The 57,671-nt window shown below is 44.3% G+C and carries 54 protein-coding genes (2 of these 54 cut by a window edge); 33 read left to right on the forward strand and 21 right to left on the reverse strand.

The annotated features are described in order from the left end of the window. Window positions 1–408 carry the 3' portion of a hypothetical protein gene (locus tag CHX35_RS07935; protein ID WP_091836376.1) on the forward strand. The gene continues 6 nt to the left of window position 1, outside the view, so 408 of the gene's 414 nt are visible here — the last part of the coding sequence; its start codon lies off the left edge, out of view; its stop codon occupies window positions 406–408. A 46-nt stretch (window positions 409–454) separates the two neighbouring features. On the opposite strand, the gene CHX35_RS07940 is transcribed toward CHX35_RS07935, so the two are convergent. Both CHX35_RS07940 and CHX35_RS07945 read right to left on the reverse strand, forming a co-directional pair. Continuing rightward, entirely contained in the window at window positions 455–1,402 is a 948-nt protein-coding gene (locus CHX35_RS07940) for an RluA family pseudouridine synthase (RefSeq protein ID WP_091836378.1), read from the reverse strand. Window positions 1,403–1,445: 43 nt separating this feature from the next. Next, window positions 1,446–1,949, reverse strand: coding sequence for a Crp/Fnr family transcriptional regulator (locus tag CHX35_RS07945; RefSeq protein WP_091836380.1), 504 nt, complete (start codon window positions 1,947–1,949; stop codon window positions 1,446–1,448). A gap of 111 nt (window positions 1,950–2,060) precedes the next feature. Here CHX35_RS07945 and hmpA point away from each other — a divergent pair, with 111 nt between their 5' ends. The 5 genes from hmpA (at window position 2,061) to tnpB (ending at window position 7,527) form a co-directional block, all read left to right on the forward strand. Continuing rightward, window positions 2,061–3,305, forward strand: coding sequence for an NO-inducible flavohemoprotein (hmpA, locus tag CHX35_RS07950; RefSeq protein WP_091836382.1), 1,245 nt, complete (start codon window positions 2,061–2,063; stop codon window positions 3,303–3,305). A 258-nt stretch (window positions 3,306–3,563) separates the two neighbouring features. After that, window positions 3,564–4,304 carry a DsbA family protein gene (locus CHX35_RS07955; protein ID WP_091836384.1) on the forward strand — a complete coding sequence of 247 codons (741 nt, stop codon included), beginning with the start codon at window positions 3,564–3,566 and terminating at the stop codon, window positions 4,302–4,304. After that, on the forward strand, window positions 4,301–4,717 hold the full coding sequence (locus CHX35_RS07960; RefSeq protein ID WP_091836386.1) for a disulfide oxidoreductase: 417 nt from the start codon (window positions 4,301–4,303) through the stop codon (window positions 4,715–4,717). Before CHX35_RS07955 ends, CHX35_RS07960 begins: the two co-directional genes overlap by 4 nt. Before the next feature lie 225 nt (window positions 4,718–4,942). Beyond that, complete coding sequence (locus CHX35_RS07965) at window positions 4,943–6,052, forward strand: DinB family protein (RefSeq protein WP_091836388.1); 1,110 nt, start codon at window positions 4,943–4,945, stop codon at window positions 6,050–6,052. Window positions 6,053–6,396: 344 nt separating this feature from the next. Continuing rightward, a complete protein-coding gene (gene tnpB, locus CHX35_RS07970; RefSeq protein ID WP_091836389.1) occupies window positions 6,397–7,527 on the forward strand; it encodes an IS200/IS605 family element RNA-guided endonuclease TnpB in 1,131 nt (376 codons plus the stop codon). A 67-nt stretch (window positions 7,528–7,594) separates the two neighbouring features. On the opposite strand, the gene CHX35_RS07975 is transcribed toward tnpB, so the two are convergent. Then, on the reverse strand, window positions 7,595–9,028 hold the full coding sequence (locus CHX35_RS07975; protein WP_091836390.1) for a cytochrome P450: 1,434 nt from the start codon (window positions 9,026–9,028) through the stop codon (window positions 7,595–7,597). A 156-nt stretch (window positions 9,029–9,184) separates the two neighbouring features. Here CHX35_RS07975 and CHX35_RS07980 point away from each other — a divergent pair, with 156 nt between their 5' ends. Both CHX35_RS07980 and yfkAB read left to right on the forward strand, forming a co-directional pair. Further along, window positions 9,185–10,237 (forward strand): ArsR/SmtB family transcription factor, encoded by a 1,053-nt coding sequence (locus tag CHX35_RS07980; RefSeq protein ID WP_176391970.1) that lies wholly within the window; start codon window positions 9,185–9,187, stop codon window positions 10,235–10,237. Window positions 10,238–10,386: 149 nt separating this feature from the next. Further along, window positions 10,387–11,529 (forward strand): radical SAM/CxCxxxxC motif protein YfkAB, encoded by a 1,143-nt coding sequence (gene yfkAB, locus CHX35_RS07985; RefSeq protein ID WP_091836394.1) that lies wholly within the window; start codon window positions 10,387–10,389, stop codon window positions 11,527–11,529. A 38-nt stretch (window positions 11,530–11,567) separates the two neighbouring features. On the opposite strand, the gene CHX35_RS07990 is transcribed toward yfkAB, so the two are convergent. Continuing rightward, window positions 11,568–12,038: a hypothetical protein gene (locus CHX35_RS07990; protein ID WP_091836396.1), complete on the reverse strand. Its 471-nt coding sequence runs from the start codon at window positions 12,036–12,038 to the stop codon at window positions 11,568–11,570. A 185-nt stretch (window positions 12,039–12,223) separates the two neighbouring features. Here CHX35_RS07990 and CHX35_RS07995 point away from each other — a divergent pair, with 185 nt between their 5' ends. Next, entirely contained in the window at window positions 12,224–12,931 is a 708-nt protein-coding gene (locus tag CHX35_RS07995) for a DUF3891 family protein (RefSeq protein ID WP_091836397.1), read from the forward strand. A 14-nt stretch (window positions 12,932–12,945) separates the two neighbouring features. Further along, window positions 12,946–13,338: a VOC family protein gene (locus tag CHX35_RS08000; RefSeq protein ID WP_091836399.1), complete on the forward strand. Its 393-nt coding sequence runs from the start codon at window positions 12,946–12,948 to the stop codon at window positions 13,336–13,338. A gap of 108 nt (window positions 13,339–13,446) precedes the next feature. Here CHX35_RS08000 and CHX35_RS08005 read toward each other — a convergent pair whose 3' ends face one another. Further along, window positions 13,447–14,028, reverse strand: a complete 582-nt coding sequence (locus CHX35_RS08005; protein ID WP_091836401.1) for a hypothetical protein — start codon at window positions 14,026–14,028, stop codon at window positions 13,447–13,449. 193 nt (window positions 14,029–14,221) lie between these two features. On the opposite strand from CHX35_RS08005, the gene CHX35_RS08010 reads away from it, so the two are divergent. Then, window positions 14,222–15,532, forward strand: coding sequence for a VWA domain-containing protein (locus CHX35_RS08010; RefSeq protein WP_091836403.1), 1,311 nt, complete (start codon window positions 14,222–14,224; stop codon window positions 15,530–15,532). Between the two features lie 306 nt (window positions 15,533–15,838). Here CHX35_RS08010 and CHX35_RS08015 read toward each other — a convergent pair whose 3' ends face one another. The 3 genes from CHX35_RS08015 to CHX35_RS08025 are packed head-to-tail and all read right to left on the reverse strand — an operon-like array spanning window position 15,839 to window position 16,922. Then, complete coding sequence (locus CHX35_RS08015) at window positions 15,839–16,330, reverse strand: hypothetical protein (RefSeq protein WP_140413575.1); 492 nt, start codon at window positions 16,328–16,330, stop codon at window positions 15,839–15,841. Window positions 16,331–16,341: 11 nt separating this feature from the next. Then, window positions 16,342–16,554 (reverse strand): hypothetical protein, encoded by a 213-nt coding sequence (locus tag CHX35_RS08020; RefSeq protein WP_091836406.1) that lies wholly within the window; start codon window positions 16,552–16,554, stop codon window positions 16,342–16,344. 8 nt (window positions 16,555–16,562) lie between these two features. Then, window positions 16,563–16,922: a hypothetical protein gene (locus tag CHX35_RS08025; protein ID WP_091836408.1), complete on the reverse strand. Its 360-nt coding sequence runs from the start codon at window positions 16,920–16,922 to the stop codon at window positions 16,563–16,565. A 415-nt stretch (window positions 16,923–17,337) separates the two neighbouring features. Between CHX35_RS08025 and CHX35_RS17495 the strand changes: the two genes are divergently transcribed. Then, complete coding sequence (locus CHX35_RS17495) at window positions 17,338–17,493, forward strand: hypothetical protein (RefSeq protein WP_176391954.1); 156 nt, start codon at window positions 17,338–17,340, stop codon at window positions 17,491–17,493. 71 nt (window positions 17,494–17,564) lie between these two features. Here CHX35_RS17495 and CHX35_RS08030 read toward each other — a convergent pair whose 3' ends face one another. Further along, entirely contained in the window at window positions 17,565–19,013 is a 1,449-nt protein-coding gene (locus CHX35_RS08030; RefSeq protein ID WP_425435319.1) for an aldehyde dehydrogenase, read from the reverse strand. A gap of 104 nt (window positions 19,014–19,117) precedes the next feature. Here CHX35_RS08030 and CHX35_RS08035 point away from each other — a divergent pair, with 104 nt between their 5' ends. From CHX35_RS08035 to CHX35_RS08050, 4 genes are all read left to right on the forward strand, one after another. Next, window positions 19,118–19,744: a TetR/AcrR family transcriptional regulator gene (locus CHX35_RS08035; protein WP_091836411.1), complete on the forward strand. Its 627-nt coding sequence runs from the start codon at window positions 19,118–19,120 to the stop codon at window positions 19,742–19,744. Window positions 19,745–19,791: 47 nt separating this feature from the next. After that, window positions 19,792–20,961, forward strand: a complete 1,170-nt coding sequence (locus CHX35_RS08040; protein WP_091836413.1) for an acyl-CoA dehydrogenase family protein — start codon at window positions 19,792–19,794, stop codon at window positions 20,959–20,961. Between the two features lie 28 nt (window positions 20,962–20,989). Beyond that, the gene (locus CHX35_RS08045) at window positions 20,990–21,340 is read left to right on the forward strand and encodes an SCP2 sterol-binding domain-containing protein (RefSeq protein ID WP_217895875.1); all 351 of its coding nucleotides are present in this window, start codon (window positions 20,990–20,992) and stop codon (window positions 21,338–21,340) included. Window positions 21,341–21,464: 124 nt separating this feature from the next. Continuing rightward, on the forward strand, window positions 21,465–22,526 hold the full coding sequence (locus CHX35_RS08050; protein WP_091836416.1) for an SDR family oxidoreductase: 1,062 nt from the start codon (window positions 21,465–21,467) through the stop codon (window positions 22,524–22,526). A gap of 83 nt (window positions 22,527–22,609) precedes the next feature. On the opposite strand, the gene CHX35_RS08055 is transcribed toward CHX35_RS08050, so the two are convergent. Together CHX35_RS08055 and CHX35_RS08060 are read right to left on the reverse strand one after the other, a co-directional pair. Beyond that, window positions 22,610–23,074 (reverse strand): DinB family protein, encoded by a 465-nt coding sequence (locus CHX35_RS08055; protein ID WP_091836418.1) that lies wholly within the window; start codon window positions 23,072–23,074, stop codon window positions 22,610–22,612. 28 nt (window positions 23,075–23,102) lie between these two features. Continuing rightward, a complete protein-coding gene (locus CHX35_RS08060) occupies window positions 23,103–23,588 on the reverse strand; it encodes a DinB family protein (protein ID WP_091836420.1) in 486 nt (161 codons plus the stop codon). A 215-nt stretch (window positions 23,589–23,803) separates the two neighbouring features. On the opposite strand from CHX35_RS08060, the gene CHX35_RS08065 reads away from it, so the two are divergent. The 4 genes from CHX35_RS08065 (at window position 23,804) to pyc (ending at window position 30,727) form a co-directional block, all read left to right on the forward strand. Continuing rightward, the gene (locus CHX35_RS08065) at window positions 23,804–24,817 is read left to right on the forward strand and encodes an alcohol dehydrogenase (RefSeq protein WP_091836422.1); all 1,014 of its coding nucleotides are present in this window, start codon (window positions 23,804–23,806) and stop codon (window positions 24,815–24,817) included. Window positions 24,818–25,037: 220 nt separating this feature from the next. Next, window positions 25,038–26,072, forward strand: coding sequence for an alcohol dehydrogenase catalytic domain-containing protein (locus tag CHX35_RS08070; RefSeq protein WP_091836423.1), 1,035 nt, complete (start codon window positions 25,038–25,040; stop codon window positions 26,070–26,072). A gap of 122 nt (window positions 26,073–26,194) precedes the next feature. Further along, entirely contained in the window at window positions 26,195–26,977 is a 783-nt protein-coding gene (locus tag CHX35_RS08075; RefSeq protein WP_176391971.1) for a DUF4097 family beta strand repeat-containing protein, read from the forward strand. Window positions 26,978–27,280: 303 nt separating this feature from the next. Further along, window positions 27,281–30,727: a pyruvate carboxylase gene (pyc, locus tag CHX35_RS08080; protein ID WP_091836427.1), complete on the forward strand. Its 3,447-nt coding sequence runs from the start codon at window positions 27,281–27,283 to the stop codon at window positions 30,725–30,727. Between the two features lie 151 nt (window positions 30,728–30,878). Here the strand turns inward: pyc and CHX35_RS08085 are convergent, their stop codons facing one another. Beyond that, window positions 30,879–31,217, reverse strand: a complete 339-nt coding sequence (locus CHX35_RS08085) for a hypothetical protein (protein ID WP_091836429.1) — start codon at window positions 31,215–31,217, stop codon at window positions 30,879–30,881. Window positions 31,218–31,387: 170 nt separating this feature from the next. Between CHX35_RS08085 and CHX35_RS08090 the strand changes: the two genes are divergently transcribed. Beyond that, complete coding sequence (locus CHX35_RS08090; RefSeq protein ID WP_091836431.1) at window positions 31,388–31,816, forward strand: thiol-disulfide oxidoreductase DCC family protein; 429 nt, start codon at window positions 31,388–31,390, stop codon at window positions 31,814–31,816. A gap of 136 nt (window positions 31,817–31,952) precedes the next feature. Here CHX35_RS08090 and CHX35_RS08095 read toward each other — a convergent pair whose 3' ends face one another. Beyond that, window positions 31,953–33,413 carry a M36 family metallopeptidase gene (locus tag CHX35_RS08095; RefSeq protein ID WP_091836711.1) on the reverse strand — a complete coding sequence of 487 codons (1,461 nt, stop codon included), beginning with the start codon at window positions 33,411–33,413 and terminating at the stop codon, window positions 31,953–31,955. A gap of 312 nt (window positions 33,414–33,725) precedes the next feature. Beyond that, a complete protein-coding gene (locus CHX35_RS08100) occupies window positions 33,726–35,252 on the reverse strand; it encodes a M36 family metallopeptidase (protein ID WP_091836433.1) in 1,527 nt (508 codons plus the stop codon). 268 nt (window positions 35,253–35,520) lie between these two features. Between CHX35_RS08100 and CHX35_RS08105 the strand changes: the two genes are divergently transcribed. Further along, window positions 35,521–36,090, forward strand: a complete 570-nt coding sequence (locus CHX35_RS08105; RefSeq protein WP_091836435.1) for a thioredoxin family protein — start codon at window positions 35,521–35,523, stop codon at window positions 36,088–36,090. Between the two features lie 123 nt (window positions 36,091–36,213). On the opposite strand, the gene CHX35_RS08110 is transcribed toward CHX35_RS08105, so the two are convergent. The 4 genes from CHX35_RS08110 to CHX35_RS08125 all read right to left on the reverse strand — a co-directional run bounded on the left by CHX35_RS08110 (window position 36,214) and on the right by CHX35_RS08125 (window position 42,260). Beyond that, window positions 36,214–37,086 (reverse strand): glycerophosphodiester phosphodiesterase, encoded by an 873-nt coding sequence (locus tag CHX35_RS08110; RefSeq protein ID WP_091836437.1) that lies wholly within the window; start codon window positions 37,084–37,086, stop codon window positions 36,214–36,216. Between the two features lie 144 nt (window positions 37,087–37,230). Further along, complete coding sequence (locus CHX35_RS08115; RefSeq protein WP_091836438.1) at window positions 37,231–38,484, reverse strand: alkaline phosphatase; 1,254 nt, start codon at window positions 38,482–38,484, stop codon at window positions 37,231–37,233. Window positions 38,485–38,658: 174 nt separating this feature from the next. Next, a complete protein-coding gene (locus CHX35_RS08120; protein WP_091836440.1) occupies window positions 38,659–39,918 on the reverse strand; it encodes an alkaline phosphatase in 1,260 nt (419 codons plus the stop codon). Between the two features lie 188 nt (window positions 39,919–40,106). Continuing rightward, window positions 40,107–42,260, reverse strand: a complete 2,154-nt coding sequence (locus CHX35_RS08125; protein ID WP_091836442.1) for an ATP-dependent Clp protease ATP-binding subunit — start codon at window positions 42,258–42,260, stop codon at window positions 40,107–40,109. A 197-nt stretch (window positions 42,261–42,457) separates the two neighbouring features. Between CHX35_RS08125 and CHX35_RS08130 the strand changes: the two genes are divergently transcribed. From CHX35_RS08130 to CHX35_RS08160, 7 genes are all read left to right on the forward strand, one after another. Further along, on the forward strand, window positions 42,458–42,775 hold the full coding sequence (locus CHX35_RS08130; protein WP_091836444.1) for a hypothetical protein: 318 nt from the start codon (window positions 42,458–42,460) through the stop codon (window positions 42,773–42,775). Between the two features lie 294 nt (window positions 42,776–43,069). Beyond that, entirely contained in the window at window positions 43,070–44,017 is a 948-nt protein-coding gene (gene coaA / locus CHX35_RS08135) for a type I pantothenate kinase (RefSeq protein WP_091836446.1), read from the forward strand. A gap of 30 nt (window positions 44,018–44,047) precedes the next feature. Further along, the gene (locus tag CHX35_RS08140) at window positions 44,048–45,838 is read left to right on the forward strand and encodes a PAS domain S-box protein (RefSeq protein ID WP_091836448.1); all 1,791 of its coding nucleotides are present in this window, start codon (window positions 44,048–44,050) and stop codon (window positions 45,836–45,838) included. A gap of 118 nt (window positions 45,839–45,956) precedes the next feature. Beyond that, window positions 45,957–46,370, forward strand: a complete 414-nt coding sequence (locus CHX35_RS08145) for a DUF6194 family protein (protein WP_091836449.1) — start codon at window positions 45,957–45,959, stop codon at window positions 46,368–46,370. A 270-nt stretch (window positions 46,371–46,640) separates the two neighbouring features. Continuing rightward, the gene (locus CHX35_RS08150; protein ID WP_091836451.1) at window positions 46,641–47,699 is read left to right on the forward strand and encodes a type III polyketide synthase; all 1,059 of its coding nucleotides are present in this window, start codon (window positions 46,641–46,643) and stop codon (window positions 47,697–47,699) included. Between the two features lie 21 nt (window positions 47,700–47,720). Beyond that, on the forward strand, window positions 47,721–48,302 hold the full coding sequence (locus CHX35_RS08155) for an isoprenylcysteine carboxyl methyltransferase family protein (protein ID WP_091836453.1): 582 nt from the start codon (window positions 47,721–47,723) through the stop codon (window positions 48,300–48,302). Between the two features lie 191 nt (window positions 48,303–48,493). Further along, on the forward strand, window positions 48,494–49,252 hold the full coding sequence (locus tag CHX35_RS08160) for a PRC-barrel domain-containing protein (RefSeq protein WP_091836454.1): 759 nt from the start codon (window positions 48,494–48,496) through the stop codon (window positions 49,250–49,252). 59 nt (window positions 49,253–49,311) lie between these two features. Here the strand turns inward: CHX35_RS08160 and CHX35_RS08165 are convergent, their stop codons facing one another. From CHX35_RS08165 to CHX35_RS08175, 3 genes are all read right to left on the reverse strand, one after another. Then, window positions 49,312–50,670, reverse strand: a complete 1,359-nt coding sequence (locus CHX35_RS08165) for a M20/M25/M40 family metallo-hydrolase (protein ID WP_091836455.1) — start codon at window positions 50,668–50,670, stop codon at window positions 49,312–49,314. 153 nt (window positions 50,671–50,823) lie between these two features. Continuing rightward, window positions 50,824–51,309 (reverse strand): hypothetical protein, encoded by a 486-nt coding sequence (locus tag CHX35_RS08170; RefSeq protein WP_091836457.1) that lies wholly within the window; start codon window positions 51,307–51,309, stop codon window positions 50,824–50,826. A 156-nt stretch (window positions 51,310–51,465) separates the two neighbouring features. After that, window positions 51,466–52,965 carry an FAD-dependent thymidylate synthase gene (locus tag CHX35_RS08175; RefSeq protein ID WP_176391972.1) on the reverse strand — a complete coding sequence of 500 codons (1,500 nt, stop codon included), beginning with the start codon at window positions 52,963–52,965 and terminating at the stop codon, window positions 51,466–51,468. 408 nt (window positions 52,966–53,373) lie between these two features. Between CHX35_RS08175 and CHX35_RS08180 the strand changes: the two genes are divergently transcribed. From CHX35_RS08180 to CHX35_RS08195, 4 genes are all read left to right on the forward strand, one after another. Further along, window positions 53,374–54,393: an ABC transporter ATP-binding protein gene (locus tag CHX35_RS08180; protein WP_091836712.1), complete on the forward strand. Its 1,020-nt coding sequence runs from the start codon at window positions 53,374–53,376 to the stop codon at window positions 54,391–54,393. After that, window positions 54,362–55,339, forward strand: a complete 978-nt coding sequence (locus tag CHX35_RS08185) for an ABC transporter ATP-binding protein (protein WP_245838703.1) — start codon at window positions 54,362–54,364, stop codon at window positions 55,337–55,339. Before CHX35_RS08180 ends, CHX35_RS08185 begins: the two co-directional genes overlap by 32 nt. A gap of 80 nt (window positions 55,340–55,419) precedes the next feature. Continuing rightward, window positions 55,420–57,030 (forward strand): ABC transporter substrate-binding protein, encoded by a 1,611-nt coding sequence (locus CHX35_RS08190; RefSeq protein WP_091836714.1) that lies wholly within the window; start codon window positions 55,420–55,422, stop codon window positions 57,028–57,030. Between the two features lie 108 nt (window positions 57,031–57,138). Further along, on the forward strand, window positions 57,139–57,671 hold the 5' portion of the coding sequence (locus CHX35_RS08195) for an ABC transporter permease (RefSeq protein WP_176391973.1). It continues 478 nt past the right edge of the window; only the first 533 of its 1,011 coding nucleotides appear in the window; its start codon is at window positions 57,139–57,141; the stop codon falls past the right edge of the window.

Genomic DNA, 57,671 nt, shown 5'->3' on the forward strand with positions numbered 1-57,671 from the left:
CTAAAATGGCTGGGAATGGCGGTTGCTTTTGTACTCAGTACATCAACCCTCACAAGCACTTGTAATATTATACAAATACGAGATGGGTGTTTTAGTCGGGATCAGGAAGACGGTCAGGCGGAATTTGAGCGAAATTCAGCCCCCATTCGATCAGAAGCTACGGCTTTTACTTTGACTAACATTGAAACTCCGATTACCTCTCCTAAACTGACGATGGATGAAGCGCAGCGCCTGATTGTCAGTAAACTCCATCCCTCGAGTCAAGTCAAAGCGTTAAAAAGCGAGAGGCGAGAGGGACGATGGGTCTATCGTGCACAAGTGGAGGGAAGGGGAATGGGTGGACAACTCATTCTTGATGCAGAGTCTCGTTCATTAATTGACCTCGAGTGGGGAACGACAAAGGCATAGTTGAACAAGAAAAAGCCCGTAAATTGCACGGGCTTTTTGTTATGCCTTATGGAAGTGACTGTGAAGAATCACTTATAGGGAGTGGAAGTCCAACTGATTGCATGAGATCAGTAAGGTCCTTTGGTGGTGGTGTACTTACTTCGACTAATTGATGGGTGAGGGGGTGTGTGAAGGCAAGGTGACTTGCATGTAAGGCTTGTCGACGAATGTGTGTCATGGGGCCATTGTACAACGCATCGCCATAGAGAGGGTGACCCAAGTGGGAAAAATGAACACGAATTTGATGCGTTTTTCCCGTTTGTAGTTCGACTTGAACCAGCGTAGCGTCCTTTGTTTGTGCGATGACCTGGTAATGGGTGATGGCCTCATCTCCGGTTGATTTTACCTGTCGACGTAGGGGGTGACTATGATCACGAGCGATAGGGGCGCGAATGGTTTCTGAATCCCCTACATTGTTTTCGGTTTTTCCTGATAAGATTGCGAGATATTGACGCTTTAGTCGGTGCTCCCGTAATTCCCGATCCATTAATTGATGGGCGTAGGCAGATTTTGCGACGAGAAGGAGCCCAGAGGTGTTTCGATCTAAGCGATGGACCGGCCGTACCTTTGCTTGAAAGCCTTCTTGTTGCCATTGATAGGTGATCCCGTGAGCGAGTGTCCCCTTGTCTCCTTTTTTTACTGGATGGACCTGGATTCCGGCAGGCTTATTGACGATGAGAAAATCTGAATCCTCCCATTCCGTTGTAAAAGGAACGGGTTCACCCACTAAATCGGCTTTCTCTGGAGGGCGAACCGCTACGTGGAGCTGATCGCCTTCTCGCAGTTTTTTGTTGAGCCACGTCTTTTTTCCGTTGAGACGTAAGCCTTTTCGATGGGTTAATCGATTGATCATGCGATTGGATAATTGCAGAGGTCCCTTTAATACCTCCTCAATGGTATGGTTGTCCCAACTTATTGGAATGGTGTATAAGATCCACGCTGAGTGGGGTTTCATCAAATCACTTCCTTTCATTCTGTTAAAATGGATCTTCTTTTCCTTACATAGTATTTCGCTCTTTCCGAAGCCATCGATTGACAGTTTCACGTGTGAGTCCAAGTAACTGGCCGATTTCCTCTTGTGTTAGCAGCTGCTCGATAGACGCTTCCGAGAAACGTTGATGTAACCAATTTCTGAGAAGAGGAATGCGTTCAGCCGTGGGTGCGGTTAAAAAACCCACACGTTGTTGAATACCACGTAACGTGTTTTGCAAGGAAAGGGCAACCTCACGGTATTTTTCTGGGTATTGCTCTAATTCGTTATACCAGTCCTTAGCAGGGAGGATCGTTACGTCACTATCTGTCATGGCAATTGCGGTGCCATAACAAGGCTGTGGCGAGAGAAGAGAATGATGGGGGAAAAGTTCTCCTTCGGATAGCAAGTTAAATAACAGGGGGGACCCATCGGACTGAAGCCGAATGACCTTCAACAATCCTTTATTTAAACGGTAGAGACGACCCTCATCTCCCTGCCGAAACAAGATTTCCCCTTGACGTAGGATCATGATGTTCACTCCTTTGTCACGGTTCGTGTGATTGTAATCACAGTCATCGATCCCATCTTCATTGTATCCTGAAACCGAACAGAAATAAATTTACGGAAGAAGGGGATTTCGATGTTAGATGAGCGTACCATCCAAATTATTAAAAGTACGGCTCCGATAATTAAAGAGCATGGAGAAGAAATTACACGTTGTTTTTATCAACGTCTCTTTCATCGTCACCCAGAGTTACTCAATTATTTTAACCAAGCAAATCAAAGGCAAGGTCGTCAACAACAGGCGCTAGCAAACGCAGTCTGGGCAGTAGCGGAAAATATTGACCAACTAGAAAAGGTGCTCCCAATGGTCGAAGGCATTGCTCACAAACATCGTGCATTAGGGGTAAAGGCAGAACAATATCCTATTGTTGGCGAAAATTTGTTAATTGCAATTCAGAAGGTACTAGGGCTTTCTCCTACGGATGAGATAATGAAAGCTTGGGAACAAGCGTATGGTGTGATTGCCGAGGTTTTCATTGGCAAAGAGGCAGAAATGACTGCTAAAGCGGCTAATCAACATGGAGGATGGAGCGGATTTCGGGAATTCATCGTTCAGAAAAAAGTCCAAGAAAGTAGCGTGATTGCTTCTTTTTATCTGACCCCGGCTGATCATGGAGCCTTACCTACCTTTCAGCCTGGACAGTATATCACGCTACAAATGAGCATCCCAGGAAGCCCCTATACGCATAACCGTCATTACAGTTTATCAAATGGGCCGGATGAAGCGTTTTGGCGCATTTCTGTGAAACATGAGATGGGAGGAGAAGCTGATCCTGATGGAAGGGTTTCTACCTACTTGCATGAGAAAGTAGGGGAGGGCGATCACCTTTGGTTAAGTGCACCGGCGGGGAATTTTGTATTGGAGAAGTCCTCTTCGCGCCCCGTTGTTTTTCTAAGTGCGGGGGTTGGATTAACTCCGTTATTGTCGATGTTTTCATCGCTTGTCCTGTCCCATTCAAGTCGTGAAATTGTATGGATCCATGCAACACAAAATGGAGATGTTCATGCATTGGCAAAGGAAGTAGAGAAGTGGGGGAAAGGAAAAGAGAATATCAAAACCTATACCTTTTATGAAAATCCAACCCCTATCGATCGTGAATCCAAATGTTTTGATTATGAAGGAAGAATCGAGGTAGACCATCTTCGTCAACTATTACCCAGTACAGAGGTGGATGTATATTTGTGTGGATCGGTCCCCTTTATGAGAAAGATGGCAACGGACTTAAAAAGGATCGGTGTAAGAAATAATCAGATTCATTATGAGGTTTTTGGTCCGACAGCGGCGGATATAAAAGAAGAAACGGAAATTACGCATCAATAAAATTTGTTCTTTTGTTCGATAGACAGTGGTTTATTTTTCCATCGCTTCTGAAGAAATAGGGGCGATGGTTTTTTGTTCTCTAGATATATGGAATAATTTGTTTCAATAATCATGTGTATGATGTTCGGTTATGTTAATGGAGTAAATCATTGTTATCGTGATAAGAGAAGTTTTCCCATCGTTGAAAAGGATCGGAGACAAGGGTATTATGGTTGATAGTAAGGGATGTTATAAAGTAAGCAAAACGGGAGGAGAAGGATGGAGAAGAAAAAGAGTAACAAAAATTCCAAGAAACAGATGGCACAAAAGCGCAAGCAACAGCGCACACGAAATATGAGAGATCTTACGCTAATTACCGGAATTGTGCTTGCGTTGGCAATAGGAATTTTTGCTCTAGTGCAGTCTACATCCAGTGACGCCGATAAAAACCGTGTAGCTGCCTCAGTCTTTCACTATAATGAGCAACCAGTCGAAGGAAACCCAAAGGCAAAGGTGAAAATTGCTGAATTTGGGGATTATAAATGTCCCGTTTGCAAAAAATTTAAGCAAGAAATTTATCCGCAATTAAAGAAAGATTTCTTGGATACCAATAAGGCGGGTATGTACTTTATCAATAATCAATTTATTGGTGAAGATTCGATTACCGCTGGGATTGCAGGCGAAGCCGTTTACGCACAGGATAAAGAAAAATTTTGGAAATTTTACGATGCCATCTATGATAACCAGGGTGATGAAAATCAGACATGGGCGACCCCTGAGTACATGGTTGAGATGACCAAAGAAAATGTTCCAGGCCTAGATTATAAACAATTGGCGAAGGATATTAAGGAACGAACCTACGAGAACAAAGTAAAAGCGGATAAAGAAATGGCAGATAAAGCGGGGGTTTCCGCTGCACCTGCAATCTTTATCAATGGAATACCCGTTGATAATAAGATTACCTTTGACTATCCTAAGTTGAAAAAATTGATTGAGGAAGAAGGGAAGCGTGTCCAGTGAGGGAGTGGCGACAATATAGCCTATATCTGGCTTGGTTGGTTGCATTGCTTGCTCTTTGCGGAAGTTTGTACTTTAGTGAAGTAGCGGGCTTTGTTCCCTGTAAACTGTGCTGGGTTCAACGGATTTTTATGTATCCGTTGGCTCTCATTTTGGGTATTGCTTCTTATCGTGGAGATCGTGGAATTATTGCGTATACCTTACCGATGAGTGTACTTGGTGGAAGTGTTTCGCTTTTCCATTACTTGGAGCAAAAGGTTCCTGGATTTGCCTCTGTGGCACCTTGTACACAAGGGGTTCCTTGTTCTTCGGATTATATTAATTGGCTTGGTTTTATTACGATTCCTTTGTTGGCTTTGGTTGCATTTGTCATGATTTCTATTCTTCTATGGTTCGGAAGAGAACGAATCGAATGACTAAGGGCGCCGAGAACGAATCGGCGTCTTTTTCCATCAAATACCAGCCGTGAACTCTTTAATTTTTTTTCATTTTTGTTGATGGGTTGTATTGGCTCTGATACATTAGTCCTGATATGTGCTTGAGGATGTATCGTTCCCAGCGTGTGTCCGAAATGAATTGACAGGTTGGATGGTTTAGTAATTCCCGGAGCTGTCAATGTTGATATAAGGAGAGATTTTACGGTGAATGAGGAGACTCCTTTGAAACTACTACGAGTAAATAACTTTCATACATCGTTACTTTTTTACAGAGATAAAATTGGGTTTACAGTGGAGCGATGCGATCTAGAAAGAGAAACCGTGTTATTTACCACCACGGGAGATCGCTTGCTTGTGACTGCAAACCCAGAATTAAATGTTGAGGCATTTATCAACGAACCACCCCCTCAACCTTTTTCTGCTCCATACCATGAGGAGGAGACTCCATCTTTTGATGAAGAAGCGGTGGAATCGAAAGCCCATGTAGATGAGGCGGAATCTAAAGAAGTGGAAGCAATGGACCAACCCTTGGAGGAAGTAGATCAACAGGAAAATGACCTTGAGGAGGAGGTCTATGCCGAAGATTTAATTGGGGAAATTGCGGAGGATGATTCCCCTGAGTCGATAGCACCTGAAGAAGAGTCCTTCTCTGCTAATACACTTCGAATTGAAGAAATTAGCCAGGGAGAGCGTTTGATGTTTCCTGGGGAAAATCTGCTTTTTCATCAAGAGCGTTTAACCCATCTCGGATTGGTGGATCTCTTGTTAGAGGAGTACCCCGGTGTGGAGCAGTTGTTGATTCTCAAAGATCCTGACGGATACGAGATTGCTTTTTGTGAGGATCGGCGCCTTAATCAAGAGGAATTGTTTTCCCTTTATGAAAAAGGGGTGGATCTACTTGAGGGCGCCATTATTGGGATGACAGAGGAAGAACTTGACATGGTGACGCGTGAGGGAACCACAATCCGTCATACGATCCTACAACTGGTTGATTTCGATATGGAAATGGCTCAACGGATCAAATGGGCGTTGGCAGAGTCCGGTCGTTCTTATCCCCTACCCTTGTATGAAGCAGAGGAGTGGGCAGAGACACTCGACTATGCTTCTCGACCCATTCACGTCGAAGTATCTCTTCTTCGCATGCTGAGGGATCATATCCTCACCCTATGTGAACGAATTCCTGATTCGTTAACAAAGCATTTGGTGTCTGAGCATGGAACGGTAGAAGTACGGACCATGATGCAGGTGGCTGCAGAAACCTCCCGTGAACAAATTCAGTCCATTTTAGATATCCGGCGCTTTCACAGTAGCTAAATAGCGATCATAAAAAACACAGCCGTGGTTCGTAGAATGCTTGAACCTTTGCTGTGTTTTTTATGATGGCAAGGGGTTATCAGTGTAGAGGAGGAGTTGAAACTGTGTGGCTACTCGGAGCATGGATTGTCAACGAGTAGGCGCTCGAAGAGTTTGAAAATAAACATGCTAGGAGGCAATCACACTTATAGATTGCGAGTGGGAAAACCCAGCCCTTCAGGGTTGGGATGAAAGCGAGCGTACCACAGGCATTTCCTTCGGTCATCAGACGAGGAAGGGGCGTTTTTTCCCCTCTCGCAAGTCTGACCGTCCCGTATATAATTAAGTATCGGGGAGGTGAAGTCGTGCACAAAGCGTATAAATTTCGATTGTATCCAACCAAGGAACAAATTATTCTCATCAATAAATCCATCGGCTGTAGTCGGTTCACGTTTAACTACTTTCTAGCGAAATGGAACGAAACCTACGATCAAACGGGAAAAGGTCTCACCTATGGTTCTTGTTCTACCCAACTGACTGCTTTGAAAAAAGAGATCGACTGGCTACGGGAAGTGGATTCGACTTCGCTTCAGAATACCTTGAAACACCTAGCGGATTCCTTCGCTCGTTTCTTTAAAAAGCAAAATGATCGCCCACGCTTTAAAAGCAAACGAAACCGTGTCCAGTCCTACACCAGTCAGTGCAACTATTCGAAAAAAGGGAAACCCACGGTCGAGGTGGTAGCCAATCGGATCAAACTTCCGAAACTGGGGTGGGTGCGGTTTGCTAAGTCGCGTGAAGTAGCAGGACGGATTCTTTCCGCCACCATCCGTCGCAATCCTTCGGGAAAGTTCGTTGTATCCGTCCTGTGCGAGATCAGCGAGTGTCCAGTTGTCCCTGTGGCTAAAGGGAAGGCCGTCGGCATTGACTTGGGGCTGAAAGACTTTGCCATTCTGACCGATGGAACCAAAGTCAAACCGTCCCGCTATTTCCGCCAGTATGAAAAGAAGTTAGCCCACGCGCAAAGGATCATGAGCCGTCGCACCAAGGGCGGTTCCAACTGGCACAAAGCACGGATTAACGTCGCCCGCATTCATGAGAAGATCAGTCATGCTCGCCATGACTTTCTCCATAAGCTGTCTTCGAAGCTGATTCGTGAAAACCAAACGATCTGCATCGAAGACCTTTCTGTCAAGAACATGGTGAAGAATCACAAACTAGCCAAATCCATCACCGATGCATCCTGGTCAGAATTTGTAACTATGCTCACCTACAAGGCAACATGGTACGGAAGAAACGTGGTGAAAGTAGGGAAACAGTTCCCTTCCAGTCAGCTGTGTTCTTCCTGTGGCTACCGTAACAAGGATGTAAAGAACCTCAACTTACGAGCATGGATATGCCCCACGTGTGAGGCTCACCATGATCGAGACATTAATGCATCCAAGAACATCTTGCAAGAAGGACTTCGTGTACTTGCGGTTGGGCAGACCGTCTAAGCTTGGGGTGGATCCTGTCAGGTGATGGGAGCTTTCAAGAATCCCACTGGTTTCAGCCGTGGGAGTGTCAATGAAATTGTACGTGATTGCAAATACTCCCTCTGATTTCAGGGATTGTAGGAGTGGCTAGGTGGTGGGGTATTAATTTTACAGGAAAATCCATATCTGGTTGGAGTGTGATCCCTACCCGAAGATTGACGTCAATCGTAGGGGGAAGTTGAAAATGATAACGAGGTAAAAGGGTAATAAGAACACCCTTGATTACCTGGGTTGCCAGGGATGCACCAATACACTTACGGGGTCCAGCTGAAAAGGGAAGGTATTCAAAGGGAGAGGGTCGTATGTGAGCCCAACGACTGGGTTGGAATCGTTGAGGTTGGTCATATAACTCAGGTAAGCGATGGGTATGAAATGGACTATAAATAACTTCAGTGCCAGGAGGGACCTCCCAAGGATTGAGAAATGCCCCGGGCTGGGCGACACGCCAACAGATCGGTGCAGCAGGAAGAAGGCGTAAGCTTTCTTTGACAACGTGGTCCAAATGGGTCAACTTTCGAATTTCATCCTCAGAGATCGAATCCCCATTGAATGGGCCGCTAATTTCTTCAGTTAGATTATGGAGCTCCTTGGGGTGACTTGCGAGAAGGAAAAGGGTCCATAGGATGGAAGAAGCGACGGTTTCATATCCTGCCATTACAAATGTAAAAAGATGACCGATTGCCTCGGTTTCAGTAAGCGATTCATTTTTTGGAGCATGATGACAGAGTTGGGTGAGCACACTCTGATCTTCCTTCGATGCTTCTTGCCAAAAGCGCCTGAAAGTATCTTCTATAAAGGAAGCTTCCTCACGGACTCGGTCTTTGGGGTTATCGGGTAAATTTAAAGTGATACCTCGACTGGCATCGAGAAGGTGTTCTAACCAACTTTGCGCATTGGACAAATGTTGGGGGTGCCCCATTCCTGTTTTACCAAGAAAAATATGCCATAAAATGGTGAGGGAGAGGGACGTCGTTTCTCTTGCAAGATCCATCCATTCGTCTGGTTTCCATGTGGAACTTATTTCGTGAGTAATACGGAGAATATCCGGTGTGTATCGCTCGATTGTGGAGCGATGAAAGGCGGGCATTACTTTTTTTCGTTGGCATTGATGAGGGGATCCGTTGTAACTAAATAACCCTGTTGTGATTCGTCGCAGCGCAGTTTCTTCTGCTTCACATTCGGGAAAGAGAGGCGTCATTATGGAATGAGAATGAAAAAGACTGGGATTGCGAAGGATCGTTTCCGTTTGTTTTGGTCCGAAGGCGAAGACAGTGCCTGGGGTCTTTTCACTAGGAAGATACAGCCCTTTGTTTCCCCCACGTAAAAAGGCAACAACATCTCCATAATGTTGATAAAGCGTAGACATATGACCGAGTGGGTCAACAAGATACGACCAGGTCGGATCCTGTGATTCAGTGGTGGAAGCAGGATTGGGTCCAGGAATTTGGTGAAATGTAGACATAGTGCTTCCCCCTTAGGGCAGACTCTTTTTTTCTTTTTATGCGTGAAAAATGTAGCTAATACCATATCTGAGTAGGATACTCTGGTAGAAAAGCAATCTAAGATGAATCCATCCTGAACAATGAGTCCCTGTCTAGGGGAAAAAGGAGGAGTTACGTTGCATTTGTTAGATTGGGGGATGGAACGCCATACCTATCAGGTGAGATGGGATCAATCACTGCTATGGGAAACGGTCTTAGGGATTGCTGCGGTGACTTATACAGAAATTCATCCTACTTTAGAGACGACAACCTCCTATTGGAAAAATTCGAGTCAGTCATTCTCTAACACCTTACAACTTACCCTTGAAGAGGCGAAGCAGCACAATCTATGGAAGACCCTTTTGCATTTGGTATTCTACAGTCAATCTCACGATGTAAAAGCATTTTTGGAGTGGATGCAAAGACTGGATCCTAAAATTTTTCGTTATCATGCTTTGCCTTATCTTGGAGAGGAGTGGGAGGATGCTCGTAAACAAGCGGCCCAAGGGGATGAGGTTGCCGTCACGACATTGGTGCAAGCAGGGAAACAAAATCCCATGTTTCCGTCCTATATTCGTCATATGACTGAAGTGGAGATCGATCCGTTAAAAGAGAAATTGAACCTATTGGTAGAACATTGGTATCAGGAAGTAATTGCTCCACATGCTAGTTGGTTAAATGAAATCTTAGAGAGAGAGATCCATTCTAGAGAATCGCGGATGGAGTCTCTTACATCCGAACAAATTGTAGAGGAATTGACAGGGATAGCCTATACCCCAGAGCCTTCCGTATATGAGGTAGTACTCATTCCCCATATTGTCTATCGACCCTGGACCATTCAAGGAAGTGCGCAAGGGACACGCATATTTTACTATCCAGTATCGGATGAATCGCTATTTGTTAAGGAAGACCCTTATGCACCTCCCTCTACCTTAATCCGCTTTCATAAGGCGTTAGGAGATGAGAAGCGCCTTCGTATCTTAAAAATGTTACAACAAAAACACCGGTCGTTACAGGAGCTTGCAGAGGGGATGAATCTACCTAAAACTACGGTGCATCATCATTTGCGAATGTTGCGGTCGGCCCATCTAGTAGAATTGAATGGAAATCAATTTTGCATAGGGATGCGTGGACTCGAAAGGGGAGGGAGAGGATTACAAGCGTTTTTGGAGAAGGAAGATGTCCTCTAATCCTTTTGTACGGTAAGTGAACCCAGTATTACCGTTGAGGTTTGGAAGAATGGGTATTAGGATATGGTTAGAAATCCCGTTTGACGGATGGACGCACTGTAGGGTATACTCATCCATTGTTTTATAGTGAAGAAACGGGGGTTTCTTGAATGACCAGAAAGGGCAGTACGCACGCAAAGCAACTCAATATGCTACACAAGGACCCATGGGATCCCTGGTTTAATCGAAGTGAAAAGGGTAAGTATGAGCTAACCAGTGTGGAGTTTACAGTGACCCAACTGTGCAACCTACGCTGTGAACATTGTGCAGTTGGTGAGATGTTGGTGACCGAAGAGGGAATTTCCATTCCAGTGGAGGATTTGATTAAGCGATTAGATGAAGTGGAGTCACTGACGACCTTAAGTATTACAGGTGGCGAACCGATTTTAAATCCCAAAGTGGTAAAAGAGACGATCGCACCTTTGCTACGTTATGCTCGCTCTCGCGGAATCTATACCCAACTCAATTCTAATCTGACATTGCCTTTAAGTCGGTACCAGGGATGGATTGAAGACCTCGATGTGTTACATATTTCTTGGAATTATCGAGATGCAGCTGACTTTCATCGCATTGCTTTTGAAAAATATGGCCGGGATGTTACGCCAAAAGCTGCAATGAGTTTGTTTGAACGGATGAAGGAGAATGCTCGTGCCCTCTCTGAGCAAGGTGTGTTTGTATCTGCTGAGACATTGTTATCTCCCTTTACATCGCCTTATCTTAGCGAGATGCATCAAACCATTGTGGAGATGGGATGTGCACGCCATGAAGTGCATCCTTTATATCCAAGTGATTTTGCGAAGGGGATGGAACTGATCTCCCTTGATTCATTTCGAGAAACCATTCGATCCTTATTAGACAACCGTGATCCATCGATCTGGATTTTGTTTGGTACCTTGCCTTTCTACCCATGTAGTGAGAATCCAGATGATCGTGCACTGTGGCGTCGTCTTCATCAAGAACAAAATGTGACGGTTCGCCATGATCCAGATGGTCGGAATCGTCTAAATGTGAATGTGTTTAATGGGGAAGTCATTGTCACTGATTTTGGCGATGTTCCCCCTTTAGGTAATATTCATACAGATCGACTGGATACGATATTTGATCGGTGGCTCGCGCATGATCTATCCAAGCGGATTCACTGTTATTGTCCAGAAGCCCGTTGCACAGGGCCCAATCTATTAGTAGCGAATGCGTATTATCCCGATACTGATTTTGAAAAAAAGCGTGCGTTGGTAACCCTATCCCACCCATAAAGAAAGAGCCTCCGGAAAACCTCCGGGGGCTTTTGATGTTAATAAGGGCGCCATGGATTATAAGCAGGTGGATAAGGGCGAGGGTAGTAAGGTTGCATTGGGCGATAATAGGGTAAAGGACGATGATAATAGGGACCATAGCCTGGATAAGCAGGTGGTGGGGGTGGATAAGGAGGATAATAGGGATACTGAGAAGCATCTGCGCCGTAATCATAATTGGAAGGTGTAGCCTCTCCGCTAGGGGTGGGTGGAGCGAAATTTTGCTGGTTGTGTGTGGCATACCCATAGGGATCGCCAGCTTCCTGCCCTTGGCCGTATTGGCTCACAGCAGGGTGAGCCCAGTCGTATCCATAGGGGTAAGGGACTTTACTAAAATCCTGAGCGCCTCCATTATGAGATGAGAATTCTTGGTTAGGAAACTCTTGTGCGGGTTGTTCTTGCCCTTTGGTTCTTACTTGATCCGTAAAGGACTTGGCTTTTTTCTTTGATGATGGTTGTTCTTTGGTCATGGGACCTCCTCCTCGATCAAAATCTAATGCCTACATCATCAATGTATGTGATAGAATACCGTTCTTGTTTGTCCATTAAAACTTCCATCTTCCTTTTCGCAAAAAGATTGAACAACACCTTGTTGTTACAATGAGATCATCCATCAACAATGGAGTACTAATTTACTTGTAAAGGGTGTGAGAACATGATTGTCCGTAGGATCGAAGAGGGTTTTCTTTTGATCAAGCAACATGATCATGGCAAAGTTTCGGGACAGTTTGCGGATCACTGGCTTTTAGGGGGAAGACCTGGGAAATCATTACGAACGGCCGCATGGTGGCATGATGTTGGCTGGGAAGAACTTGATCAGAGGGTGAAAATGGACCCAGAGGCGGAAGAACCCTACTCTTTTATTGATTACCCCCTAAGTGAAAAACTGACTGCCTATCGACACGGATTAGATCATGTTCAACAGTTGGACCCGTTGGCGGGGTGTCTATGTAGTCTGCACTACGCTACATTTTTCCAAGGGACATCAGAACCTGAGGCCTTACGATTTCTTCAGGAAGAGGAAGATCGGCAGGCGAGGTTAAAACAGAAAATGTCACAGGAGGAGCGATCACTTCTCCCAGAAGGGTTAGCATTTCTCCGATTATGTGATGATCTGTCATTGTTTCTCTGTCTCAACCCCCCTGGACACAATCAACATCCATGGTATAAAGAAGGGATCCACTATAACGATTGGACTCTTGTTCCCCATTGGAACAATCACTCGGAGTTGCAATTTGCCCCTGGCATCATCGATGATCCCTTCCCAATCGCTATTCCGTATCAACTCGTCAATGGACAAGGGCAGCATATTGGCAAAGGAACCTATGAGATTGATGTGATGACAAAGGGGAGAAATGGATAGGAAGGGTGTCTAAGTTGAGAGTACGCGGATTTAATCATATTACGATACGCGTTGCGAATCTAGAGAACTCCCTGGACTTTTATGAAGGCACTTTACAGATGAATGTGGTTCACCGAGGTAGAAGGGATGCCTATCTTGAATGGGGAGATGCTTGGATTTGTCTCATTGAAAAAAGAGAAGCAGTCAGGGGATCGGATCAAACCATCGGGGTCGATCATGTGGCTTTTTCGATTGCAGAAGAGGATTTTAGCGAAGCAGTGCAACGATTACAAGCTTTTCATGTTCACATTGTGCGAGGACCAGAAGAACGCGGAGGCGGACACGTGATTAACTTTTTGGATCCCGATCACACGCAATTGGAGCTATTTACAGGCACACTGGAAGAGCGGATGAAAATATGGGTGTAATTGCCGTGCGACAGATAAAATTGTATTATTAACTATTTAAATAACAAAAGACCTTGTAAGGTCTTTTGTTATTTATTAATATAGCGTTATAATTTATTGATAATTAAATCAATTTGTATTTAATTTCTCACCGTCTTCTGTTTGGATAATAAATTGCTTGCCTTCTAAAGCTCCTTGCTTAACTTTGACATACAATCGAGGTGCTTCCTCTTCATCGGTTTCATAATCGCTTTTATCTTCCTCTAACTTAATAATTACTTTGGCAGTATTGCCCCCGATCATTTCAATACCGATCGGTTCCATTTTATATCCTAAGTATTCTTTGTCACTGATTTGAATATGTAAGACATCCACTTCGTCCCACTCATATTCATCATCAATATTACCGGGGTGTTGGTCTTGGGTATAATACCAAATTCCCCCAGTGGACATCCGAGGAACAGAGGAGAGAGGCTGATCTTTGTCAAACCAGATTTGCTCACCCGAGCTTTTGGCTGATTGAGCGCCATTGGGTGCTGTTGCATCATCTGATTTATCGGCTGAAGCTCCCTGATTATTCGCATTGCTTTCAGAATTGGTGCCAGAGGCTTTTTGTGCATTATTCATATTGCTCGGGATTAGTGAACAACCACTTAACATAACAACGAATATAAGTCCGACGGACAACCATTTCATTTTAGTAATAATCATCAACGAATACACCTCTCTAAAATAATAGACTTGGTCAATAAAGGGAGATCGAGAAAACTTACGGGAAAAGTATACCAAATGGCTTAACAATTTTCTAGAATAAATACGTATTTTTCATCATTTTTCGTGACATTATCGACAATTACAGGTACCATCTTCATGAAAGTAAATTTTAGAAAGGTGGTCTTACTGGATGAAAAAGTTAGGATTTATTGCAATCATTTGCTTGTTAGTGACCTCTGGTTGTTCACTTACAGGTAATACAATTGCAGAGAATAGTAATGAGTTAACGAAAAAGAAAGTAGCTACAAATATCAATGATATACTAAAAGAAGGTCCCGGAAAATTAGCGGGAGAAAACCTTGAAGATGCAAAATTAGTGCAAGAAATCAAAAACTTACCTAGTGGGCTAACTACGAATCAATCGTATAGTGCACTCATCTCTCTTTTGGCAGAGGATTACCAACCCATTGATAAAGAAATTGATAAGTTTGATCCAACGATTAAGGTAGGGACAACAAAACCAGGAGGGGTTCAATCACCACCATCGGCACCATCTGAAGAACTAAATGTATCCATCTTGTTAGATGCCAGTGGAAGTATGGCAGAGAAAATAGGTGGTAAGAGCAAGATGGATATTGCTAAGGAATCCATCAAAGAATTTGCTTCTTCGTTACCTAAAGAAACGAAGCTGAGTCTGCGTATTTATGGTCATAAAGGGAGCAATAGTAAACAAGATAAAGCAGAATCGTGCAAGAGTAATGAAGAGGTATATTCGCTTGCGAATTATGAATCGAGCTCATTTCAAAAAGCATTAAATAAATTTAAACCAACAGGTTGGACTCCGCTTGCAGCGGCAATAAAAGCAACAGAAGAAGGAATTAATCATCGTCAAAGTGCTCGTCAAGTGGTCTATGTTGTCAGTGATGGATTAGAAACCTGTGGCGGAAACCCTGCACAAGCGGCGAAAAACTTACATACAAGTGGGGTTGAGGCAATTGTCAATATTATTGGATTTGATGTGGATGATAAAGGACAAAGTGCATTGAAGAAAGTTGCAGATGCGGGTGGTGGTAAATATGGAACAGCCCAATCTGAACAAGATCTTTCCGAGTATTTCACTGAAGAATACCAACGGTTGCGTGAACAATGGAAAATTTGGAAAAAGAAAAGTGAGACAAGTGTAGATAACAGTGATACAGTTAATCAAGATAAATTGTATAAATTAATTTATAAGGATGCATTAGGCTTGCAATCCCGTGAAAAAGATCGCCTAAATCAAGCGATTAAATTGATGGATAAAGCAAATAAAACAAAAAATATTTTAGAGCTGCAACAAAAAATAGCGGAGCGAGAAAATAAAATTAAATCCTATTTTATTGATAGAGATAATAAAATTGAGCCCCTTCTTATTCAAGAAGAGAATAAAAAACTGAATGAGATTGAGGAAACAGAGAAGAGTGAACAAGATAAACTTAATCAAAAAATAGAAAATGCGAACTGAATTAGGCGTGTTAATTATCTTTACATTGGATGTCGGAGGACGTGTGGGAGCACAAGAGACTTACCATTGGCGAGGATGTAAAAAACACTGCCCGCTTCGAATTCACTAAGGATGGGCAAGGTAAAATTCCTTCGGGATAAACGCCCGATCTCATTGAATTCTCCGCCCATTCAATGGCAAAGCCCTTTATTTCTCACATGTCTCCTACAGTTTGCATAAACAGGCTAATCAACACGCCTGCAACAAAGTTCATATGTTATAAATGAAGTTAACAAAACCCTCGCAAACAGCGAGGGTTTTGTTATTTTAGTTTGTAGTTAATTGTTTTCCATCTTCGGATTCAATAAGAAACTTCTTATATTTTAACACTCCGCGATCTACTTGAAGGAATGTACGTGGTGGAGAATGATCTTCAGAATCCCTACCTTTATCAAGGTCAACAACTACTTTGGCAGTTTCTGCATCCACCAATTGTACTGAAACCGGTTCTAGTTCATATCCTTGATATTCTTTATTTCCCACTTGAATGAGAAGAACATCTTCGTCTTCGAAATCTTCATAGTCTTCTAAGTTTCCAGGGTGATCTTCCTTTGTGAAGTACCAAACCCCTGCTTCCGATTTCCAAGGAGTATCCCAGTTATTAAATTCGTATTGAACTTCAAAGTTCTTATTGGTATTTTTGCTGGAAGAGGACTCCTCATTGGAAGCAGTGGCACCATCGGAGCTTTCAAACCCACATCCACTAAAAAGTAGTGCAAATGCAAGTAATGGAATGAATAATTTACATCTCCTAATCATAAATACCTCCATTAGTTAATATTTAGTTTATCCCCACCTTCGGTAACAACAATAAATTTCTTCCCAACCATTGTGTTTTTTTCGACTTTAATGTACGTACGGGGAGGTTCGTATTCATTATCATCATCGGTACCTAAATGGATGGTGATACGTACGACATCGTTATCTAGGAATTCAATGGCTCTTGTCCATGCAGTACGATTTTTATATTCCTTGTCACTCACTTGTAGCTTTAATACATCGTATTCATCCCATTCAAAATCTTCATCGATGTCCCCTGGATCCTTTCCTCGTTATAATACCAGACGCCACCGGTGTTACTGATTTTGGGAACAGTGCTGTCGACATCTTCAAACCACGGCTGTTCATTGGTAATTTTCGCTGCTTGAGCACCAGAAGTATCATCATCATTGGTACCCTTTGCTTCTTGTGCATCAGAGGAGCCATTGGCTGGTGTTTTATTATCAGAAGAAGTTGACGCTTCACTTTTTGCATTATTCCCAGAAGCTGATCCATTTGAGATAGGCATGTTACAACCGCTTAATAGAAGCGAAAAGATAAGTACAAAAAAACCAAATTTCATCTTTGACATATTAATAAATTACCTCCTCAGTATTAAATAGTTCCGTTCTTAAATAATAATTCAGCTGAATAAAACCGCTACTGCTTTCTTTTAAAATCAGAACCAACCATCTTCAAATCACGAAAACATCATACCAAATATTATCTATCGTTTCTAGTGAAAAAGACAAATATCTCCGGATACCTTTGTGTTTTGAGTGAATAAGACAAGTTAAATGCTTATTAAAGTATAATTTTTACTTATTGTATTCGTTTGTTTTTTAAAACGAATAATTATCTTAAATGTTTAACCAATAATAACAAGTACATTCATTGGATTGTAATAGTTTTTATGGAGCTGTGCAATAGAACAGAAAGGGGTTTTCCATCCCTTAAAATCGGTTATAAAGCATAATGGTTTGGGAAATTTGTGGACGAAGGTTGAGGTGGCTGTCTTGGTCGAGTTGGCAGGATACTGTGTTCGCTGTGGTAAACAGGTGTTTTGTACGGATGGGTTTATCAATGGGGTGACACAGGCAGACGGCAATGTCCTCTGTTTTGACTGTGATGGTGAAGAATCGACGCAAGAGAGAAGTGGTTGAAGCGGGGTCAAATCGAGTGATTACCCCACGAAAAAAACCGGCATCGTTGCCGGTTTTTTTTCGTAGGGGGACTATCGTAGAAGTTTTCGAATGATGGATAAGCCAACTTTACTTTTTGGGTAGCGAAAGGGCATATCAAAGCGAGTGGTTTGTTTGAGGATTCCTTTATGATGGGAAAAGGCGTCAAATCCATGTTTTCCATGATAATTTCCTAACCCACTCGGTCCTACACCACCAAAGGGAAGGTAGGGGCTAGCAAAGTGCATGACGGTATCGTTAATACAACCACCGCCAAAGGGTAAGGATTCAAGGATTTTTTTCTCTTTCTCTTTGGAAGAAGTGAAATAATATAGGGCGAGTGGTTTTGGTTTGGAACGAACCTTTTCAATCATTTCATCCAAGTTATCAAAGGGAATGACCGGCAACAGTGGACCAAAAATTTCATCATTCATGATTGGATCATCCCAGCTGACCTCCCCGATTAACGTGGGTTCGATGGCAGGTAGCTTTGGATCCATGACGCCTCCTGAAAGGATCTCACCATTTTCAAGCAAGTGGGAGAGGCGATCAAAATGACGACGATTAATAATGTGGGGATAGTCCGGATGGCGGAGAGGATGTTCACCAAAGTTTTCACGAATAGCCGCTTGAATCCCCTTGATGAGGGGCTCTTCTACGTCTCGATGAACAAGTAAATAATCCGGGGCAATGCATGTTTGCCCTGCATTGATGGTTTTGCCCCAGGCAATCCGTTTCGCTGCCAAGGAGATATCGGCATCGTTATCGACGATAACAGGACTTTTTCCACCGAGTTCAAGGGTAACCGGAGTAAGGTGTTTGGCTGCTGCTTCCATTACAATTTTCCCAACAGGGACACTGCCGGTAAAAAAGATCGTATCAAAGGGCTGAGCAAGTAACTCTGTACTGGTTTCTGCATCCCCTTCAATGACCTTGATATAGGTTGCTTCAAATAACTCTTCTACCATTTCTCGTATTAGTGACGAGGTATGGGGAGCTAATTCCGACGGCTTGATGACGGCACAATTGCCAGCGGCGATGGCTGCAATAAGGGGTGCAACAAGGAGTTGGAAGGGATAATTCCATGGTCCAATGATTAGAGCAGAACCATAGGGTTCAGGTTGAATCCAACTTTTAGCCCCGAAGTGAATCAGTGAAGTAGGGACGCGTTGAGGCCGAGACCATTGCTTTACATGATTAAGGGCGGTATGAATCTCTTTTAAGGTGATTCCGATCTCAGTGGTATAGGCTTCCTTAGTTGATTTATTTAAATCCTCTTTTAATGCGTGCGATATTTTGGCTTCATGGGAGCGAATCCATTCACGCAGCCGGTGTAAGTGGTGCTTGCGAAAAGCAACATCTCTTGTTTCTCCCGTATGAAAAAATTCTTTTTGTTTCTTTACAATGGTGGGGATAGATGTTGAAGTCATGAGTCCACCTCCGTTTTGGTGCGTTCCATTTGCTGGACGTAAATTAGATCGATTGTACTTAAAGTGTATCACAAGTACGTAGGATATAGAGAAGGATAGGGAGTGATCCATTGACAAAAAGAAAGTGATCGGATTACAATACCAGTACGTACTGGTACTGTAGGGGTGTCTATTTTATGAAATTGTTGCTATTCACATCGACTATGCCTAGCAATGCTCGGGAAAAAATTTTGTTTGCCGCTTTGCAACTCTTTACTGCACGAAGCTATAATGCGATCTCCATCTTGGAAATTGTAGAGCACGCTCATGTATCCAAAACGACCTTCTATCAATATTTTTCAAGTAAAGAAGAACTTCTCACGGTACTCGTTGAGCAATTAGTCGATGAGATCCTGGGAGAGGTACACAAGGCCATTGAAGGAGAAAGGGATTTTTCCTACAAAGGATATGCCGGGATTCGGCGGTACATTCAGTTGTGTACAGAACAGGAGGCAGTTGCCAAGTTTTTATTGGTGTCATCGGTAGGTGTGAGTACCCAGGTAGAGGAAGTGCGTCGTCAAGCGCATATCCATTTCTCCCAAATGATATTTCAAACCGCTCAACGTGGCATGCCACCCACCGTTTCTGATGCATCGATTCAAGTGGTATCGCGAGCGATGGTTGGTGCAGTAAATGAAGTGGTCATCCAGCAAATTTCCGATGGAGAAGAAAAGGTAGAGATCGATGAATTAGCCCGACTGTTGAATCGTATCGTGGTGGGTTCTTTCACCAAGTTAGTACTGAGTCAGCAGGATGATGGGTGAGAATGGCATGATCAGTCACCAGTACACATGGATAAGGAGGGGAATCGATGCTCAGCCAAAGCTCATCTCAAGGTTCGTTATCGTTTCAATTGTCAGCAGAACAGGAGGAGCTTCGTAAGTGGGCTCATGGTTTTGCTGAAAAAGAGATTCGTCCTGTAGCGATGGAGTATGACGAGCGGGAAGAGTTTCCGATGGATGTCTTCAAAAAAGCTGCAGAGGTTGGCTTAACCAGTTATGCGTGCCCTACTGAATATGGAGGAGGGGGGTTAACCAATGTGTTAACCGCCTGCCTTATCGGTGAGGAATTGTTTTGGGGATGTGCAGGGATTGCAACTTCATTGTCTGTGATTGGCTTGGCTGGTCTGCCAATTTATTATATGGGTTCTGAGGAACAGAAGAAAAAGTGGATTCCGTATTTATGTGATGCTAAACATCCGCGGTTGGGTGCGATGGCGCTGACGGAACCAGGAGCCGGTTCTGATGTGAATGCGTTAAAAACGCGTGCGGTGAAGGATGGGGATGAGTGGGTCCTGAATGGACGCAAATGCTTTATCACCAATGGTGGTATTGCGGATCTTTATGTGGTGTTTGCTCGAACGGACCCTGATGGAGGTTATCAAGGGGTTTCTGCCTTTGTTGTTCCAGGAGATACACCAGGCCTTAGCGGAGGTAAGAAAGAGAAAAAAATGGGGATTCGTGCGTCCCATACAGGAGATGTTATCCTCGAAGATGTTCGAGTCCCGGCGGATCATTTGTTAGGGCAGGAGAATTTTGCCTTCTTTGGTGCTATGCAAATGTTGGAGTATTCTCGTCCTGCAGTTGCAGCCGCAGCAGTGGGCGTCGCCCGTGCCGCCTATGAATATGCATTGGAATATTCGAAAAAGCGTGTTCAATTTGGGAAGCCGATTTTTAAAAATCAAACCATTGCACATATGTTAGCCGATATGCGAACCAAGATCGATGCAGCCCGCCTTTTAACTTGGAGAGCAGCGGAACTAGCCGATCGTGGAGAAAGCTGTGCCGTGGAAGGAAGCATGGCAAAGGCTTTTGCAGCGGAGACCGCGATGGAAGTAACAACGAATGCCGTCCAAATTCTAGGTGGATATGGCTACATGAGAGACTACCCTGTTGAAAAGTGGATGCGGGATGCGAAGATTCTTTCCATCTATGAAGGGACTACGCAGATTCAGAAGAAAGTAATATCAGAAGGGTTATAATTACTGATGAAAGAGAGGGGTATAATCCATGGCGGAAATGACGACTTCCCGGATGTTCGAAGTGATTGAAAGTAAATTGAAAGAAGACCCAAAGCCCATCGAAGGGATGGAGACGACCTATCGCTTCAATTTATCAGGGGATGATGGTGGGGTCTATGAACTTCATTTGAATAATGGACTGGCTGAAGTAAAAGCAGGAGAAAATGGTGATGCGAATTGCACTATCGAAATGAGTGATCAGAACTTTAAAGAAATGCTGTTGGGGAATTTAAATGCCACGAGTGCTTTTATGACTGGGAAACTCAAAGTGAAGGGCGATTTGAGTAAAGCGATGAAACTGCAAAGCGTGCTTGGCAAATATGACGCCTCTTCCTTTTGATTTGACGTTATATAAAATGAAAAGGCTTCCATTAACCAATCCCGCCCTGTGCGGGATTTTTGGTTGGGAAGACATCCGATACTCTATGTGACGATAGACTATAGAAAAGAGTAGGGGGATGCATATGAAGAAATTGATTATGGTCACGGGTTTTCCAGGCTTTATTTGTGAGCGGTTATATCGAGGGTTGATCGAGGATGATCCAGCTACAAACTTTATCTTACTCGTTCATCCCACACAAGTAGAAAAAGCACAACATCTGACGGATAAAGATGAACGAGTAACGATTCTCCCTGGGGATATCACGCAGGAGAATTTAGGCATGTCTGAGGCGGATAAAATTTCATTACAAGACAAAGTGACTCATTTTTTTCATCTCGCGGCCATCTATGATTTGGCGGTTCCACAAGATTTGGCATACCAGGTTAATGTGATTGGAACCCAAAACGTGAATCGATTTGTAAGGACACTTCGCTCGTTACAGCGTTATGTATATTTTAGTACGGCTTATGTTTCAGGAACAAGAACAGGACGGATACTCGAAGGAGAATTGGATAAGGGGCAAACCTTTAAAAATCATTATGAGGAAACCAAGTTTGAAGCAGAAAAACGGGTAGCCGCCATGAAAGGCGTTCCTACAACGATTATTCGCCCGGGTGTTGTCGTAGGGGATTCTAAGACTGGTGAGACCATTAAATTTGATGGACCCTATTTTATGTTGCGTTTCTTGGATCACTTTTCCTTTGGCCCCGTTCCCTATATCGGAAAAGGGGATGAACCATTAGATGTAGTGCCGATTGATTTTATTATTCGAGCGACAATCTATCTAGCAAAAAGCGAGCAAGGTATCGGAACCTTTCATCTTACAGGAGGCGCGACGTATCCAAGTCAAGAAATTTACAAAATATTCAGTCGTGAACTTCTAGGCAAGGAACCCAGTTTTTATTGTCCCTTGGGTATCGCACAAACCCTGTTAAAAATCGGTCCCCTACGTCGCTATTTGGGGCTGGATCCAGAAGCGGTCGCCTATGTCTATCATCCTTCTGTGTATGATTCCACCCAGGCGAGTAACGTGTTGAAAGACGGTGGGATCCACTGCCCTGATTTAATCGAGTATATCCCCAATATGGTTCGTTTTTTTAAGGAACATCGGAATGATCCAGCCATGCGCGTACAGGTAAGATGACGGAAAAGTGTCCCTATGATATGGATCAACGATGATGAAAGAATCCAGGGCGCATGAACGGCCTGGATTCTTTCATCAATGGCTTAATCCCAAATATTTGGACGATCAGCCTGGAACATCCGCAAATACTGCATAAAGTACCCGGTATGAACCGCTTCGTGATGAGCGATAAGAAGGAGGAACTCGCTAAGTGGTTGCGATTCTCCGGTTGTTCGTGTGATCCTTTGGTTATCTAAGTCAAGGGGTTGAAGGGATTTTACCCCGTTTAGCAATTTCAGTCGCTGGGCAAAGGAGAATTCAATTTCCTGGGGAATGGTCGTCAATGAAGGTTCACTTAACGATTCGTCAGGAATGTCTTCCCCCTTTGACCGAAGAAGTTGCAAATATTGAGTATCCCTTTTCCATATCCCGCGGACCATTTCAATAAAGGAGAAGGCCTCCTTGTCGGGTCGCCAGTGATCATGGCCTTCGGGTACGCCTAGCCATGTCTTAATGGAACGTCTTCGTACCTCTTCCAAATGGAAAACCATAAGATCAATGGGCCTCATATCCTCACGCCTCCGTCCAATGAATTCCTTACCATTCTTCGTTATAGGCAAGTGCCATATTTGGCTGTTCCAACTGTACCATGCGTAGATATTGCTTAAAATAACCGATATGGACAGAGTCATGGTAGGCAATACGCATCAACATATCACCAAGGGGCCGTTGGTAACCTTTTGCTGGACGAGCCACACTTTTTTCAATCAGTTGTTCGGGGGGGAGGTTCCGAATCCAATCGAGTAGCTGTTGTCGATGAGGGTGAGAGTATTCGATTTCCTGTTCTACCGAAGTGATCGGTACATTTTGATAAATGTCCTCCTCCGGGTCCAAACCCCCAGTTTTGAGGATATGTAAATATTCATAGTCACCTACCCAGACATGACGGATCATTTCACCGAAGGAATAAGCTTCTTGATCAGGTCGCCAATCGAGGTAGTTATCAGGGATCAGACGCCAGGTTTGCATCGAGTGATTTCGTGTTGTTTCAAAATTTAGAAGAATGAGGTCGATTGTATTGATGGTTGACCACTCCTAATCTTCGCTATTTTTACCATTTTAACATGAGGGGGTGACGTACTCTAGTATTCTTTAATGGCGGGTATGGATCAGTGGTTAGTCAAGAAAAACAATGGGTAATCTTTGATAAATAGAAATCGTAGGTTTATCGATGAGCAAGGTAGGTAAGAGTACAGAGAGATTGACATTTCGATTTTGATTGGAAAATGAGGGGTCTTATGAAAACGATGAAAGCCATGCAAGTCAATGCAGATCATCAATTTGAATTAGTTGAACGGGAGATTCCTGAACCGGGCTCAAATGAAGTCCGTGTGAAGGTGGAAGCTTGTGGGGTCTGCCACAGCGATGTCTTTATAAAGGAAGGGACTTATCCTGGGATTCGCTATCCAAGAGTACCGGGGCATGAAGTCACCGGTATCATCGATAAAGTGGGAGAAGGCGTTGATTCATGGACCGCTGGTCAACGAGTTGGTGTGGGGTGGCATGGGGGGCATTGTTTCACGTGTGATCCATGTCGCAGCGGAGATTTTGTAAATTGTATCAATAAAAAGGTGACTGGGATTAGCTATGATGGGGGTTATCAAGAATATATGATCGCTCCCATCTCTGCACTTGCAATGGTCCCGGATGATTTATCTTTAGTGGAGGCAGCTCCCCTTCTTTGTGCAGGGGTTACGACATTTACAGCGATTCGTAATACGAGAGCGCGAGCAGGGGATCTAGTCGCAATTCAAGGTGTAGGCGGTTTAGGGCATTTGGCAATACAATACGCCAGTCGAATGGGAATGCGAACGGTTGCGGTCTCACGTGGACAAGAAAAGAAAGAGCTTGCCCAAAAATTAGGCGCTCATCATTACATTGATACGAAGGAAAACAATGGTGCAGAAGAGCTGCAAAAATTGGGTGGGGCCAAGGTGATTTTAGCAACCGCTCCCAATGGAAAAGCGATCGCGGAATTAGTGGATGGATTGGGATCCGATGGCGAACTTTGCATCGTGGCAGCAGGACCCGACACGATTGAAGTCGCCCCTGTGCAATTGATTCGTGGCAATCGCTCCATCAATGGGTGGACCGTTGGTACGGGGAAGGATTCAGAGGATGCCCTTGATTTTAGTGCACTGACACAAAGTCTTCCGTTAATTGAAACCTTTCCGTTAGAAAAAGCGGCAGAAGCCTATGAACATATGATGAGTAATCAAGTACGTTTCCGAGCCGTTCTCACCATGAATTAAAGATATGAAACAACACGTATCTCGGTAGAAGGGGACGTGTTGTTTTTTTATGTTATTTATCGCATTGGAGGGGGAATACAATGATGTTGGCTTGATATGAAAACGCTATCATACAATGATACGGTAAATTCTGACTTGTGATACAGTGAGAAGAATGATTTCTTTCAGGCCTATTGGAGAGAACTCATATGTTTGTCATTGCTGAAAGGAGAGATAGAGAATGAATGAAACAACGGCTCGTAATGAGAAAAACATGAGAGAACTGCTATTTGATCAACGTGGTGGGGTTCGGATGAATGAACGTCCAAAGGAGGCGCTTCAAGAGGGGCATGTTGCTGTGGATGTTCATTACTTTGGCATCAACTTTGCTGATTATCAAGCCTATTTTGGTAAATACCTAAACGCTCCCAAAGGTCCCTTTGTTCCAGGTTATGAGTTTTCTGGAGTGGTGACGGAATCGCGAGTAGCTGGACTGGAGGTTGGAGATGAGGTTTGGGGTGTAAACTCCATGGGATGCTATGCAGATCACTTGCATGTTCCTGGAGAGTTTTGTTTTAAAAAGCCCGAGAAAATGACCCTTGCAGAGGCGGGTGCATTTCCAGTCAATTATGCGACCGCTTATTATATTTTGGATTATATGGGGAACTTACAGCGGGATCATCGCTTATTGGTTCAATCCGCTGCGGGGGGTGTTGGGCGTGCCATGATGCAGATGGCCCAAAAAAGGGGAGCGAAGGTAACGGCCCTGGTGGGGAGTGAGGAGAAGATTGCCACCCTCAAACAAGACTTCCCAGATGCTGAGGTGATCAACTATCGCCAGTCAGCGACCATCGACGATGCGCTGGGAGACCGTACCTTTGACTTGATTGCAGACCCACAAGGGGGACCCGGTTCGCGCAAGCTTTATCGGCGACTGCACCCCTTCGGGAAATTAATTACCTTTGGTGTTTCCAGTTCATTTTCGCAAGGAAATGGATTGACTCGGGCGATTGATCTTCTACGCTCTCCCTTTTTCCCAGTTTTAAGTCTATTAAGTCGAAATGTCATGGTTGGCGGCATGAATTTAACAAAAGTATTTGAACATCCTGCTGCGTTGCAATATGCAGTATCTCCACTGCTTGATGGATTTAATAATGGGGACTACTCCATTGAGATCTATAAAGAAGTGCCCTTCTCAGAGGAAGGAATACAAGAGGCTTATAAGGCCTTTGAAACCCGTGAAGTACAAGGGAAAATGATTGTCCGTGTAAGATAATTGATTTTTCCGTCTGGAGACGGAGTGGATATCCTCCATGCGTTCCTTATCGCTAGATGATCCATCCTTTATCCTTAGAGTAATCCATATGAATGGTGAAATACGGAAGGGATGGATTCATTGTGAAACGGACGCAAACCTTAACATCGATGTTGTCGGAAGTAGAGGATATCCAAATTGTTTTACCACGAGGGGATATGTTGATTATTCAGGAAGACCGTGAAGATTTTGAGGTCAAATGTATCGGAGATCATCGTACCCAACTAACAATGGACCAGCAAGGGAAGGAATACCATGTCGATGTTTCTCGGAAGGGATTCATCCAGTGGATAACAGGTGCTGCACCAAAGTTGGAGATTCGTCTTCCTCAAACCTATCGCCATCGGTTGTCGGTAGAGATTCGTGCCGGACGGTTTAATTTCCAAGGGCTAAAAGAAGCAATGGAACCATCATTACGTGAATTGAAGATCAGAGTAGAGGCAGGCGATACACGGATTAATCATCTTCATGCAACCCGATTGATCCAACGTGTCGTCGCGGGGACGGTGAACCTGCACAAAGTACAGACGAAAAAAATGGAACTCGATATCACAACGGGTACCGCTTATGTCAGTCAATGTACAGGTGGATTGGATGCGCATCTTACCACAGGGACACTTCATGCAGGGTGGTCAGAATTGACCGAACCGATCAAAGCCCATGTCATGACAGGTGAGATTTTTCTAGATTTGCCTGAGGGAGCTCCTTACGGACTGGAAGCGAGAGCGCGGCTGGGACACGTGTATTGCGGAAGCCAGATGGAGGAAGGTGCCCCAAGGGAACGCAAGGAAGTAAGGACGACACAAGGAGTGGAGGGGCATCTCGTATCCCTCAAGGTAGGTGCGGGTACCATTCATGTTGCCTAAGTAGAAGTAGACAGTGGTTTCGAAGAGAGCCGATGGAATTGTCGGCTATGATTTCTAATCTCGATTCAACCGGCCTTCCCAAGGGTAAACTCTTGCGAGGGCTTTTTACTTTGTCGTTATCTTTAGTACAATGAAGGGAACAGCACGATCATGGCAAGGGTACATTTTGATGGTCGTATAAAGAATGAGTGCTCGATCGAAAGAGGTTACTCCCTGTATCAGGCGATAAAGCTTTTCGATACTCATTCATTTTTAAATGAAGCACGTTCATCCTATCGACGAGAGAGGGGACATTCTTGAACAATGCGTACATTTAACAAAGTGTTAGTAGCTAACCGAGGAGAAATTGCGATTCGTATTTTTCGGGCTTGTACGGAATTAGGGATTCGTACGGTTGCTTTGTATTCGGAGCAGGATCATACGGCACTCCATCGCTTTAAGGCGGATGAGGCTTACTTGATTGGTCAGGGAAAAGGTCCGGTGGAGGCGTATTTAGATATTGAAGGCATCATTGAAGTAGCCAAACGAAATGATGTGGATGCAATTCACCCCGGGTATGGATTATTATCAGAAAATGCGGAGTTTGCACGGCGTTGTGAAGAAGAGGGGATCGTTTTTATTGGTCCTTCTGCTGAACATATCCAGATGTTTGGGGATAAGGTGGATGCACGGGCAGCGGCGGTTGCGGCAGGAATCCCCGTCATTCCAGGAACACCTGAACCCATTGCTTCCTTGCAAGAGGCGATTCTTTTTGGGAAAGAACATGGCTATCCCATTATTATTAAAGCGGCGTCCGGTGGCGGCGGTCGTGGGATGAGGATCGTACGCGAACAAGGAGAATTGGAGGAAGCGCTGGACCGTGCGCGTTCCGAGGCCCGTTCTGCATTTGGAAATACCGCAGTGTATATTGAGAAGTTTTTGGAGCAACCGAAACACATCGAAGTGCAAATCTTAGGAGATCACACGGGGAAAGTTCTGCACCTGTTTGAGCGGGACTGCTCCATTCAGCGTCGCCACCAAAAGGTAGTGGAAGTAGCGCCGAGTGTTTCATTGCCGGATGATTTGCGTCTTCGCATCTGCAATGCAGCATTGGAGTTAATGAAAAATGCCGGTTATGTGAATGCGGGGACAGTGGAGTTTTTGGTTACACCGGATCATCAATTCTACTTTATTGAGGTCAATCCACGGGTACAGGTTGAACATACCATTACTGAAATGATCACCGGGATTGATATTGTGCAAACCCAGATTCGTATCGCAGAAGGGTATGCCTTCCGGGATCCTGAATTAGGAATCCCTTCTCAAGAAAACATTACGACCAATGGCTTTGCGATTCAGTGCCGGGTTACCACAGAGGATCCCAGACAAAACTTTGCGCCGGATACAGGACGATTGCTTGCCTATCGTTCAGGAGGTGGATTTGGGATTCGGCTCGATGTGGGTAATGCCTACCCGGGTGCAGACATTACGCCCCACTATGATTCGTTGCTTGTAAAAGTCTCTTCTTGGGCACTAAACTTCAGCCAAGCTTCTAATAAAATGTTACGTACGTTGCGTGAGTTTCGCATTCGTGGGGTAAAAACCAATATTTCCTTCCTAGAGAATGTCGTGCAACACCCCGACTTTCTAAGTGGTGAATATGATACTTCCTTTATCGATAGCCGCCAGGAACTCTTCACCTATGCGAAAAAACGGGATCGGGGAACAAGACTGCTCAATTATATTGCCCAGACGGTGGTGAATGGTCATCCGGGCCTTCCTAAGGCTAAAAAACCCACCTTTGCGACTCCGCGAATTCCCCTAACATCGGTCAAACAACCCTATCCAAATGGGTCCAAACAGATCCTAGATCAATTAGGTCCTGATGAACTGGTAAAGTGGATTCAAAATGAAAAACGGTTACTATTAACCGATACGACCTTTCGGGATGCTCACCAATCCCTTTTTGCAACACGAGTGCGAACCCAGGATCTACTTCAGATTTCTGAAGCTACAGGAAAACTTGCCTCGGGATTGTTCTCACTGGAAATGTGGGGGGGAGCTACCTTTGATACCAGTATGCGTTTCTTAAGTGAAGATCCTTGGGAACGGGTGCGACTCTTAAGAGAACGGGTTCCTAATGTTCTCTTCCAGATGCTTCTGCGAGGCGCGAATGCAGTGGGGTATACCAATTATCCCGATAATGTCATCCAACGATTTGTACAGAAGTCTGCGGACACGGGCATTGATGTCTTCCGAATCTTTGATAGTCTCAACTGGACAGAGGGGATGGGAGTGGCCATCGATGCCGTTCGCCAAGCGGATAAAGTCGCAGAAGCGACCCTTTGTTATACAGGGGATATCATGGATCCTAAGCGGGATAAGTACACCTTGCAATACTATGTGCAGTTGGCGAAGGAATTGGAACGCATGGGCGCTCATATTCTTGCGATTAAGGATATGGCCGGTTTGTTAAAGCCCTACGCAGCGGAGAAATTGGTACGAACCTTGAAACAGGAAGTCGGTCTTCCCATCCATCTACACACCCATGATACCAGTGGGAACCAAATGGCTACGCTGCTTAAGGCATACGAAGCGGGTGTGGATATCGTTGATGGGGCGATCAGTTCGATGTCAGGACTAACTTCTCAACCAAGTCTAAATGGTATTGTGGCGACCCTTGAAGGAATGGATCGAGGAACCGAGTTAGATGCCTCTTCCCTGCAAAAGTTAGCCGATTACTGGGAGGATGTGCGTCGTTACTATGAAGGCTTTGAAAGTGATATTCAATCCTCGACGGCGGATGTATATCACCATGAGATGCCTGGTGGACAATACACGAATCTGCACCAACAGGCTAAGGGAGTGGGACTTGAAGCCGGCTGGGATCAGGTGAAGGATACCTATGCCACGGTGAATCGGATGTTTGGCGACATCATCAAAGTGACCCCCTCCTCCAAGGTCGTTGGGGATATGGCGCTCTTTATGGTTCGCAATAACTTGAGTGAGGCCGATGTATATGAGCAAGGGGAGCGCTTGGATTTTCCTGAGTCCGTGGTTCAATTCTTTCAGGGATATCTTGGACAGCCTCCAGGTGGATTTCCCGAGCGATTACAAAAAGTGGTCCTTAAAGGACGTGAACATATCACCTGTCGTCCAGGAAAGCTTTTGCCTGCGATTGATTTTGTAAAGGTGGAACAGGAACTATCGGAGAAGATTAATCGACCGGTGACGGAAGAGGATGTCCTGTCCTATATCATGTACCCCCAAGTCTTTTTAGATAAAGAACGGATTACCCAGGATTATGGTGAAGTATCGGTGTTAGATACACCTACCTTCTTCTACGGTCTCCGACTGGGTGAAGAAGTGGCGGTTACCATTGAACAAGGAAAAACTCTGATGGTTAAACTCATATCAGTAGGCGCTTTAGGGTCTGATGGTAAACGTACGGTGTACTTTGAGCTAAATGGTCAGCCTCGTGAAGTGACTGTAGCCGATTTAGCAGCAGAGATCACATCAGAAACCCGGCGAAAAGCGGATCGTACCGTCGAAGGAGAAATTGGGGCATCCATGCCAGGAAATGTACTCAAAGTTATGGTCGAACCAGGGGATGAAGTGAGAAAAGGAGAACACTTGATTGTGACCGAAGCGATGAAAATGGAGACGACGGTTCAGGCTCCTTTCTCGGGTACGATAAAAGCCATTTATGTCAAAGCTGGGGAGCCGATTGAAGCAGAAGATCTACTCCTTGAAATGGAACCCAAAAAATAATGGATTAGGAAGCCTGTCGGTGTCATGGAAAGTTTGACAAGCATATGGTGTACAGGGTTCTGCGTTTGGCATCTTCCACTCTGTTCCCCTTGCTGGCATCCAAGGGGGAGGGCATCATTTTTAAAAGCGTCCCATCATGGGACGCTTTTTTTTATGGGGTGTGATTGGTTGGTGTTTTGCAAACTCCCGACCAAGGTCCGTCACAGGGTGGGGGAGGCGGAGGGCAGCAAGTCTGGCACTGGCGGATTAACTGTTTGAGCATTTTCGTCGTATGTCGACTGGAACGATAGGTTTCCCAAAGCTGCCAAGGATCAACTGAACAGTATTCCTGTAGCACAGGGACAGGTACCGGATAGGGTACAGGTTCGGGTACAGGCTGAATGGGCGGCATTTGCGGCATGGGCATTTGGGGCATCGGTGCGGGTTGTGGCATTTCCGGTGCAGGCATCGGTGGAAGATTGTACTTCTTTTTGGGTCTACGTTCTGCCATGGCACAATCACTCCTTGTAGTTTTTTTGCCATGGTATCTTATGCCCGTCTATCCGCGGTCGTAATGGGTCAAATGCCTGTTTTGTCGATGCTTAGCTTGAACCATGGTCGACTCAAGAAAGAACAGTCTGGTAAGATTGGAAGTAACAAAAGGTAAGGAGAGGGGCGTCCATGACACCAAATCATTTCGATACGCGGCACCCCATTGTGTTATTTGATGGAGTTTGTAATGTGTGTAATGGTGCTGTACAGTGGATTATTCGTCATGATAAGCAAGGGAAATTTCATTTCGCATCATTACAATCGGAAGTGGCTGACGCTTTGAGTAAAGAACGTTCCTTGCCTTCGACTTTGCCAGATTCCATAATCCTGCTGGAGAATGGGAGGGTATCGATGGAATCAACGGCTGTGTTGCGGATATGCAGGGGGTTAGATGGCTGGTGGAAAGGGTTGTATGGGTTGATCCTGGTGCCTCGATTTATTCGTGATCGGATATATCGGTGGTTTGCCCGAAATCGTTACCGTTGGTTTGGTAAACAGGAAACCTGTATGATACCCACACCGGATATACGGAATCGGTTTTTGGATCAAAAAAACTAACCCCCTTCTCTATCAGTAGAGAAGGGGAGATAGTCACAAGTGAAGTTTGCTAAGGTTATGGATTTGTGAAAAAAGGGTCGCTTTTTAGGTGTATGGTGGAAGATTTGAGGGTAGAGGTAGAGAACAAGTGGATTTTTTATTTAATTCCTCGAGCAGCAAATATCGCAGTGATTTTATCTTTATGTGCACTACCATAGAGGGAGGCATCCGCAGCTAGCATGCCTTTGTAACCATCACTAAACGAGGCATTCGGAGTAAGGGACCAGTGGGATTGAAGGACAATTTTCGTGGCTGTATCGCGGCCGAAGGTGCTTGCCATATCATATAGCGCCTGGGACCAAATTTCACCATCCGCATGGACTTCGCCTTCCCAATCGGCAGGGTAAACTTTGTTGTTATCCAAGCGACGGAGGCAAGGGGGATTACTTGAAGAGTAGGAAGTTGCATCCCATTCACCAACACATGCTTTACCATATGAGGAGGAAGAGGTTGCATCTTCGTAGGTGGCTCCTAGGAAATCACCGAAACCCTCACCCATGGCCCCGCCTTGAGAGGAGTTTCCAAAGCCAGGTACTTGATTATCTTGGATAGAATGACCGTATTCGTGGGTAATGATTCCTGCATCCTCTGCATCATCTACACCACCAGAGCCGAAGGTGAGTTTCTTGTTAGAAGGATCGTAGTAGGAGTTATCATCGCTGATCGTATTTACATTCGCAGTAATGGAACGATTATTGATGTTGTTAAAGCCGAGGGATTGGATATACCGTTGCATGGTGTCGATGTGATAATATACCATGACATCTTCAAAGCTATTTTTAGCACGAGTATAGTTGAAGGTGTTGGTTGAAGAGTAAGTATTGGCTTTTGAAGAGATGGTGACATAGGATCCTTTGAGATATCCTGTTCCGTTTAACCCCAATAAGGATACCGTTTTTAACTGATTGTTCAGTGCGGTACTATCCCTATCCCTGTTATCTGAAAAAGAGGAGGTGGCCCCATAGGATTCGAGGGGATTGGGTTGAAAAACTTTCCCTGTACCGGTTGCTTCTTGGTTGAGGTTTTTCTTGGTTAAGACCTTCCCGTTTTCTGCATGGACATAAGTTTCCCAAGCACCATAGGGCTTGCTGGTATGGGATACCACACGAACCACTGGAATGGCCTTTCCATCCTGAATGGTATACCCATAGTTTTGAGTGGCAGGAGCAGACTGATCCTTTTCCTTTGCACCAATTCGTTGCAGGGCTTTACTTTGAACGGCCTTCGCGGAAAGTTTGGATTTGATGGCGACAACTTCGTTATAGGGGGTGTAATCCGAGACGACAAGTTTTGCTTTTCCCTGAGGAGAGACCGTAACGGTGACTTGTTTCGTAAAGACAGGGTGATTATTAATCGTTTCTTGATAACGTACATAGGAAGCGGCTTTGGTTCGGATGGTGGTGACATACTTTAAATCGGATAGATTTTTTTTCAGTTGATATTTCGTTGCGTGTTTTTTCAGAAAGTTGTCGGCGGCCTTTTTTATTTGACTGGATGAGGCAATGCCTACCTTTTTTGATGCGTCTCCCTTTGCAGCAAAGGTTCCTGGAGCAGCCATTGTCAATGAAAGGACGGAGCAGACGGACACAATTAAAGCCAATCGAAAGCCTTTTTTATGAACCAAGGTCGAGCCCCCCTAATCTTAATTTTCAAAAATATTTTACAATTATACGAGTCTATTAGCAATAGCTTACGAGAGTATTTTGAAAATTTTTTTGCTAGTTTCACATGGTCGCGTATGATGAAAGCCTACTTTTTTCAATCGTGATAAGGTGGGAGAGGCATCTTCTTATTAAAGAATGGAACCATTCCCCGGGAAATAACTAGAGGGGAATGGTTCCGTGTAGATCATCACTCATTCATGAATTCGTTACTGTGTGGAGATTCCACGTTGAGCAAAAATGGATTGAATGGTTGAGCTGTGAGAACCACCATAAATCGATTTATCTGCTGCAACGATTGCTTTTGCCCCGTCTCTAAACGAAGCATTTGGGGTGAGGGACCAGTGGGACTGAAGAATTATAGTAGTAGCAGTATCACGTCCAAGGTAATTGGACATATCATACAAGGCTTGAGACCAGATTTCGCCATCCTCATGTGGTTCGCCTACTAGATCATTGGGGTACACTTTATCGTTATCTAGACGACGAAGGCAGGGTGTGCTAGCACTTGAATACGCTACCGCATCCCACTCTCCTATGCAAGCCTTTCCGTAGGAAGAGGGGGCAAGAGAATCTTCATAGGTTGCACCTAGGAAATCACCAAAACCTTCACCCATAGCAGCAGCTTGTGATGAATAGCCGAATCCTGGGACTTGGTTATCCTGAATGGAATGACCGTACTCATGGGTGATAATTCCAGCATCTTCAGCATCATCAACACCACCAGATCCAAAGTACAACTGTTTTGTACCTTGTGAATAGACGGAATTGTCTTCATCATCTACATTGATATTTGCGACGATCGAACGGTTGTTGATGTTTTTAAACCCGAGGGATTGAATGTAGCGTTGCATCGCATCGATGTGGTAATACACCATCACATCTTCAAAACTATCCTGAGAGCGAGTGTAATTAAAGGTATTTGAAGAGGAGTACGTACCCGCTTTGGATGAAATACTGACATAGGATCCTTTAAGATAGCCAGTTCCATAGAGGTTATACAAGTAGACAGATTTTAGCTGGTTGGTCAGTGCGCTAGAATCTGCATCATTGTTATCTGCAAAACTGGAGGTTGCTCCGTAGGATTCGAGCGGGTTGGGGCGAAATACTTTTCCTACCCCGGTAGCTTGTTGGTTGAGGTTTTTCTTTTTAAGGACGGTTCCCGTATCGGCTTGAACCATGGTCTCCCATGTACCATAAGGTTTTTTCGTATGGGAGACGACACGATAGACTGGAATAGCTTGTCCATCTTGAATGGTATACCCATAGGATTTGGCGGTGGGTGCAAAGGTATCGTTTGATTTGGCACCGATTCGTTTCAAGGCTTTGCTTTCTACGGTTTTGAGGGCTAGTTTCTTTTTGATGGTTTTGACTTTTTTATAAGGGACGTAACCTGAAACAACTAATTCTACTTTGCCTTTTTTGTTGATCGTTACGGTTACTTCTTTGCCGAAGACTGGATGACCATCGATAGATTCTTGATAACGAACAAAAGTTGCTGTTTTCGTTTGAATTGTTCGAATATACTTCAAATCAGAAATGTTTTTCTTCAGCTTGTACTTCTTTGTGTGTTTTTTCAGATAGTTATCGGCAGCTTTTTTAGCAGTTGCAGAAGTAATCGTTGAATGATTAGTGCGTTCTTTTGCGGCAGCAATATCAGGGGTGACAACCGTTAGAGCCAGCATGGAAAAGACAGAAGTGATGAGAGCCAATTGCATTCCTTTTTTACGCAACATCGAGTCGCCTCCTAAACTCAATTTTCTAAAATATTTTACGATTAAGAGAGAGATTTGACAACACTTTTTTTAGAAATGGCAATAACTTTATTTTATATCGATAGTTAACCCATTAAATAATAGGATCTAAATGGGTTTTAAATTGAGAATGTTTGGTTATTTGGGTGGTTGTAAAGGGATGATGAAAGAGTAAGCGAGAAGGGATTGGAAGGGGATGGGCTTTCCTTGTTATACTGGAAGAAGTGAGAAATAGAAAGGGTGATAGAAGATGGCACGTACAGAATCAACAATGCTTGCTCTAGGGAGTGAAGCCCCGTTTTTTTCATTGGTGGATGTCGTGACAGGTAAAATCGTATCCAGAGAAAGTATTGGGTCTGCACAAGCTCAGGTGATCATGTTCATCTGTAATCATTGTCCCTTTGTCATTCATGTACAGGAGCAGTTAGTTCAATTGGCAAAGGATTATCAGCAAAAAGGAATTAATTTTATTGCCATTAATTCAAATGACGCAAAAGCGTATCCGGAGGACTCCCCTGATCGGATGAAGGAAGTGGCACAGGAAATGGGATATCCCTTCCCTTATCTTTTTGATGAGACTCAGGAAGTTGCAAGAGCGTTCCAGGCAGCCTGTACTCCTGATTTCTTTATTTTTAACGAAGAATGGAAATTGGTTTATCGTGGTCAATTGGATGATTCTCGTCCAGGTAATGATAAACCCGTTACGGGAGAATCCATACGAGCAGCGCTTGATCATCAATTAGCAGGGACACCGATTCCAACCCAGCAGAAACCAAGCCTTGGGTGTAACATTAAGTGGAAGGATAACAATTCCAAATAAGGTTATACATAGGTTTTGGTAGTTTTTTGATATAGGAAATAAAGGAAATGCCGCCAGTAAAATTCTTGGCGGCATTTTGATATAGCAGCAGATTCACAAATTATTCAGGTGGGTGCTGGTCGATTAGCGATGCACCATTTTTTTTAGCTGGTCTGGGTAGTTGGTAAAGATCCCAGTAACTCCCCATTCAATTGCTTGGTTCATTTGCTGGGGGTCATTGATGGTGTAGGGATGAATATCCAGGCCGTGATGGCGTACTTTGTGAACATAATGGCGATCGATTTTACTAAAATTCGGACCGACTCCGTAGGCATACTTCTTAATCTCGTGTATTTCTTTACCTGTGATTTTTCCCTTGCCTTCTCCTTCATACCATAGGAGTTGGATGAGTGGGATATGGGGATTCATTTTATGTATTTTTTTTAGGCTATCTGCGCTGAAGGATTGAATAATGACTTGTTTTTCTTGAAGGGCCTTTGGTGTAAGAAGTCCATGGGCGTCTAATGTTTGTAGTAGTTTTTCTTCCATTCCAGGGTAAACATCAGGAGATTTGGTCTCAATGTAATAGTTTGTAGATTGACCAAAGTGGTCAATAACTTCGTCAAGGGTTGGCACTTTTAGTCCAACATAACGGGATTGAGCCAGTTGAGGATATGTGTGATTAAACCAGGAACCGGCATCCAGTTTCTTAATTTCTGCTAAGGTGTGATCTTTAACAGCGCCAGTACCATTGGTTGTACGATCCAATGTTTCATCGTGCATGTTAATGAGCTGACCATCTTTTGTCATTTGGATATCGATCTCAGTGTAGTCGCCACCCAGCTGTTTACCCAATTTGTAGGAGGGCATGGTATGCTCGGGTGCATAACCAGAGGCGCCTCGATGAGCGATATTTAGCACTTTCTTCCCCTCCGCATGGGCTGGTGTTAGCCCTGTAGTAAAGGTAGCACACAGAATAGTAAACAGAATACCCGCTTGTTTCCATGTCTTATTCATAGTCAACAACCTTTCTATCAAGAGAGTTGTGGAAAAATTAGGACCAAGAAAGTCGATAAGACCCTGTGCATAATCAGCATAACAGAAATGGGTGCCAGTTTGAGAGGTAATCTCTATACTGACACCCATTTCTTGAAGTTGAGATTAGTAGCCCTTTAGCGTACGTAGCATAACATCATGAATATGCGTATTCTCGTAAGTTCCTGTCAAGAATTTAGAACCTGGGCCCATGGATGTTAAAGGAATGTCAACCCCAGTGTGACTGGTGCTTGTCCAATCCACGATAAAGCTTTTATCAGAATGAGCGATAGGGAAGGGTCCATCTTCTTGGGAGATGCCATCACCCGACTCATCGGACTTATTGGTATCCTCAATGGTCATGCCGCCGGTTTCATGGTCGCCTACAACGATGACCAGGGTATCACGGTGTTTTTCTGCATAGGCTTTAGCGATGGCTACAGAATTATCAAATTCAATGCCTGATTGGATAGCCAATTTAGCGTTGTTACTGTGGCTCATTTCATCGGTTCCTTCTTCTTCCACCATTAGGAAAAATCCATTTCTGTTTTTAGAAAGTGTAGAAATTGCTTTTTCGGTCATCTTTGTTAAAGGAACAGCAGGATTATATGTGGCATCCGGATCGCCTTCCGTTCCTGATGTAAACATTTCTTCATTGGCAAATAGGCCAAGAATGCGATTGCTCTTGGTTCTTTGAAGCCCTTTTTGGTCATAGACGTAAGCATAACCATGATCTTGTGCCTCTTTGATTAGGTTGCTTTTGCCTATGCTTTTGCTATCATCATCATCGGCAAACTTACCGGGTGTACCTTCAGGGTAAAAATAATTTTCTCCGCCACCTAATAGAACATCAGGCTTTGTTACCTCAATGAATTGTCGGGCAATTTCGCTTTGATCTCTCCGCGTCTCAACGTGAGCGCCAAATGCGGCAGGAGTGGCGTCAGTGATTTGACTTGTCGTGACGAGTCCAGTCGCTTTCCCCATTTTTTTGGCTTTTTCCAAGACCGTAGGGACAGGTTGTTTTTTTCCGTTGACACCGATTGCACCATTATAGGTTTTAACACCTGAAGCCATTGCTGTCGCAGATGCAGCAGAATCGGTAATGAGGTTTTTGGGATCATCAGGAGAGGTGTGAACAAGTCCTGCTTTGGAAAGGTCATCCATGGCAAGATTGTTATTCAGGCCGACTTTGGAGAGGCGGATGGCTTGACGTTGAGCGGCGCCCATACCGTCACCCACCATGAGAATGACATTTTTCGGATGCTTTGAATGATGAAAAATGGATGGATTGGATGAAGCCCATGCAGGGGTGATAGAGACGGTGAGAAGTGCTGCTGCCGCTACCATCGATCCACTAATCCATGCGCGTTTCCGGTACATTGGATCACTCCTAAAATTGATGATTGGATAAGCCATGTTCATTATAGGGATAAGAGTTTATGGGAAACGTGGAAAAAAGGTTAATTATTTGTAAAGAACGTTGGGTGTGTGCATAAAAAAGGGCAGATGCCAAAGATTCTTTGTGGCATCTGCCTGTGTATGAAGAATGAACTTTTAACGGTCGCTGAGTACTTGGTACATAACATCATACAGGGTGGTATTTTCATACATTCCGGTTAGTCGTTTTGACCCAGGTCCCATGGCAGTCAGAGGAACATCGACACCTGTATGATTTCCCGTTGTCCAGTCGATGATGAAGGTTTTACTCGAATGGGCGATTGGAAAAGGGCCATCTTCTTGGGATAATCCATCCCCGGATTCATCGGGATGACTGCTATCCCCCTCGTCCTCAATCGTCATCCCGCCAGTTTCATGATCGCCAACGACAATGACCAGTGTGTCCCCTTGTTTTTTTGCATAATGCTTGACGATTCCGACTGTTCGATCAAAGGCTTGTCCAGATTTTAAAGTAAGCTCAGAATTATTGTTATGGGCCATCTCGTCGATGCCTTCTTCCTCAATTAAAAGAAAGAACCCGTTCTTACTTTTGTTTAAGGTATAAAGGGCTTTTTTAGTCATCTCCTTAAGTGGGACGACAGGTTGATATGTAGCTCCTTCATCCTCAGGAGCTTGTATGAACATTTCTTCATTGGCAAACAAGCCAAGAATTTTTTTGCTGGTTGTTTGTCGCAACTCTTTTCGGTTGGATACATAGGTATAACCGTTTTTTATCGCTTCTTTTACCAAATGGGAAGGTGCACTACTTTTTTGTTTATCCGTATCAGGATACTTCCCCGGATTGCCTACAGGGTAAAAGTAATCTTCACCACCGCCAAGAAGGACATCGGGTTGGCTTTCTTCGATCATCTGTCGAGCAATTTCACTTTGCTCTTTTCGGTTAGTTACATGAGAAGCGAATGAAGCAGGCGTTGCATCCGTAATTTGGCTGGTGGTAACCAAACCAGTCGCTTTTCCCATCTGTTTTGCCCGCTCAAGGATTGTAGGAATGGGTTGTTTGTTATGGTTGACTGCAATCGCACCATTATAGGTCTTTACACCCGTTGCCATGGCGGTTCCAGCAGCTGCCGAGTCAGTAACAGTTGCTGAGGAATCAGAAGGGGAAGTGTGGACAAGGCCGCTGATCGGCAGGTTATCCATTTCTAAGTTTCCATTTAACCCCACTTTAGAGAGACGTATCGCTTGTCGATGTCCTGCTCCCATTCCGTCTCCAATCATCAATATGACATTTTTAGGTGTGTGATGATGACTTGCAGCCGTGTTTGAATCGGCCCAAGCAGGTATCACCGCAATAGCCGCGGCAATTGTCGTCACTGTTGCAATCGATCCACTAATCCATGCGCTTTTTTTCAACATGGAATCACTCCTTCAAAAATTTGAATTCGTGAACTTGGGATATCTTCGGGGAAGGGTTATCATTTAAAATCCAACCCTCCCCATTATATCGAATGATAAATAATATAAAAAGTAAAAAAATGCGATTTATTCCAGTTTATTTGGCAAATAAAAAACCGCCGCTGAGTAAGCGGCGGTTCAGTCAGTGATTAGGGGGTAGTCCTGACCATCAGTTCTTCATCATGGATGTCAATAAGAAGAGTTGACACTTGTTCATCGTCAAGCATTCGGTCAGCAATGCCATCTTCGACCTTTTCTTGAATGACACGACGGAGGGGTCGTGCCCCAAAGGAAGGATGATAACCGAGAGCTGCCAATTTACTTTTGGCGGCGTCACTGATGGAAAGTTTAATCCCTTGTTCTTGAGCGATATCTTGAACGTCTTTTAACATGAGTTCAACAATTTGCAGCAAGTCAGGTTGGGAAAGGGAGCGGAAAGGAATGATTCCATCGAGTCGGTTTAAAAACTCAGGCCGGAAATAATCGGAAAGTGTATCGAGGATTTCCGTGTGGGATTCCTCTGTCTGATCATTGTCAAAACCAATGGCTGCCTTTGGTTTCATGTCTACTCCCGCGTTACTGGTCATGATAATCAGGGTATCACGGAAGCTGACGGTACGGCCTTGGCTATCGGTGAGACGTCCATCCTCCATGATTTGCAAAAAGAGATGTTGCACATCAGGATGAGCCTTTTCTATCTCATCCAGCAACAAGATGCTGTAGGGATTGCGGCGAACACGTTCCGTCAATTGTCCAGCTTCTTCATGTCCTACGTAACCTGGAGGAGAACCAATCAGTTTGGAGACCGTATGCTTCTCCATATATTCACTCATATCTAAGCGAATCATCGCATCGATATCTCCAAAAAGTTCCTTTGCAAGGGTTCTAGCAAGCTCTGTTTTCCCAACACCGGTTGGCCCCACAAAGAGGAAGGAACCGATTGGACGAGAGCCTTTTCGAAGACCGGCACGATTGCGGCGAATGGCTTTCGCCACTTTTGTCACTGCATCGGTCTGACCGATTACTTGTGCGTTTAACCGTTCAGCCAAATCCCTCATCTTCTGCTGTTCATCTTTTTGTAGGCGACGAACAGGGATCCCGGTTTTTAATTCCACAAGATGTTGGATGGTTTCGCTATCGACAATCGCTCGTTGGGATTGCTCTTCAGCAGTCTCTAACTTTTGTTCCAATTGCCGTTCTCGATCCCGTAATTGACCTGCACGTTCATACTCTTCTAGCTGAGTGGCTCGTTCTTTTTCAGCAGTGATTTGAGCGAGCTGCTCTCGAAGTTCAGCGCTCGAATCTGTTACGTGAGACAGGTTGATCTTGGATCCCGCTTCGTCCATAAGGTCGATGGCTTTATCGGGTAGAAAACGATCCTGGATATAACGATGTGAGAGCTGTACACAAGCTTGGATGGCTTCTTCTGTGTATTCGACTTGATGATAGTCTTCATAGTTTTTGCGCAATCCTTGAAGGATACGGATGGCTTCCTCAACCGAAGGTTCATTCACCATAACGGGTTGAAAACGACGTTCTAGGGCCGCATCCTTCTCAATCTGCCGATACTCTTTTAACGTGGTGGCTCCAATGACTTGAAGTTCTCCCCGAGAAAGAGCGGGTTTTAGTATATTACCAGCATCTTGGGAACCTTCAGCAGAACCTGCACCTACTAATTGGTGAATTTCATCGATAAATAGAATGACTTGTTGACGTTCTTGTAGCTCGGTAATGAGCTGTTTCATTCGTTCTTCAAATTGACCTCGAATGCCTGTGTTTGCAACGAGGGAGGAAACATCTAATAGATAAACTTGTTTGTTTTTTAGTTTCTGAGGTACGTTGCCTTGGGTGATGCGTAGCGCTAATCCTTCTGCGATCGCAGTCTTTCCAACTCCAGGTTCTCCAATCAAGACAGGGTTGTTTTTATTCCGCCGGTTTAGGGTTTCAATGACGCGATCCACTTCTTTTTCTCTTCCAATCACAGGATCGATCAGTCCTTGTGACGCTGCCTGATTAAGGTTTTTTCCTAATTGATCAAGTAACCCCCCTCCACGACCGGTTGTCGATGGACGAGTGGTGGCGTTGTTCTTATGGGAATCAGAGGCGAATTTTGAGGGTTGCCCCATAAAAGTTTGGAAGAAATTCTGTAAAGAGTGGTCACCTGGGAACCCAGCTGGATAAGGAAATTGATTTTTCACTTGGTTATAACAATCTTGACAAAGGTGAAGATGTGTTTGTTTTCCATTAACTTGAAGATGGAGCTCCACGATTGCCGAGTCTTGGTTACATTGTTGGCATTTCATGTGACATACCTCCTTCATTGGATGACACACATTGACTTTGACTAACTTTGACTTTCGATAGGCTTATTATACTCTGACCTTTTCTGACTTTCAAGGGGTGTTCATGAATAATTTTGGAGTAATGGTTGGTGAAGGCCGATACTCAACTGTATAAAGGGCAGAGGTAGGTGGAATCCTGAGTGCCAAGGAGGGATACCATGCAGGGAAATCCAGAGCAATTTCAACTATCGAGTGTCGATCAGGCATTGATGGATGATCTGACGAATCGAGTGAGGGAATGTTATCAAGAGATGACTCGTATTGCGATGCGTACGATGAATGGACATTTTCTTTCAGATACGGAATTTAGCCGTTCATTAGATGAAGTGCTCAGTGATACCCAGATCCATTTAGATGGGACAGCGGATCCTTTTCATGACGCGGAAATTTGTTGGCCGACTGGAGAAGGTCATCGGTTATGTTATCAAAAAGGGGGCGGAAAAGTGGTGCTACGAGTAAATGAGGGGAGTCGATAGGTACGTCCTCTTCTGACTTCGCCACATAAAGGATTAAAGGATTAAAAAAACGGGGGGTTTACGATTAAACCCCCCGTTTTTTTAATCCTTTACAAATATTTCTCCCTTCTTGAAGCATTATTTATTTATATTAATATTTTGTTTTTACTAAGTTTAAGATTTATACTGGATGTGGGAAAAATATATCCCTGAATCAAAGGATGGTTTCCTATAACTACATAAGTAATGGTAGAATACGGGGAGAAATATGGACGGCCGGTCCGTCGAGGAATGTACTGATGAGGAGACGATTGTATGCCTGCCTATTCATCTTTTTCACCGTATCTCACCTTCTTTTGTGAAGAATGGAAGTCGTTACGTGAGTCGGTGCCTCTAACCTTAGATGAAAAGGATTTAGAGAAATTACGAGGGATTAATGAAAATATCTCCCTAGAAGAAGTTTCCGATTTTTATTTGCCATTATCACGCTTGTTAAATGTACTTTTTGCACAGAATCAGGATACTTATCGAGCCACTCGATTGTTTTTAGGCGATATCAGTCCGCAAGTTCCTTTTTTAATAGGTGTTTCGGGAAGTGTCGCGGTGGGCAAGAGTACAACGGCTCGCGTTTTGCAAGCGTTATTAAGCCGTTGGCCGGATCATCCTCACGTTGAATTGGTCACGACGGATGGTTTTTTGTACCCGAATGCGATTTTAGAAGAACGGGGAATTATGCATCGTAAAGGGTTTCCTGAAAGCTTTGATCGTCAAGCACTTCTTCGTTTTATGTCGGATGTAAAGTCGGGTTCACCTGTTGTAACGGCCCCTGTGTATTCCCATCTGACCTATGATATTGTGCCCGATGAAAAAAAGATTGTTCGCCAACCTGATATTGTGATAGTCGAAGGGTTAAACATTCTTCAAAGTTTGGACGTGGAGGGTGAAGAGCGAGCCTCTCTATTTGTGTCCGATTTCCTCGATTTTTCGATTTATGTGGATGCTGCTAAGGAAAATATTGCGCGATGGTATGTGGAACGCTTTCAAATTCTGAGAAAGACGGCATTTCAAGATTCGCGTTCTTACTTTCGTCGGTATGCTGATCTATCTGAAAAGGAAGCAAAAGCATTGGCCAATCGAATATGGAATGAAATTAACCTACCTAATCTTGAGGAAAATATATTGCCTACAAAAAATCGAGCACGTTTAATATTGGAGAAAGGTCATAACCATTCAATTGAGCGTGTGAAGTTACGTAAATTATAATGAAAAAAGAGTGAAAGACGGGGGGTTGCGATGAAACCGGAGGGGAATCGCGAAGAGGAGTTCTTGCTTACTCATGGGAAAAGTTTTTTGCGACAGATGTCAGAAGGTGTGCTTTGGATCAGTTGCCAAGGAAGAATTTTATATGCAAATCGGGCAGCGAGTAATTTTTTAGGAAGTAAAGAATTGGGTGGCATGCGGGTGGACGAATTACTTCCAGTGGGCTATTTATCAGAGCCAGTACCAATTCACCACCCGGATGGCACCCTCTGTTGGTTGAAGGGAACACAAAAAGTAACAAATAACGAAGACGGGACACTGGTAACTTTACGAGAAGTAACCTGTGAAGTGGAAGCCATTGAAGCACAGGGATGTAGTGAGAGAGCACGTTTACAAGCGGCTCGCCTTGCCCAGTTAGGCAACTGGGAGTGGGATTTTAAAAGTGATTATCTGATTTGTTCCGAGGAGATTACACGCTGGTTTGAGGAGAATCATGATCGTAAAATTCCTGTGAAACAAGCATTTTCACTGATTCACCCTGAAGATAAGAAAAAAGTAATTCAGCAGTTGGATACTGCGATTAATGGGGGTGGACTGGATCTGGAATTTCGCATTTGGCGTCCGGATGGTGAATTGCGAGTTGTGCGGCAAACCGGAGAGGTTGAATGGAGTTGCGATGGAGATCCTTGTAAGGCTTGGGGTACAATTCAAGACATTACGGATGTCAAACTAGCAGAAGAGGCTCTGGCCCTTTCTGAAACAAAATTTGGGTCGGTTGTGCAATCGGCACAGGATGCCGTCATTCTCGGAGATTGTAATGGACGCATCCTCTCTTGGAACAACGGGGCGGAGACTCTCTTTGGATATACAGAAGAAGAAGTGATCGGAAAGCCTTTTATTATGCTATTGCCTGAGGATCTTCATGAGCTATACCAACAGAAGTTAGATCGTCAATGGAGTGAGAACCATATTGTATATCCAAGTTGTTTGACTGAAATACAGATGATGAGAAGAGACGGATCGTTGGTACCCGTCGAGATGGCTTACAGCTTCGGAGGTAAGGTTGAAAACTGGATCTTTATCTGTATCGTCCGTGATATTAGCGAGCGTAAAAAAACCGAAGAAAGACTAAGGCAATCGGAAAAATTAACGGTGGTTGGCCAATTGGCGGCAGGCGTTGCGCATGAAATTCGCAATCCTTTAACAGCTCTGCGTGGTTTTGTGCAACTCCAATTTGAACAAGGAGAGGTTCGAGAGATTATGCTCAAGGAGTTGGATCGAATTGAGTGCATCTCCCGAGAATTCCTTCTATTAGCAAAACCGCAATCGATTAGGGTCGCAGAAGAAGATCCCTATGGTTTATTAACGGATGTGCTTACGTTATTGCAAAGTCAAGCGCACCTGCAACGTATTATGATTGTTACAGAGATTGATAAGCCACTTCCTCGAATCCGGTGTGAGGCCAATCAGGTGAAACAAGCGGTGATGAATTTATTGAAGAATGCGATGGAGGCGATGGAAGAAGGCGGTACGCTTCATGTTTGTCTCCAAGGAGATGGTGAAGGGGCGACTTTGACCATTACAGATGAAGGAAAAGGGATTGCTCCTGATCATCTACAGCGGTTAGGGGATCCATTCTTTACCACGAAGGAAGACGGGACAGGACTCGGGTTGATGGTGACTCGGCAAATTGTTCATCATCATGGGGGCATCCTTACCTTTGATAGCGAGCTAGAAAAGGGTACGACCGTTACCTTATGGTTACCGATTAATACGGACTTTGCAACGGAAGAAGAGAGAGAAGCTGTGCAAATTGTTCAATAGCAAAAGCAACAACCACCTTCTTTGAGAAAGTACTACAAGGCTGGATAGAAGGTAAGTCGTGGAGGGTTACCTTGGACCTGCACTGAATCGGATGATCTGAAAGACAGGAGGAATGGTAATGAATAGCGCGGATTTTGAAACATTTGTGATGGCATTACCCAATGTGCAATGCGTGAAGAACTTTGGCTATTCGTTATTCTTTGTTGGTGATGATCATCGCTTACCCTTTGTATCAATTGCCCATTCAGACAATGACTTTGATAATGTGTCCAACCTTGATCGTGAAGGTGTATTTCGTCTCAATATCGGAGTAAGCAAAGCGACGTTTAACGACCTCAATTCTTGTCTACCCGATGGCGAAATTGACTTTTCAATGGTAAATGTGTTTCTACCCCATCCTCACTATGCCTCTCAACATTTTGTCTGTATCCTTAACCCCGATGGTGATCATGTCGTAAGAACAAAGCAATTGATTAAAGAGGCTCATGCTATTGCAGAAAGTATCCATCAACGTAAGAAAGATAGGCGGTGAAGGATGTGAAGGATCAATCATCCTTTTGGATAGAGTGGTATTAGGGTGTAGCATTCACTCTATGGTGCTGTTGGCTTCTTTGCCGGCAGCACTTTTTTTCATAAGTGGTCCAGTTTTAACTGATCCCTCAGAACCTCCGGCTCTACCTTTTGGATCATCAACCAGCCTGAGAAGATATAAGTAAGGAATTAATTCGTGTATGTTTCTAAATGGACGGGATACGCTATAGGCACAGTTGGTGAGAATGATTGGTAGTTAGGGGGAATTCGTGTGCCTCGTATCATGGCTGTGGGGACAGCTGTCCCTGATCATACATTGAAGCAGGATGAAGCTCGCGCTTTTGCAAAGGAATTGTTTCAAGATGCATTCACTAATATTGATCGGTATCTCCCCATTTTTGAACATACATCCATACAGACGAGAAGGCTCGCACGTCCGCGCGAGTGGTTTGAAGAAGAGCGACCCTTTTCTGAACGGAACGATGCGTATACGGAAACAGCTTGTCAATTGGGAGAATTAGCATTACAACGATGTTTGGAGGCAGCAGGAATTCAAGCGAAGGAAGTGGATCATCTGTTTTTTGTCTCCACTTCAGGGATTGCTACCCCGAGTATTGATGCACGCTTGGTTCATCGGCTTCATTTTTCACCTCATGTGAAACGGACTCCCATTTGGGGGCTGGGGTGTGCAGGTGGTGCCGCGGGATTGGCACGGGCATATGAGTATGCACGCGCTTTTCCTGAAAGTCGTGTTGTGTTATTAGCCGTGGAATTATGTAGCCTTACCTTTCGCAGGGGAGATCGGACGAAAAGTAATCTAGTAGCAACCTCGCTTTTTGCAGATGGAGCAGCAGCTGTTTTAATTACCGGGGATCAAGTTTCTCTGCCCACACAGAACCGTCCACAAATTATTGACACCCTAAGCACAACATGGCCAGATTCCTTAGATGTGATGGGGTGGGATGTGGATGATAATGGATTGCGGGTGGTTTTCTCCCGCGATATTCCCAATCTTGTGCGGCGAGAAGTCCGTCCAGCGGTAGAGGGTTTTTTATCGCGACAAGGGTTAGGGTTAGGGGAATTAGACAGGGTAATTGCTCATCCAGGAGGCATGAAAGTCCTTTCTGCCTATGAGGAAACCCTTGAACTTGATGCACAGGTGTTGGGTTTTTCACGTTCGGTATTAGGAGAATTTGGGAACATGTCATCGGTTACGGTTTTATTTGTCTTAGAAAGAGAACTAGCAGAACAACATCATGAAGGAAGTTATGGGCTATTAACGGCACTCGGTCCAGGATTTAGTTCCGAAATGATGCTACTGCAATGGTGAAAAAGAAAGGGGAGCAATGTCATGGAGGCAAGTTGGGCATGGTTTTGGGTGGGTGTCCTCTTGTTACTACGAATCATTGAGTTAATCATTGCTCGTTTCAATACTCGCTGGGCGATTGCCCAGGGAGGATATGAGGTAGGGAAAGGGCATTATCCGCTAGTTGTGGGGGTTCATCTATTATTCTTTTTCAGCCTCCTATGGGAAACCCGAGGGGGAAGCCCTCCGTTAATGAAAGGTGGAATCGTTGCGTTATTGGTGTTTCTGTTGGCGCAGGGATGCCGCCTATGGTCATTGTCATCACTCGGACGATATTGGAACACCCGAATTGTTGTAATTCCAGGTCATCAGCCGGTGTTACGTGGTCCGTATCGTTATCTTCGTCATCCTAATTATCTCGTTGTCATGGTTGAATTACTCTGTTTCCCCCTGATCTTCAATGCTTGGTGGACTGCGGTTGGGATCAGTTTACTCAATGGATGGATTCTTCTCTTTGTACGAATTCCTGTTGAGGAAAGTGCTTTAACAGAGGCGAGTCATTATAAAGAAATGATGGGAAGACGTCACCGCTTCTTTCCTTGGTTGATCAAAGAATCAAACCAATAGCCTGTGTGGTGAAATAGACGAGTGCGATAAGCACTTGTTTTTTTGTTTTCATCATACAGCCAAGGGTTACCAATAGATGGATGAGAAAGTGATAAAATGTTTGCAAAATATATAAAGGGGAAAACAACCTCTAACAGTAGAACGATAACGATGTGAGTACATGAAAGGAAAAATAAAAGGAGGAGAGGCAGATGTTAGTCAGTGTGAAAGGAATTGGAGGAACCACCGTATCCGGTGTGGATGGCGAGATTGGAAAAGTGGATGGTTTTTGGATCGATAATGATACATGGACAATGCGCTACCTCGTCGTTGATGTCGGTTCTCTCTTTCATCGACAACGTGTGTTAATCTCCCCCATCGCTATTGATAAAGTAGATTGGGAACAACAACAAGTGATTCTCACTTTGACTGAGGAACAGGTGAAGAACAGTCCGGAAGTGGATGCAGATCAACCATTTACACGGCGGACGGAAAAGGATTTACATCATCACTACGGATGGCCGATTTATTGGGGAGGAACAGGGTTGTGGGGCGGAGGAATGATTCCAGGTGACTTACTAAACCCCACCGCTGCTGTTGAAGGTGAAAGGAAAACTTCCCATCCAAACGACTTCGATTATATGGATAAGGAATTGGATGATTCAAAGCTTCTCACGGTTCATGCGATGATTGGCTATACTTTAAAGACGCATGATGGGGAATTAGGGCAAGTCCATGATTTTATCATCGACGATCATAGTTGGAGCATTCAATATCTTGTTGTTGATGCAGGAAACTGGTTATCTAGCAAAAAGGTGATGATTGATAAAACCTCGATTGTTAAAGTGAGCGTTGAAGATGCTTATATCCATGTCGATCTTGTCAAAGATAATGTAAAGGGGTCCCCAGAATTTGATCCGAGTGATCCTGTCAACGGAGATCGCTATGATTACTACGGACGGTCGAAATAAAAAACGAGCGGAATTTTTCCGCTCGTTTTTTTATGTTCTTCGATGAAGAAAAACATGGGTTACTTTGCTTGTTCGCCAGGAACAGGGAACTTAGATTTGCCAAGGTTTTTCACCTTACTTTTACCAGGGGAAGGAAGATTTTTTTCAACGGCCATATTTCGTACAAGCAAGGTAACGAGTTTTCCCATCTTGTCAATATTACCTTTATTGATCTTATCAATGGTATCTTCATCCGAGTGATAATATGGATCCGTGTGCCAGTTGAGGAATGCAACGGGGATACCCGCAGCCTCAAAGGAGGCATGGTCACTCCGTGTCGAGGATGAGCGTTCATAGGGGAAACGATAAGTTTGAATATAGTCCTCGGCTCTGTCTGCTACGAAGGATGTCGCATTGGGATCTGCCGTCATCAGTCCCATGGTATCTCCGACGCCAACCATGTCCATATTGATCATGGCTGCGATGTTTCCTTTTTCTTCAGGAGTAAGCGAGTTGACATATCGAGCGGAGCCGACCAGCCCAACCTCTTCAGCACCAAAGAAAATGACTTTTACATTGTGATTTAGTTTTTCATCGGATAGAGCTTTAGCCACCTCGAGCAGGGTTGAGGTGCCTGAGGCATTGTCATTGGCAGCGGGAGCATCGACACCATCATAATGGGCGCCAATGACAATGGTTTTTGCTTTGGCTTTATTTCCGCGCTTCGCTTTAATGGTCCCAATCACATTTTGTGAATAGCTGGGGTTCATCTCAATATCCGCTTTTATGGTCGCTTTTACAGAAGCTTCTGTGGTCACTTTCGTAAGAAGTGCTTCACCATCCGCTTTACTTATTCCGAGGGCTGGGATATCACCAGGGGATCCAAGGGTGCCATTTAAGCTACCCTCTACGTTGTTATAAATGATAACCCCGATTGCTCCAGCCTTTGCTGCCTGCTTTTGCTTTTCAAAGAAAGTAATTTCACCCCGTTGAATCAAGGCAATTTTGCCCTTCAAATCTTGATTTTGCACATCTTCTGCCCGTCCGAGACCAGCAGTTGCCAATTTAGCCGTAATCCCTTTTTTATCGGTTCCTTGGGAGTAGGAAAAGGGACGGGATTCGATGTCGTTTCCAGCCACCTTTAGTTGTGAACCCTGGGATAGATAGGCCATGATCGGGAAGGTTTGCCGTTCCACTTTGATTCCTGATTTCTTCAGGTGCTTCTGAATGTAATCCGCAGCGTGATGCTCTCCATCAAAACCAGTAACACGGGCATTATCTTTGTTAGCTAGCTTAGCAATATGTTTGTAAATGCGGTCTTTATTAATCTCATCGGCAATTTGATTGGTTTGGATAGGCGTTGCAAAGGCGGATGTAGTCAAAAGCATCCCTATACCGAGGGTAACAACAAGTCCAGCTCGAAAGTAACGTTTTTGCATGATGGTCCCTCCAACTGTGAATTTTTTCCTCCCCTCGCATTCTATTAAATAATTCGATTAATTGTCAATAGAATGACAATTAATCCTAAATGTCGACAAAAAAACCGGCTTAGGATACAATCCCGGCCGGTAATATGTTATTTATGCATTGATTTATTTATAAACAGTACCACCGTACTCGACATACCCTAGTGGATCGTGAACAAAGTGAATCACAGCATCGCAGCAATTGTGAGGAGTTTCATAGGCCTCATCGGCTGGGATGAATTCCCCTTTTAATTTGATGGGCTCACCTGCTTGAAGATTAGGGATTTCACCATCGGTACCCTGATCATCGATGCGAATGGACACAAAGGCTTGATCAGGGACTTCGGAGGCATCTCCATTTTCGATATCTTCCACATTTAAGTTATTAACAAGCAAATGCTGGTGTTCTTTGTCTTCATCGTATCCCCGATTTTCTGCAATGGTACCTGTAACAGTGACGACCGTTTTTTCCTCATCTTGTGCGGTAACATCGTGTTTGCTGGTTTGATCACCAACGAGGGATGCAGGTGAAGCGTGGGAAGTAGCTGCGAAGGGGATAATAAGGGCCGCAGCAAGCAGGAGAGAAAGCAACCACTTCTTCTTGAGTAACATGATAAGCCTCCTTTAATATGGAAAAAAATATATAACAAAAGGTTTGCACACCCATTATACATACAATTTAATATCAATGAAATAAAAATTTTGCGATATCTTTCTTAATAAAATAAAAAAAGCCCCTATGAGAGCAGGGCTTTAAAAAGTCGAAGATTATAAACGCCGTTTCGCATGACGAACGAGGGCAGGATGGTTAATGGTTAGTTCTTGAGCAAGCTGTTCAAACAACTGTTGGATATCCCACTGTGCCTCAGGGGAAGTGCGTAAGTTGATTAAATGATAAAGCTCCCACAAACTAGCGGTAGCGGTAACTTGGCGATGATGGGCGTTTGTAATACAGTAAGGGGCAGCTTCTGGGCACTCTTTTTCTAATCCTAGTGCCACTTCCTCAGCTTTTGTCATAAAGGATTGAAAATGTTGAGTTAAGCCAGCTTCCCGAATGTGGGGCGGAATGGTATAGCCTAAATTGATGGTGGGTTCACCAAAGGTGAAGTGAGTCCCTCGGTTATGTCGTAATAGCTGATGCCAGTTTGCTTCTGAGATGGAGCATTCAAAGTGATAAGAGAGATGCTTGAAAATATCCATCGGATTATCAAAGAACCGTAATCGGGAGAATGCTTCCTCCATCCAATGTTCTTTGTCAGTACGATTCCAAGTGTTGGCAAGTGTAGTTGCTTCCTCATAGGAGAGGCGATGTTCACTAATCAGAATCTGTTGACAGAGTAGGGTAAGCGCTTGGTCATAGTCCGGTAGCTGAACAAATTGAGCGATCGGACCCTCATGGGCGTGTCCTCGTAAATGATGGTTGGCCGGAACAATCATTTTTTTACGAAGGGCTGTCCGAGATTCTAGCAAATAATCATTGGGACGGACGTGCTTTAATAGCGTAGGAATTACTTGAGAAATTTCTTTCTCTAATTGCCGTGCGAGGTTCTGTGATTCTTGATGAGAGCTCGATAAGAGCCGTACGATGGTATCTCGTAACGCTCTTCCATTTCCACTCATCCCCAAACTTGTAGAAGTAGCTAATGTGAGTACATAACGGGCATCCTCAAAAGCGATTTTTTCCACGCGAGAACGAAAACGGCGTTCATTTTCCCCTTCTTCCTGGGGCAAGGTTGTCGTTAGATAGGGGATCAACCCATCTAATAAAGCTTCATAGGTGTCATACGCTTTTTCTTGCAGAGTAAGGTAGGATTCCTTCGCTGAGGGATGATTCTTTAATTCAAGGGGTGTGAAGAATTGTCCCCGTTTTGGTCGTTGGTAACGTTGGCTGTATTCGGTAAAACTATTAAAAGTATTGGCCAATTCAAGTTCGGCAGAAGCCAATCGACTGATGTTTTCTACTCCAAGGTGAGCCGTGGCGTGTTCTGCAACGCTGGAGTGACCATATCCTACAACCCACTTCTCATGAAAACGAGCGGCTTTTTCGGAATACTTGGTGGCCATGCCTCCTGCTGAAGCAGTTACACCTAATTCATCATCCTGCATCAATTGTGCAAGATTGTCCCGAAAACTGGCGGAGCTACGGCTTACGTATGCAAAAATAACAGCGATCACTTCTTCAGGAAGATTGAAGATGGCGTAGACATCTTGATCCAAATTGGACACGTAACGGGTGAGGTCAGGGGAGTGATTATTTAAAGTGGTCATCATAGTACCTCCTAGGGTGATTCTATGTAGCAAAAGGATATCTCAAAAGGAAGAGGAAGAGAGACCAAAATGCTTACATGTCAGTGACTAAACTGTCTTTCCATTCTAGTGGATGAAGGCATCTACATCAAGATAAGAGAACGGGAGTGTACCCTGGGAAAAAGAAGACGGAGTGAGAAACAAGCTGTTCTACTGGACAAGCCACGGTGCATAAAAAGTGTTAAAGGGAAGTAGCAAGATAATGGATATGGAGAAAAGGAATTATTATTGGTAAATTTAAGTATTTGAAAGGGGGAGGAGTTCACCAATCCGATATCGAATATAATTATTTGAATAAGAATTCATAATCATTGGCAGATTTAAACTGGCATTTATTGTATGAACTTTCTTTGGATTTGAGGTGTCTTCATGACAAAAACCTTACTTGAAATTAAGGAATTCAAAATGCATTTTCACACAGACAAAGGAGTCGTGAAGGCAGTTGACGGTATTGACCTCTCCGTAAATGAAGGAGAAGTTGTTGGATTGGTAGGGGAATCCGGTTGTGGGAAGAGTGTAACTTCTCTTTCTGTGATGGGCTTAGTGCCAACGCCTCCTGGTAAAGTGGAGGCAGGTTCGATTCAACTTGCTGGGCGTGATCTGACTCGATTGAAAAGAAGGGAATGGCGGCAAGTACGTGGGAATGAAGTGGCAATGATTTTTCAAGAACCCATGACGTCGCTGAATCCGGTTTTTACAGTGGGGAGTCAGATGATTGAAGCGATACGCCAACATCGGCAGGTTGGAAAGAAAGAGGCTCGCCATCGCGCGGGGGAAGCCTTACGTGAAGTAGGAATCTCTCGGGATAGTATTTTGGATGAATATCCTCATCAGTTGTCAGGGGGTATGCGACAACGTGTGATGATCGCGATGGCGATGGTATGTGAGCCAAAGTTGTTGATTGCGGATGAGCCAACCACTGCCTTGGATGTAACCATTCAGGCTCAAATATTGGATTTGATGCGGCGACTCAACCAAGAGAAGGGAACAGCAATTTTAATGATTACCCACGATCTTGGTGTGGTGGCAGAAATGTGTTCCCGTGTTGTCGTGATGTATGCGGGTCAAGTGGTTGAGGAGGCAGATGTAAACACCCTCTTCTCCAACCCAAAACATCCATACACTGCCGGTTTACTCCGCTCAATTCCACAATTGGACAAGCGGAGTGATCGGTTGTATTCCATACCTGGAAATGTGCCGAACCCTCGGCAGATGCCGACGGGGTGTCGGTTTGCTCCACGGTGTGAGCATGTGCAATCGATTTGTCTGGATCGAGAGCCTCCTCTTTTTCATATAACCACAGGGGATCACACCAGTCGTTGTTGGTTACATGGTACGGAGAAGGAGGATGTGGATCGTGACAGCAGTCGAGACGTTGTTAGAAGTTAAACACCTCAAGAAGTACTACCCCATCCACGGGGGCGTTTTTGGAAGAAAAATTGGGGAAGTCAAAGCAGTGGATGATGTCTCGTTTACTGTTAGAAAAGGGGAAACCCTTGGAATTGTTGGGGAATCCGGTTGTGGCAAGTCGACGACGGGAAGAAGTATTCTTCGCTTAGAAGAGCCGACTGCCGGTTCGATTCGCTTTGCAGATGAAGAACTGACTAATCTCTCTGGTGAAAACATGCGTCGTATGCGTCGAGAGATTCAAATGGTTTTTCAAGATCCTTTTGCTTCGCTGAACCCGAGAAGGACAGCTGGAGCAGCGATTATCGAACCCCTTGAGGTACATGGGTTAGGGAACCGACAAGAGCGAAGGGATAAGATGAAAGAGTTACTCTCCGTAGTTGGGCTTGATTCCTATCATGGTGAGCGATACCCCCATCAATTTAGTGGAGGACAGCGCCAACGTATTGGGATTGCACGTGCGTTAGCAGTGCAACCCAAGCTGATTGTCGCTGATGAACCAGTGTCCGCACTGGATGTCTCCATTCAATCCCAAGTATTAAATCTGATGGAAGATCTTCAAGATCAGTTTAACCTCACCTATGTATTTATCGCTCATGATCTTAGTGTGGTTCGCCATATCAGTGACCGAGTTGGCGTGATGTATTTGGGAGGAATGGTAGAGTTAGCGGATCGTGATGAACTTTATGATCACCCACTCCATCCCTATACTCAAGCGCTCCTTTCGGCTGTACCTGTACCTGATCCTACGGCAAATCGTGAGCGTATCATTCTTTCAGGGGATGTTCCAAGCCCGGCAGACCCTCCACAAGGGTGCACTTTTCACACACGTTGTCCCCATGTAATGGATGTTTGCCGTGAAGTGCGACCCTCCTTCAATAATTATGGTGGGAATCACTTCGCAGCTTGCCATCTATTGGAAAAATAAAAATGTTCAGAAGGAATTACTCATCCCATCAAAGAAATACCCATCTTTATAACGTTTAGGAGGTTGATCGACTGATGAATATGCGTAAATCGACGGTAATTGGACTTGCATTAATTTTTGTATTTTCTTCTGTTTTGGTTGCCTGTGGTAGTAAGGATGCTAGCAGTAATGGAAAAACCCTTATCTGGGGTCGGGGAGCGGATACAAAATCCTTGGATCCTGCACAAGTGACTGATGGAGAGTCGCTGAAGGTGACGAAAAATATCTACGATACCTTGGTTGATTATAAAGAAGAGAATACGGAAGTGGAGCCCGGGCTTGCTGAGAGTTGGGAAACTTCTAAAGATCAAAAAACATGGACCTTTCACTTGAAAAAAGGGGTTAAATTCCAGGATGGCTCGGATTTTAATGCCGAAGCAGTGGTTTTCAATTTTGAACGGTGGATGGATAAAAAGAATCCCTACCATAAGGGAGGGGAATTCCCTTATTACGGCTATATGTTTGGTGGATATAAAGGGGATAAGGGACATGTGATCAACGAAGTGAAAGCGGTAGATGAAAACACCGTTCAGTTTACCCTGAAAGAGCCCCAAGGGCCATTTTTGGCAAACATAGCGATGCCTCCTTTTGCGATAGCCTCTCCGAAGGCGATTAAAAAGGATCCAGAGGGCCTTGGGAAACATCCTGTAGGGACCGGCCCCTTTACCTTTGAAAAATGGAAGAAAAACGATACGATCACACTGAAAAAGAATAAAGACTATTGGAAAAAAGGATTCCCTAAACTTGATAAAGTGATCTTTAAGTCGATGCCAGATAATAGCGCACGGTTTACCGCTTTGCAATCAGGTGAGATTGATGTCATGGATGGATTAAATCCGGATGATGCCAAGACAGTGAAGCAAAACAGCAAGTTGAAATTGAGCGAACAACAAGGCATGAATGTAGCGTACCTCGCGTTCAATATGGATAAAGATACACCGGTGAAGGATAAGAAAGTGCGTCAAGCATTGAACTATGCGGTTGATAAACAGTCGATCATTAAAAGTGTGTATGCCGGACTTGCCACTCCTGCGATTAATCCGATGCCGGATTCCATCTGGGGATTCAATAAAAATGTGAAGGATTATTCCTTTGATTTAGAAAAAGCGAAGAAGCTACTGAAAGAAGCAGGTTATGAAAAAGGATTTAAATTAGAACTGTACGCACCTAGCGACCCAAGGCCTTATATGCCGGATGGCCGGAAAGTAGCTGAAGTGATCCAATCCGATTGGAAAAAAATCGGTGTTGATGTAAAGATCGTCTCTTACGATTGGCAAACCTATCTAGATCGAACAGGTAAGGGACAACACGAAGCCGCTCTATTTGGTTGGAGTGGAGATAATGGGGATCCCGATAACTTCTTATATGTGTTGCTAGATAAAGATAATACGCGTACACCCGATGCTGGGAACATCTCCTTCTATAAGAGTGACTCGTTGCATAAGGACTTGATCAAAGCGCAACGTAGTACGGATAAAAATGAGCGCACGAAACTCTACGAAGATGCACAAGAAATTATCAAAGACGATGCCCCATGGGTACCACTCGTTCATGCAACACCGGGGATTGCCTATCAGTCTTATGTGAAAAATGGAAACTTCACTCATCCATTAAATAACGATAAATTAGTAAAAATGGACATCCAGAAGTAAAGAACAGGGGCGGCGTTGCGGAATGGCGCAATGCCGTTCTTTTTTTCTAACTAGGACGAGCACTAGTTATTGGATATCGATGGTTGAGGAAAGGTTGGTGCAACGGCGGTGCTATCCTATACATTTCGTAGGTTACTCATGTTGATCCCAGTATTGATTGGGATGTCAATCATTACGTTCTCGATTGTTCATGCTATTCCTGGTGATCCAGCGAAGGCGATATTAGGGGAGAAAGCAACTCCAGAAGCGGTCGCACAATTGAAAGAGAGTATGGGGTTAGGAAAACCTTTGTTCATTCAATACGTAGATTATGTGAAGGGGATTCTATCCGGAGATTTGGGTACCTCGTTTATCACAAAAACGTCTGTAGCAGAGGAAATTGGTCCTTATCTTGCGGCAACCATGGAACTTTCCTTTGCAGCGATGGTAATTGCGGTTTTCTTTGGGATGAATCTCGGGATTTTAGCTGCCTGGAGACATAATACCGGGGTAGACTATACCGCTATGGTAATTGCCATTATTGGTGTATCCGTTCCTGTTTTTTGGCTAGGGTTAATGGAACAGTGGGTTTTTGCACAAGATCTCAGCTGGTTACCCTCTAATGGCCGAATTGATGCTCGAATGGGCTTTGAACCGATTAC

The organism is Marininema halotolerans, assembly GCF_900116235.1.
GTDB classification, from domain to species: domain Bacteria; phylum Bacillota; class Bacilli; order Thermoactinomycetales; family DSM-45169; genus Marininema; species Marininema halotolerans.

What these genes read in the sequence shown, in the direction of transcription:
- CHX35_RS07940 (WP_091836378.1), bottom strand. Translation starts at nt 1,402, where the DNA reads ATGAAACCCCACTCAGCGTGGATCTTATACACCATTCCAATAAGTTGG.
- CHX35_RS07945 (WP_091836380.1), bottom strand. Translation starts at nt 1,949, where the DNA reads ATGATCCTACGTCAAGGGGAAATCTTGTTTCGGCAGGGAGATGAGGGT.
- hmpA (WP_091836382.1), top strand. Translation starts at nt 2,061, where the DNA reads ATGTTAGATGAGCGTACCATCCAAATTATTAAAAGTACGGCTCCGATA.
- CHX35_RS07955 (WP_091836384.1), top strand. Translation starts at nt 3,564, where the DNA reads ATGGAGAAGAAAAAGAGTAACAAAAATTCCAAGAAACAGATGGCACAA.
- CHX35_RS07975 (WP_091836390.1), bottom strand. Translation starts at nt 9,028, where the DNA reads ATGTCTACATTTCACCAAATTCCTGGACCCAATCCTGCTTCCACCACT.
- yfkAB (WP_091836394.1), top strand. Translation starts at nt 10,387, where the DNA reads ATGACCAGAAAGGGCAGTACGCACGCAAAGCAACTCAATATGCTACAC.
- CHX35_RS07990 (WP_091836396.1), bottom strand. Translation starts at nt 12,038, where the DNA reads ATGACCAAAGAACAACCATCATCAAAGAAAAAAGCCAAGTCCTTTACG.
- CHX35_RS07995 (WP_091836397.1), top strand. Translation starts at nt 12,224, where the DNA reads ATGATTGTCCGTAGGATCGAAGAGGGTTTTCTTTTGATCAAGCAACAT.
- CHX35_RS08005 (WP_091836401.1), bottom strand. Translation starts at nt 14,028, where the DNA reads ATGATTATTACTAAAATGAAATGGTTGTCCGTCGGACTTATATTCGTT.
- CHX35_RS08010 (WP_091836403.1), top strand. Translation starts at nt 14,222, where the DNA reads ATGAAAAAGTTAGGATTTATTGCAATCATTTGCTTGTTAGTGACCTCT.
- CHX35_RS08015 (WP_140413575.1), bottom strand. Translation starts at nt 16,330, where the DNA reads ATGATTAGGAGATGTAAATTATTCATTCCATTACTTGCATTTGCACTA.
- CHX35_RS08025 (WP_091836408.1), bottom strand. Translation starts at nt 16,922, where the DNA reads ATGTCAAAGATGAAATTTGGTTTTTTTGTACTTATCTTTTCGCTTCTA.
- CHX35_RS08035 (WP_091836411.1), top strand. Translation starts at nt 19,118, where the DNA reads ATGAAATTGTTGCTATTCACATCGACTATGCCTAGCAATGCTCGGGAA.
- CHX35_RS08040 (WP_091836413.1), top strand. Translation starts at nt 19,792, where the DNA reads ATGCTCAGCCAAAGCTCATCTCAAGGTTCGTTATCGTTTCAATTGTCA.
- CHX35_RS08045 (WP_217895875.1), top strand. Translation starts at nt 20,990, where the DNA reads ATGGCGGAAATGACGACTTCCCGGATGTTCGAAGTGATTGAAAGTAAA.
- CHX35_RS08050 (WP_091836416.1), top strand. Translation starts at nt 21,465, where the DNA reads ATGAAGAAATTGATTATGGTCACGGGTTTTCCAGGCTTTATTTGTGAG.
- CHX35_RS08055 (WP_091836418.1), bottom strand. Translation starts at nt 23,074, where the DNA reads ATGAGGCCCATTGATCTTATGGTTTTCCATTTGGAAGAGGTACGAAGA.
- CHX35_RS08065 (WP_091836422.1), top strand. Translation starts at nt 23,804, where the DNA reads ATGAAAACGATGAAAGCCATGCAAGTCAATGCAGATCATCAATTTGAA.
- CHX35_RS08070 (WP_091836423.1), top strand. Translation starts at nt 25,038, where the DNA reads ATGAATGAAACAACGGCTCGTAATGAGAAAAACATGAGAGAACTGCTA.
- pyc (WP_091836427.1), top strand. Translation starts at nt 27,281, where the DNA reads ATGCGTACATTTAACAAAGTGTTAGTAGCTAACCGAGGAGAAATTGCG.
- CHX35_RS08085 (WP_091836429.1), bottom strand. Translation starts at nt 31,217, where the DNA reads ATGGCAGAACGTAGACCCAAAAAGAAGTACAATCTTCCACCGATGCCT.
- CHX35_RS08090 (WP_091836431.1), top strand. Translation starts at nt 31,388, where the DNA reads ATGACACCAAATCATTTCGATACGCGGCACCCCATTGTGTTATTTGAT.
- CHX35_RS08095 (WP_091836711.1), bottom strand. Translation starts at nt 33,413, where the DNA reads ATGGCTGCTCCAGGAACCTTTGCTGCAAAGGGAGACGCATCAAAAAAG.
- CHX35_RS08100 (WP_091836433.1), bottom strand. Translation starts at nt 35,252, where the DNA reads ATGTTGCGTAAAAAAGGAATGCAATTGGCTCTCATCACTTCTGTCTTT.
- CHX35_RS08105 (WP_091836435.1), top strand. Translation starts at nt 35,521, where the DNA reads ATGGCACGTACAGAATCAACAATGCTTGCTCTAGGGAGTGAAGCCCCG.
- CHX35_RS08110 (WP_091836437.1), bottom strand. Translation starts at nt 37,086, where the DNA reads ATGAATAAGACATGGAAACAAGCGGGTATTCTGTTTACTATTCTGTGT.
- CHX35_RS08115 (WP_091836438.1), bottom strand. Translation starts at nt 38,484, where the DNA reads ATGTACCGGAAACGCGCATGGATTAGTGGATCGATGGTAGCGGCAGCA.
- CHX35_RS08120 (WP_091836440.1), bottom strand. Translation starts at nt 39,918, where the DNA reads ATGTTGAAAAAAAGCGCATGGATTAGTGGATCGATTGCAACAGTGACG.
- CHX35_RS08125 (WP_091836442.1), bottom strand. Translation starts at nt 42,260, where the DNA reads ATGAAATGCCAACAATGTAACCAAGACTCGGCAATCGTGGAGCTCCAT.
- CHX35_RS08130 (WP_091836444.1), top strand. Translation starts at nt 42,458, where the DNA reads ATGCAGGGAAATCCAGAGCAATTTCAACTATCGAGTGTCGATCAGGCA.
- coaA (WP_091836446.1), top strand. Translation starts at nt 43,070, where the DNA reads ATGCCTGCCTATTCATCTTTTTCACCGTATCTCACCTTCTTTTGTGAA.
- CHX35_RS08140 (WP_091836448.1), top strand. Translation starts at nt 44,048, where the DNA reads ATGAAACCGGAGGGGAATCGCGAAGAGGAGTTCTTGCTTACTCATGGG.
- CHX35_RS08145 (WP_091836449.1), top strand. Translation starts at nt 45,957, where the DNA reads ATGAATAGCGCGGATTTTGAAACATTTGTGATGGCATTACCCAATGTG.
- CHX35_RS08155 (WP_091836453.1), top strand. Translation starts at nt 47,721, where the DNA reads ATGGAGGCAAGTTGGGCATGGTTTTGGGTGGGTGTCCTCTTGTTACTA.
- CHX35_RS08160 (WP_091836454.1), top strand. Translation starts at nt 48,494, where the DNA reads ATGTTAGTCAGTGTGAAAGGAATTGGAGGAACCACCGTATCCGGTGTG.
- CHX35_RS08165 (WP_091836455.1), bottom strand. Translation starts at nt 50,670, where the DNA reads ATGCAAAAACGTTACTTTCGAGCTGGACTTGTTGTTACCCTCGGTATA.
- CHX35_RS08170 (WP_091836457.1), bottom strand. Translation starts at nt 51,309, where the DNA reads ATGTTACTCAAGAAGAAGTGGTTGCTTTCTCTCCTGCTTGCTGCGGCC.
- CHX35_RS08175 (WP_176391972.1), bottom strand. Translation starts at nt 52,965, where the DNA reads ATGACCACTTTAAATAATCACTCCCCTGACCTCACCCGTTACGTGTCC.
- CHX35_RS08180 (WP_091836712.1), top strand. Translation starts at nt 53,374, where the DNA reads ATGACAAAAACCTTACTTGAAATTAAGGAATTCAAAATGCATTTTCAC.
- CHX35_RS08190 (WP_091836714.1), top strand. Translation starts at nt 55,420, where the DNA reads ATGCGTAAATCGACGGTAATTGGACTTGCATTAATTTTTGTATTTTCT.